This is a genomic window from Planococcus donghaensis MPA1U2, assembly GCF_000189395.1.
Lineage (GTDB): Bacteria > Bacillota > Bacilli > Bacillales_A > Planococcaceae > Planococcus > Planococcus donghaensis_B.
The window spans coordinates 1-49827 of sequence record NZ_AEPB01000009.1; the positions used below are offsets into that span (position 1 = coordinate 1).

The 49827-nt window shown below is 39.7% G+C and carries 56 protein-coding genes, 1 riboswitch and 1 other annotated feature; of the genes, 39 read left to right on the forward strand and 17 right to left on the reverse strand.

Annotated features, from left to right (window positions below):
• Positions 1 to 36 precede the first annotated feature (36 nt).
• The gene (locus GPDM_RS02555) at positions 37 to 240 is read right to left on the reverse strand and encodes a hypothetical protein (RefSeq protein WP_008428678.1); all 204 of its coding nucleotides are present in this window, start codon (positions 238 to 240) and stop codon (positions 37 to 39) included.
• Between the two features lie 119 nt (positions 241 to 359).
• Between GPDM_RS02555 and GPDM_RS02560 the strand changes: the two genes are divergently transcribed.
• From GPDM_RS02560 to GPDM_RS02580, 5 genes are all read left to right on the forward strand, one after another.
• Entirely contained in the window at positions 360 to 1553 is a 1194-nt protein-coding gene (locus GPDM_RS02560; protein ID WP_008428680.1) for a class I SAM-dependent rRNA methyltransferase, read from the forward strand.
• Between the two features lie 132 nt (positions 1554 to 1685).
• Complete coding sequence (locus GPDM_RS02565; RefSeq protein WP_008428682.1) at positions 1686 to 1997, forward strand: DUF3817 domain-containing protein; 312 nt, start codon at positions 1686 to 1688, stop codon at positions 1995 to 1997.
• Positions 1998 to 2116: 119 nt separating this feature from the next.
• On the forward strand, positions 2117 to 3856 hold the full coding sequence (locus GPDM_RS02570) for an ABC transporter ATP-binding protein (RefSeq protein ID WP_008428684.1): 1740 nt from the start codon (positions 2117 to 2119) through the stop codon (positions 3854 to 3856).
• A gap of 49 nt (positions 3857 to 3905) precedes the next feature.
• Entirely contained in the window at positions 3906 to 4661 is a 756-nt protein-coding gene (locus GPDM_RS02575) for a MerR family transcriptional regulator (RefSeq protein WP_008428686.1), read from the forward strand.
• A gap of 296 nt (positions 4662 to 4957) precedes the next feature.
• Entirely contained in the window at positions 4958 to 5797 is an 840-nt protein-coding gene (locus GPDM_RS02580) for an endonuclease/exonuclease/phosphatase family protein (RefSeq protein WP_008428687.1), read from the forward strand.
• A gap of 22 nt (positions 5798 to 5819) precedes the next feature.
• On the opposite strand, the gene GPDM_RS02585 is transcribed toward GPDM_RS02580, so the two are convergent.
• Positions 5820 to 6470: a queuosine precursor transporter gene (locus GPDM_RS02585; protein ID WP_008428688.1), complete on the reverse strand. Its 651-nt coding sequence runs from the start codon at positions 6468 to 6470 to the stop codon at positions 5820 to 5822.
• Between the two features lie 11 nt (positions 6471 to 6481).
• Positions 6482 to 6976: a preQ(1) synthase gene (gene queF / locus GPDM_RS02590; protein WP_008428689.1), complete on the reverse strand. Its 495-nt coding sequence runs from the start codon at positions 6974 to 6976 to the stop codon at positions 6482 to 6484.
• 99 nt (positions 6977 to 7075) lie between these two features.
• Positions 7076 to 7123, reverse strand: a riboswitch (PreQ1 riboswitch).
• 107 nt (positions 7124 to 7230) lie between these two features.
• Between queF and GPDM_RS02595 the strand changes: the two genes are divergently transcribed.
• From GPDM_RS02595 to GPDM_RS02615, 5 genes are all read left to right on the forward strand, one after another.
• Positions 7231 to 8133: a cation diffusion facilitator family transporter gene (locus GPDM_RS02595; protein ID WP_008428690.1), complete on the forward strand. Its 903-nt coding sequence runs from the start codon at positions 7231 to 7233 to the stop codon at positions 8131 to 8133.
• A 126-nt stretch (positions 8134 to 8259) separates the two neighbouring features.
• Entirely contained in the window at positions 8260 to 9195 is a 936-nt protein-coding gene (locus tag GPDM_RS02600) for a phosphotransferase family protein (RefSeq protein ID WP_008428691.1), read from the forward strand.
• Positions 9196 to 9290: 95 nt separating this feature from the next.
• A complete protein-coding gene (locus tag GPDM_RS02605) occupies positions 9291 to 9818 on the forward strand; it encodes a TraR/DksA C4-type zinc finger protein (protein WP_008428692.1) in 528 nt (175 codons plus the stop codon).
• 86 nt (positions 9819 to 9904) lie between these two features.
• Positions 9905 to 10267 (forward strand): nuclear transport factor 2 family protein, encoded by a 363-nt coding sequence (locus GPDM_RS02610; protein ID WP_008428693.1) that lies wholly within the window; start codon positions 9905 to 9907, stop codon positions 10265 to 10267.
• Positions 10268 to 10322: 55 nt separating this feature from the next.
• Positions 10323 to 10721 (forward strand): thiol-disulfide oxidoreductase DCC family protein, encoded by a 399-nt coding sequence (locus tag GPDM_RS02615; RefSeq protein WP_008428694.1) that lies wholly within the window; start codon positions 10323 to 10325, stop codon positions 10719 to 10721.
• Between the two features lie 59 nt (positions 10722 to 10780).
• Here GPDM_RS02615 and GPDM_RS02620 read toward each other — a convergent pair whose 3' ends face one another.
• Positions 10781 to 11974: a DUF3238 domain-containing protein gene (locus GPDM_RS02620; protein ID WP_008428695.1), complete on the reverse strand. Its 1194-nt coding sequence runs from the start codon at positions 11972 to 11974 to the stop codon at positions 10781 to 10783.
• 193 nt (positions 11975 to 12167) lie between these two features.
• On the opposite strand from GPDM_RS02620, the gene GPDM_RS02625 reads away from it, so the two are divergent.
• The gene (locus GPDM_RS02625; RefSeq protein WP_008428698.1) at positions 12168 to 13040 is read left to right on the forward strand and encodes an STAS domain-containing protein; all 873 of its coding nucleotides are present in this window, start codon (positions 12168 to 12170) and stop codon (positions 13038 to 13040) included.
• Between the two features lie 29 nt (positions 13041 to 13069).
• Here the strand turns inward: GPDM_RS02625 and GPDM_RS02630 are convergent, their stop codons facing one another.
• Entirely contained in the window at positions 13070 to 13570 is a 501-nt protein-coding gene (locus GPDM_RS02630) for a metallophosphoesterase family protein (protein WP_008428701.1), read from the reverse strand.
• Positions 13571 to 13867: 297 nt separating this feature from the next.
• On the opposite strand from GPDM_RS02630, the gene GPDM_RS02635 reads away from it, so the two are divergent.
• The 3 genes from GPDM_RS02635 (at position 13868) to GPDM_RS02645 (ending at position 15385) form a co-directional block, all read left to right on the forward strand.
• Positions 13868 to 14491: a cell wall hydrolase gene (locus GPDM_RS02635; protein WP_008428702.1), complete on the forward strand. Its 624-nt coding sequence runs from the start codon at positions 13868 to 13870 to the stop codon at positions 14489 to 14491.
• 104 nt (positions 14492 to 14595) lie between these two features.
• Positions 14596 to 14943 carry an ASCH domain-containing protein gene (locus GPDM_RS02640; RefSeq protein WP_008428704.1) on the forward strand — a complete coding sequence of 116 codons (348 nt, stop codon included), beginning with the start codon at positions 14596 to 14598 and terminating at the stop codon, positions 14941 to 14943.
• Positions 14944 to 14950: 7 nt separating this feature from the next.
• Entirely contained in the window at positions 14951 to 15385 is a 435-nt protein-coding gene (locus GPDM_RS02645) for a hypothetical protein (RefSeq protein ID WP_008428706.1), read from the forward strand.
• 37 nt (positions 15386 to 15422) lie between these two features.
• Here the strand turns inward: GPDM_RS02645 and GPDM_RS02650 are convergent, their stop codons facing one another.
• The 3 genes from GPDM_RS02650 to GPDM_RS02660 are packed head-to-tail and all read right to left on the reverse strand — an operon-like array spanning position 15423 to position 18381.
• The gene (locus tag GPDM_RS02650) at positions 15423 to 16229 is read right to left on the reverse strand and encodes a carbohydrate ABC transporter permease (protein WP_008428708.1); all 807 of its coding nucleotides are present in this window, start codon (positions 16227 to 16229) and stop codon (positions 15423 to 15425) included.
• Between the two features lie 18 nt (positions 16230 to 16247).
• Positions 16248 to 17123 carry a carbohydrate ABC transporter permease gene (locus GPDM_RS02655; RefSeq protein ID WP_008428710.1) on the reverse strand — a complete coding sequence of 292 codons (876 nt, stop codon included), beginning with the start codon at positions 17121 to 17123 and terminating at the stop codon, positions 16248 to 16250.
• A 4-nt stretch (positions 17124 to 17127) separates the two neighbouring features.
• Entirely contained in the window at positions 17128 to 18381 is a 1254-nt protein-coding gene (locus tag GPDM_RS02660; protein WP_008428712.1) for an ABC transporter substrate-binding protein, read from the reverse strand.
• A gap of 214 nt (positions 18382 to 18595) precedes the next feature.
• Positions 18596 to 18806 (forward strand) — a binding site (T-box leader).
• A 98-nt stretch (positions 18807 to 18904) separates the two neighbouring features.
• Between GPDM_RS02660 and trpE the strand changes: the two genes are divergently transcribed.
• Together trpE and GPDM_RS02670 are read left to right on the forward strand one after the other, a co-directional pair.
• Positions 18905 to 20254 (forward strand): anthranilate synthase component I, encoded by a 1350-nt coding sequence (trpE, locus tag GPDM_RS02665; protein ID WP_008428713.1) that lies wholly within the window; start codon positions 18905 to 18907, stop codon positions 20252 to 20254.
• Positions 20251 to 20844 (forward strand): anthranilate synthase component II, encoded by a 594-nt coding sequence (locus GPDM_RS02670; RefSeq protein ID WP_008428716.1) that lies wholly within the window; start codon positions 20251 to 20253, stop codon positions 20842 to 20844. Before trpE ends, GPDM_RS02670 begins: the two co-directional genes overlap by 4 nt.
• 38 nt (positions 20845 to 20882) lie before the next feature.
• Here the strand turns inward: GPDM_RS02670 and GPDM_RS02675 are convergent, their stop codons facing one another.
• On the reverse strand, positions 20883 to 21737 hold the full coding sequence (locus tag GPDM_RS02675) for a dimethylarginine dimethylaminohydrolase family protein (protein ID WP_008428717.1): 855 nt from the start codon (positions 21735 to 21737) through the stop codon (positions 20883 to 20885).
• A 140-nt stretch (positions 21738 to 21877) separates the two neighbouring features.
• On the opposite strand from GPDM_RS02675, the gene GPDM_RS02680 reads away from it, so the two are divergent.
• Positions 21878 to 22321 (forward strand): GNAT family N-acetyltransferase, encoded by a 444-nt coding sequence (locus GPDM_RS02680; protein ID WP_008428718.1) that lies wholly within the window; start codon positions 21878 to 21880, stop codon positions 22319 to 22321.
• Positions 22322 to 22351: 30 nt separating this feature from the next.
• Here GPDM_RS02680 and GPDM_RS02685 read toward each other — a convergent pair whose 3' ends face one another.
• Both GPDM_RS02685 and GPDM_RS02690 read right to left on the reverse strand, forming a co-directional pair.
• Positions 22352 to 22735 carry a nucleotide excision repair endonuclease gene (locus GPDM_RS02685; protein ID WP_008428720.1) on the reverse strand — a complete coding sequence of 128 codons (384 nt, stop codon included), beginning with the start codon at positions 22733 to 22735 and terminating at the stop codon, positions 22352 to 22354.
• A gap of 94 nt (positions 22736 to 22829) precedes the next feature.
• Entirely contained in the window at positions 22830 to 23477 is a 648-nt protein-coding gene (locus GPDM_RS02690; protein WP_008428721.1) for an SDR family oxidoreductase, read from the reverse strand.
• A gap of 130 nt (positions 23478 to 23607) precedes the next feature.
• Between GPDM_RS02690 and GPDM_RS02695 the strand changes: the two genes are divergently transcribed.
• Positions 23608 to 23889, forward strand: coding sequence for a DUF6509 family protein (locus tag GPDM_RS02695; RefSeq protein WP_008428722.1), 282 nt, complete (start codon positions 23608 to 23610; stop codon positions 23887 to 23889).
• Positions 23890 to 23928: 39 nt separating this feature from the next.
• On the opposite strand, the gene GPDM_RS02700 is transcribed toward GPDM_RS02695, so the two are convergent.
• Entirely contained in the window at positions 23929 to 24660 is a 732-nt protein-coding gene (locus GPDM_RS02700; protein ID WP_008428723.1) for a SurA N-terminal domain-containing protein, read from the reverse strand.
• A 244-nt stretch (positions 24661 to 24904) separates the two neighbouring features.
• Here GPDM_RS02700 and hisC point away from each other — a divergent pair, with 244 nt between their 5' ends.
• Positions 24905 to 26014 (forward strand): histidinol-phosphate transaminase, encoded by a 1110-nt coding sequence (gene hisC, locus GPDM_RS02705; RefSeq protein WP_008428724.1) that lies wholly within the window; start codon positions 24905 to 24907, stop codon positions 26012 to 26014.
• 79 nt (positions 26015 to 26093) lie between these two features.
• Here hisC and GPDM_RS02710 read toward each other — a convergent pair whose 3' ends face one another.
• Positions 26094 to 26813, reverse strand: a complete 720-nt coding sequence (locus tag GPDM_RS02710; protein WP_008428725.1) for a YwaF family protein — start codon at positions 26811 to 26813, stop codon at positions 26094 to 26096.
• A gap of 156 nt (positions 26814 to 26969) precedes the next feature.
• On the opposite strand from GPDM_RS02710, the gene GPDM_RS02715 reads away from it, so the two are divergent.
• The 12 genes from GPDM_RS02715 to GPDM_RS02770 all read left to right on the forward strand — a co-directional run bounded on the left by GPDM_RS02715 (position 26970) and on the right by GPDM_RS02770 (position 37407).
• The gene (locus GPDM_RS02715; RefSeq protein ID WP_237704125.1) at positions 26970 to 27275 is read left to right on the forward strand and encodes a hypothetical protein; all 306 of its coding nucleotides are present in this window, start codon (positions 26970 to 26972) and stop codon (positions 27273 to 27275) included.
• An 88-nt stretch (positions 27276 to 27363) separates the two neighbouring features.
• The gene (locus GPDM_RS02720) at positions 27364 to 27732 is read left to right on the forward strand and encodes a nuclear transport factor 2 family protein (RefSeq protein ID WP_008428727.1); all 369 of its coding nucleotides are present in this window, start codon (positions 27364 to 27366) and stop codon (positions 27730 to 27732) included.
• 189 nt (positions 27733 to 27921) lie between these two features.
• Positions 27922 to 28926: a LacI family DNA-binding transcriptional regulator gene (locus GPDM_RS02725; RefSeq protein ID WP_008428728.1), complete on the forward strand. Its 1005-nt coding sequence runs from the start codon at positions 27922 to 27924 to the stop codon at positions 28924 to 28926.
• A 58-nt stretch (positions 28927 to 28984) separates the two neighbouring features.
• On the forward strand, positions 28985 to 29902 hold the full coding sequence (locus GPDM_RS02730; RefSeq protein ID WP_050789193.1) for a sugar kinase: 918 nt from the start codon (positions 28985 to 28987) through the stop codon (positions 29900 to 29902).
• Positions 29903 to 29948: 46 nt separating this feature from the next.
• Positions 29949 to 30959 (forward strand): ureidoglycolate dehydrogenase, encoded by a 1011-nt coding sequence (gene allD, locus GPDM_RS02735; RefSeq protein WP_008428730.1) that lies wholly within the window; start codon positions 29949 to 29951, stop codon positions 30957 to 30959.
• Positions 30960 to 30981: 22 nt separating this feature from the next.
• Positions 30982 to 31983, forward strand: coding sequence for a TRAP transporter substrate-binding protein (locus GPDM_RS02740; protein WP_008428731.1), 1002 nt, complete (start codon positions 30982 to 30984; stop codon positions 31981 to 31983).
• A gap of 69 nt (positions 31984 to 32052) precedes the next feature.
• Positions 32053 to 32550, forward strand: coding sequence for a TRAP transporter small permease (locus tag GPDM_RS02745; protein ID WP_008428732.1), 498 nt, complete (start codon positions 32053 to 32055; stop codon positions 32548 to 32550).
• Positions 32547 to 33821 carry a TRAP transporter large permease gene (locus GPDM_RS02750; protein ID WP_039862797.1) on the forward strand — a complete coding sequence of 425 codons (1275 nt, stop codon included), beginning with the start codon at positions 32547 to 32549 and terminating at the stop codon, positions 33819 to 33821. Before GPDM_RS02745 ends, GPDM_RS02750 begins: the two co-directional genes overlap by 4 nt.
• Positions 33822 to 33832: 11 nt before the next feature.
• Positions 33833 to 34852 (forward strand): zinc-binding alcohol dehydrogenase family protein, encoded by a 1020-nt coding sequence (locus GPDM_RS02755; RefSeq protein WP_008428734.1) that lies wholly within the window; start codon positions 33833 to 33835, stop codon positions 34850 to 34852.
• Positions 34853 to 34864: 12 nt separating this feature from the next.
• Positions 34865 to 35485, forward strand: coding sequence for a bifunctional 2-keto-4-hydroxyglutarate aldolase/2-keto-3-deoxy-6-phosphogluconate aldolase (locus tag GPDM_RS02760; RefSeq protein WP_008428735.1), 621 nt, complete (start codon positions 34865 to 34867; stop codon positions 35483 to 35485).
• 15 nt (positions 35486 to 35500) lie between these two features.
• Positions 35501 to 36559, forward strand: a complete 1059-nt coding sequence (gene uxuA, locus GPDM_RS02765; RefSeq protein WP_008428737.1) for a mannonate dehydratase — start codon at positions 35501 to 35503, stop codon at positions 36557 to 36559.
• Between the two features lie 11 nt (positions 36560 to 36570).
• The gene (locus GPDM_RS02770) at positions 36571 to 37407 is read left to right on the forward strand and encodes an SDR family oxidoreductase (RefSeq protein ID WP_008428739.1); all 837 of its coding nucleotides are present in this window, start codon (positions 36571 to 36573) and stop codon (positions 37405 to 37407) included.
• 322 nt (positions 37408 to 37729) lie between these two features.
• Here GPDM_RS02770 and GPDM_RS02775 read toward each other — a convergent pair whose 3' ends face one another.
• The 3 genes from GPDM_RS02775 to GPDM_RS02785 are packed head-to-tail and all read right to left on the reverse strand — an operon-like array spanning position 37730 to position 40150.
• Positions 37730 to 38302 (reverse strand): 5' nucleotidase, NT5C type, encoded by a 573-nt coding sequence (locus tag GPDM_RS02775; protein ID WP_008428740.1) that lies wholly within the window; start codon positions 38300 to 38302, stop codon positions 37730 to 37732.
• Positions 38299 to 39402 (reverse strand): bifunctional diaminohydroxyphosphoribosylaminopyrimidine deaminase/5-amino-6-(5-phosphoribosylamino)uracil reductase RibD, encoded by a 1104-nt coding sequence (ribD, locus tag GPDM_RS02780; protein ID WP_008428742.1) that lies wholly within the window; start codon positions 39400 to 39402, stop codon positions 38299 to 38301. Before ribD ends, GPDM_RS02775 begins: the two co-directional genes overlap by 4 nt.
• Positions 39389 to 40150: a GTP cyclohydrolase II gene (locus GPDM_RS02785; RefSeq protein WP_008428744.1), complete on the reverse strand. Its 762-nt coding sequence runs from the start codon at positions 40148 to 40150 to the stop codon at positions 39389 to 39391. Before GPDM_RS02785 ends, ribD begins: the two co-directional genes overlap by 14 nt.
• 244 nt (positions 40151 to 40394) lie before the next feature.
• Between GPDM_RS02785 and GPDM_RS02790 the strand changes: the two genes are divergently transcribed.
• The 3 genes from GPDM_RS02790 (at position 40395) to GPDM_RS02800 (ending at position 42437) form a co-directional block, all read left to right on the forward strand.
• Positions 40395 to 40892, forward strand: a complete 498-nt coding sequence (locus GPDM_RS02790) for a ferritin (protein WP_008428746.1) — start codon at positions 40395 to 40397, stop codon at positions 40890 to 40892.
• A 64-nt stretch (positions 40893 to 40956) separates the two neighbouring features.
• Positions 40957 to 41688, forward strand: coding sequence for an ABC transporter ATP-binding protein (locus GPDM_RS02795; RefSeq protein ID WP_008428748.1), 732 nt, complete (start codon positions 40957 to 40959; stop codon positions 41686 to 41688).
• Positions 41685 to 42437 (forward strand): ABC transporter permease, encoded by a 753-nt coding sequence (locus GPDM_RS02800; protein WP_008428750.1) that lies wholly within the window; start codon positions 41685 to 41687, stop codon positions 42435 to 42437. Before GPDM_RS02795 ends, GPDM_RS02800 begins: the two co-directional genes overlap by 4 nt.
• A 45-nt stretch (positions 42438 to 42482) precedes the next feature.
• On the opposite strand, the gene GPDM_RS02805 is transcribed toward GPDM_RS02800, so the two are convergent.
• Positions 42483 to 43544 carry a saccharopine dehydrogenase family protein gene (locus tag GPDM_RS02805; protein WP_008428752.1) on the reverse strand — a complete coding sequence of 354 codons (1062 nt, stop codon included), beginning with the start codon at positions 43542 to 43544 and terminating at the stop codon, positions 42483 to 42485.
• A 183-nt stretch (positions 43545 to 43727) separates the two neighbouring features.
• Between GPDM_RS02805 and GPDM_RS02810 the strand changes: the two genes are divergently transcribed.
• The 5 genes from GPDM_RS02810 (at position 43728) to GPDM_RS02830 (ending at position 49729) form a co-directional block, all read left to right on the forward strand.
• Entirely contained in the window at positions 43728 to 44123 is a 396-nt protein-coding gene (locus GPDM_RS02810) for a DUF485 domain-containing protein (protein ID WP_008428754.1), read from the forward strand.
• Positions 44120 to 45655 carry a solute symporter family protein gene (locus GPDM_RS02815; RefSeq protein WP_008428756.1) on the forward strand — a complete coding sequence of 512 codons (1536 nt, stop codon included), beginning with the start codon at positions 44120 to 44122 and terminating at the stop codon, positions 45653 to 45655. Before GPDM_RS02810 ends, GPDM_RS02815 begins: the two co-directional genes overlap by 4 nt.
• 122 nt (positions 45656 to 45777) lie before the next feature.
• Positions 45778 to 46782: a S8 family peptidase gene (locus GPDM_RS02820; protein ID WP_008428757.1), complete on the forward strand. Its 1005-nt coding sequence runs from the start codon at positions 45778 to 45780 to the stop codon at positions 46780 to 46782.
• A gap of 209 nt (positions 46783 to 46991) precedes the next feature.
• Entirely contained in the window at positions 46992 to 48632 is a 1641-nt protein-coding gene (locus tag GPDM_RS02825) for an ABC transporter substrate-binding protein (protein ID WP_039862799.1), read from the forward strand.
• A 17-nt stretch (positions 48633 to 48649) separates the two neighbouring features.
• Positions 48650 to 49729, forward strand: coding sequence for a M42 family metallopeptidase (locus GPDM_RS02830; RefSeq protein WP_008428760.1), 1080 nt, complete (start codon positions 48650 to 48652; stop codon positions 49727 to 49729).
• Positions 49730 to 49827 lie beyond the last annotated feature (98 nt).

The window sequence follows — 49827 nt, forward strand, 5'->3', positions numbered from 1 at the left end:
ACTAATATATANAANANCTTTTTTAGTAGAGCTTATTTATGAGTCTTCAATTTTGAGCAAGTCAGCTTTGACGATGTGAAAAATACTTAACACAATGGTCTTTCCTTCTGCGTCCTCTACAGGGAACAAGCTCACCGCTATACCGGAAAAATGATCTTCTAGAGGACCTTCAATACGAATATTCTCCAAGTACTCCCCAGTGGTCAATCGAATATTGTAAATATAGAACTTCTTCTTCATGACAAACTCCTCCTAAGAATCGTGTTAGGAAATTCACTTGACGAGGGTGGGCATAAGGGCAGCTATCGTATACACTAATTATAAAACAAAACGATGTTTTACAGATAGGATGAGAGACGATGAAATCGGAAATTTCGATTAAGATAAACGATAAATTTAAAGCGGAGTATGCGAAAGGCTATCCGTTAATTACAAAAGAAGCGTTAGAAAATCCAGATATGTTGAATACAGAAGGTAGCATTCTAAAACTAGTTGATAAACAAGGTCGCTTTTTATCAAAAGGTTATTATGGTCGTCAAAATAAAGGATATGGTTGGGTATTAACGAACAATGAAAGTGAAACTATTGATCAAACGTTTTTTGAACAAAAGCTAACGACTGCCATTTCTCGTCGACAAGCATTTTTTAACAATCCAGAGACAACTGCTTTCCGAGTTTTAAATGGGGAAGGTGATGGGTTTGGTGGATTAATCATTGATTACTATGATGGTTTTTATTTGCTGAGTTGGTATAGTGAAGGCGTTTATACGTTTAAAGACAGAGTGATTGCTGCACTTCAAAACGTCATAGAATGCAAAGGCATCTACCAGAAAAAACGTTTTGATACAAAAGGTCAATATATTGAAGAAGATGATTTTGTTGCAGGCGAACGTGGCGAGTTTCCGATGGTGGTTAAAGAAAATGGCGTAAACTTTGCTGTGTACTTGAATGACGGCGCAATGACGGGCATCTTTTTAGATCAACGAGACGTGCGAAATACCATTAAACAAAAATACGCCAAAGGCAAAACCGTACTCAATACGTTTTCTTATACGGGTGCATTTTCAGTAGCAGCAGCACTGGGTGGTGCAACAAAAACAACGAGCGTGGATTTGGCGAAAAGAAGCTCAAGCAAGACAATTGAGCAATTTAGCGTCAATGGCATCGATTTTGAGAGCCAAGACATTTTGGTTATGGATGTTTTTAATTACTTTAAATACGCCAAGCGAAAAGAATTGAAATTCGATTTAGTTGTTTTGGATCCTCCAAGTTTTGCACGTTCGAAAAAGTACACGTTTAGCACATCAAAGGATTACACAAACTTAATGAAAGAAGCGATTGCCATTACTGAAAAAAATGGCGTTATTGTGGCTTCAACAAACAGCGCTTCTTTCGGAATGAAAAAATTCAAAGGGTTTATCGATAAAGCTTTTAAGGAAATTGGTGGCAAGTACAGCATTGTTGAGGAGTTTACATTGCCAAGTGATTTCCGCGTGCAAAAAGAATTTAAAGAAGGCAATTATTTAAAAGTGTTATTTGTGAAATTGGGCTGATTCGAAATAAATACGAATAGTTTGTGACGAAATGTATTGCAGGTGTGTAAAAACAGTTGAATTGTTTTAGCAATCTCTGTACAGCCTCCTCTATGGCTTCTATAATTGATAGCAGATTGAGAGGGATAGTTGATGTTTAAAGATGCCTTACGTACATTTCGTTTTATGGGACTTCTTGAAGGAAGTTCGTTATTAATCTTACTTTTCATCGCAATGCCGTTAAAATACTTTTTTGACTTTCCGGAAGCGGTTAGTATGATCGGACCGATTCATGGTGCATTGTTTAGTCTCTATATTTTACTGACAATTTATATGACGTTTGTTTTTAAATGGCCGTTTCGTTTCTCGGTAGGAGCTGTGATTTCTGCGTTCTTGCCTTTTGGAAACTTCGTTTTAGATAAGCGTCTTGAACAATGGCAGCAATATAGAGCTTCTGCCGCCTGACCCAAACACTTGTGGAATTTTCCGCAAGTGTTTTATTTTATGGAAATATAATGAGCTCCTCTATAATAGAGTTATTGAAATGAAATAGGTGTGCGAACAGAAGAACAGGAGTTTTTAAAATGAAAAAGAAAAACAAAGAAATCGGCTTAAAGCCATTTTTGTCTTTATTATTAACGTTGAAAATTCCAAAGCTGGCACTTGCGATTGGATTGATTGCTAGTTTAATCACGACACTAGTCGGTTTGGTCGTCCCATTGCTGACAAAAAACTTAGTAGATGGGTTTTCGTTAGAGTCGCTGAGTGTGCCGTTAATGATAGGAATTGCTGTTGCTTTTATAGTGCAAGCTGTGATTAACGGGGTTTCGATTTACTTGCTCAGCATGGTAGGGCAGCGAGTCGTAGCAGGATTGAGAGAACGAATGTGGGCAAAGTTAATCCGATTGCGTGTAGGTTATTTTGATCAGCATTCAAGCGGAGAAACGGTAAGCCGCGTTGTAAATGACACCGGCATTGTGCGGAATTTGATCACCGATCATTTTCCTTCGTTTATTACCGGGATCATCTCGATTATTGGTGCAGTGATCATTTTAGTTGTTTTGGATTGGAAGATGACACTCGTCATGATGATATCGGTGCCATTAACCATCGCTGTCATGTTCCCATTAGGGCGCAAAATGTCGAAAATCTCTCGAAATTTGCAAGACGAGACGGCCCATTTTACAGGGCACGTTCAACAAACTTTAGGTGAAATTCGGTTAATGAAATCTTCGACAGCCGAAGATACAGAAGAAACAAGAGGCGTTGAAGGCATTGATAAATTATTTAAGTTGGGCATGAAAGAAGCGAAAATTTATGCGTTGATTGCACCGCTTATGTATTTGGTCGTTATGGTGGTTATCGTGTCGATTATCGGCTATGGCGGAATTCGTGTTGCGAACGGCGAAATGTCGACCGGATCGCTCGTCGCTTTTTTATTGTATTTATTTCAAATTATTGTCCCGATGGCGACATTTGCACGATTTTTTACAGAGCTTCAAAAAGCCAAAGGAGCGACAGAGCGCATTATTGGCATTTTAGAATTGCCTCTAGAAGAACCGGCGCAACAAGAGGGCATCGATATTGCTGGCAAAACTTTGAGTGTGGAAAATTTGAGTTTTTCGTACGATCAAGGAGAGCCTGTCCTACAAGACGTATCATTTAAAGCGCAGCCAGGGGAAATGATTGCTTTTGCAGGGCCAAGTGGAGGCGGGAAAACAACCGTTTTTGGTTTGCTTGAACGATTTTACGAACCATCGTCAGGGGAGATTTGGATTGGAGACATGCCGATTCGAAACATCTCTATTGCTTCATGGCGAGATCAAATTGGTTATGTGTCACAAGAAAGTGCCATGATGGGCGGAACCATTCGGGAAAACTTAACGTACGGATTGCCAGACGCTGAGACCATTCAAACTGAAGAGTTATGGCGCGTTACGCGTATGGCCTATGCTGAAGATTTTATTCGTGAATTTCCAGATGGACTCGACACAGAAGTTGGAGAACGTGGTATTAAATTATCAGGTGGGCAGCGTCAGCGAATTGCCATAGCGCGTGCCTTTTTACGAGACCCGAAAATCTTGATGATGGACGAGGCTACTGCGAGTTTGGATAGTCAGTCAGAGGGCATCGTCCAGCAAGCATTAAGTCGCTTGATGGAAGGACGTACTACTTTGGTTATCGCACATCGGTTATCGACCATTGTCGATGCGGACAAAATTGTCTTTATTGAAAAAGGACGGGTGACCGGAGTCGGGACACATCAAGAGTTGATCGCGAAGCATTCGCTTTATCGTGATTTTGCGGCGCAACAACTCACTTGACCTTGACGCAACGTCAAGGTGTAAGCTGAGGTTATCAGGAGGTGGCGAGATGGAATACACCGTGAACAAGCTTGCGAGTCTGTCTGGAATTAGCACAAGAACGTTGCGTTACTACGATGAAATTGATTTGTTAAAGCCGGCACGTAAGAATTCTTCAGGCTATCGAATTTACGGTCAGTCAGAAGTTGATAGGCTGCAGCAAATTTTGTTTTACCGAGAACTGGGACTTGAGCTTGAACAAATAAAGAGCATCGTCAATAATCCCGCATTCGATGGTTCGCAAGCTTTGGCTGAACACCGAGAAAAACTTCTCGCTAAGCGTGTGCAATTAGATCTCTTGATAAGCAATGTGGAAAAAACCATTTCCGCAAAAAAAGGAGCGAGCACGATGGCAGACAACGAGAAATTTCAAGGTTTTAAGCAGAAGCTAGTCGACAACAACGAACAGCAGTATGGCAATGAAATCCGTGAAAACTACGGCGATGAGCTAGTCGATCGATCCAATGCAAAAATGTTGAAGCTTAGTGAAGAAGACTACCAGGAATTTATGAAGCTCGAACAGCAAATTTTGAATGGTTTAGCTGAGGCGATGGAAACGGGCGACCCAACGAGTGAAGCAGCACAGCAAACAGTCGATTTGCATTGTCAGTGGCTAAATTTTACATGGTCGACGTATAGCAAAGAAGCGCACCGGGGGTTAGCGGAAATGTACGTAGCAGACGAACGATTTGCTACATACTATGACAAAGTCCAACCGGGCACTGCACAATTTTTGCGAGATGCGATTGTAGCGTATACGTCGTAGTTTTTGAGTGGCAGGCAGTCCGATGTTTCGGGCTGTCTTTTTTTGGGGGATTTTGCTGTGCGCGCGTAAATTTTGAGGAACGTGCGAATTCCCTCTCCACCGCGCGTATCTCTCGCGGAGCGCGCATATTCTCCGACTAACGCGCATAAGACTCGAAATGCTACAGAAACCCCTGTGTTTACAAAGCTTTAACAATTGTTTACACGCGTGTCACAGCATCTTCATAAACGCTTGTTATACTAAAACCAATTAAGCAACTGCCAACGATTCGTTTTAGTCGAAAAGGAGAGGTTTGCATGAACGGGAAGAATAAGAAGTCGCCAATTGTAAAAGTCATGTCGTTTAATATTGCTCATGGACTAGGAATGGACGGGGTCGTCGATTTAGAAAAGACCGCGCAAGTGATTGAAGATTCGTGTGCGACCATCATCGCTTTGCAAGAAGTTGATCGTCACTTTTCAGTCCGCAGTTCGTTTGTGGACCAAGTAGGTTGGTTGAGTGAAAGACTAGGCATGTATGCGGCTTACGGTGCCAATATGGATGTGACGCCGTTAGATTCCGAGCGTCCAAACCAACAATACGGCAACGTCATTTTAAGCAAATACCCAATCAAATACAACGAAAATCATTTATTAACACAAGTGTATTGTCCTTTTGGCAATAATGAACAACGCGGCATATTGGAAACCGTCATCGAAGTGGATGGCAGTTATGTAAGTGTCTTTAATACGCATTTGGCGCTAAAAGATGAAGAGTTAGAAGTGAGTGTTGACGAAATTTTAGCCATTACCGGAAAAAGTCATTTTCCGCGAATCATTACAGGCGACTTTAATGCCCCTGCTTCAAATGTCCATATCCAAAAACTTAAAAGACATTTTCGAGATGCATTTCTGAAAATGAAGAGAGGCGACGCTTATACCTATCCTTCGCCTTACGTAAACAAAGAAACGGGTGAGGTTTTCCGACCAGCCACACGTATTGACTATATATTTGCAGATCCTTATTTAGATGTTGTACAAGCAGCAGTCATTGAAACTGCGGTCTCCGATCATTTGCCAATAGCGGTGGATATGGTCTTATCTGATGCTAAAGTGAACGATCAAGTTTACACACGTAAAGCACGTGTAACTGTATAAAAAATTAAAAAAACCGGGAGCTCTAAAGAAGAGCTTCCGGTTTTTGGTATCCGTAAAGTTGTGGGTCTGCTTGTTGGCGTCTGCATAACTTCACAAGTAAATAAACAACGGGAGTATCGGCAACTGCAACAATCCACTTAAAGATGTATTGCGTGACAATCATGCCAAGCAATACACTTGTTGGCATCATGCCGTAAAAAGCGAGGGTGATAAAAAGACTCGTATCCACCAATTGGCTTGCCATTGTCGAAGCATTATTGCGCAACCATAATCGAGAGTTGCCATGTCTATTTTTCAGCTTATGAAAAATCGTGACATCTAGGTTTTGGCTAATGAAATAAGAAACAAGACTCGCTAAAGTTACTCGGAAACCTGCAGAAAAGATGGTTTCAAATGATTCTTGGTTTGCGAAAAATGGGGCAGAAGGCAAATGAATCGCAAAGAAAATAAAAGCCAACGCACAAAGTTGTGTGATAAATCCAGCTGTCACGGTTTGGCGTGCGGCTTTTTTGCCGTACACTTCTGCGATGGTATCGGTAATCGGAAATGTGAAGACATAAACGATTACAGCGGCTGGTAACACTGCCCATTCCCCAATGCTAAATAATTTGACTGCTAAAATGTTCGAAAGGATTAAGAGACCGACAAATGCGCCATTTAAGTAAAGTAACATGTGCAGACTCCTTATCGATTAGTAATCGTTTCAGGATTCAAGTCGTGGTTCATCATCCGGTACGATGCCATTTCTTCGTATTTTGTTCCAGGTTTGCCGTAGTTTGTGTAAGGATCGATTGAAAGCCCGCCGCGTGGCGTAAATTTGCCCCATACTTCGATATAACGAGGATCCATCAATTTGATCAAATCGTTCATAATGATATTAACGACATCTTCATGGAAATCTCCGTGGTTACGGAAGCTGAACAAATAAAGCTTGAGTGATTTGCTTTCTACTAATGTTTTATCAGGGATAAAGCTTAAGTAGATTGTCGCGAAATCTGGCTGTCCTGTTTGTGGGCAAAGTGAAGTGAATTCAGGGCAGTTAAACTTCACGAAATAATCACGAGTGTGTAGATTGTCAATTGGTTCTAACACGTCTGGATCGTATTCAAATTTATACTTCGTGTTTTGATTGCCTAGCAATGATAAATGATCGAGTGTATCTTCGTTTCTTCCTGCCATTATAAACGGCCTCCTTTTAGATGACCGACTGGGAAGAGGGCTATAAAAAAACGGACAAAAGAAAAAGCCAAATCGCATGTGGATTTGGCGGAGTTTCGACAATCCATAGTTTTTTATAGAGGGTGAAATGCTATGAACCTCTCCCGTTGCCGGGTTATTAATTTTTTTACTCACTTATCTTATAAGACTTACTATTCGTTGTCAATCGGACAAATTTGTTAAAATAACAGCATGAAGATAGAGGAGCGGATAGCATGAGTCATGATCACGATCATTTTGAAATGACACGAAATAACAATCGAAAAGCATTGACGATTGCACTGACCATCACAGCTGGAATCATGTTGCTAGAGTTTTTCGGGGGGCTTTTCACGAACAGTCTAGCTTTAATTGCAGATAGTGGTCATATGCTGTCGGATACCGTATCGCTCGTACTTAGTTTGTCTGCAATTTGGTTTGCTGGAAAAGCAGTTTCTACTAAGAAAACATACGGGTATTATCGTTTTGAAATTCTAACAGCTTTTATTAACGGCATTACATTATTTATCATGGCGGGCTTTATTATTTATGAAGCCATCAAACGAGTATACGAACCGTCGGAAGTTCAAGGGGGCTGGATGCTGGTTATTGCGGCGATTGGTCTTGTTGCCAACTTATTGAGTGCTTGGGTCTTGAATCGGGGAGCAGATGTTCATGGCAACTTGAATATGAAGAGTGCTTATATGCACATTATTGGGGATGCACTAGGTTCAGTCGGAGCAATAGTCGCCGGGTTATTAATCCTGTTATTTGACTGGACGATAGCTGACCCAATTATTTCTGTCGTCGTGGCACTGTTAATTTTGCGAAGTGCTTGGGGCATTCTTCAAAACAGTTTGCACATTTTGATGGAAGGTACGCCGAGAGAGCTCGATTTGCAAGAAATAACCGCCGGTCTTCTTGAAATTGATGGAGTTGTGGATGTTCATGACCTGCACGTTTGGACCATCACGTCGGGATTGGATCAATTTACGTGTCACATTGATGTGGAAGAGAACGTAGATGAACAACAAGTTTTACAACAAGCGTTAAAGTTAGTGCATGATATTTGCGACATTGAGCATGCCACGATACAAATTGAAAAACCAGACACTCAACATTCCTCATTGAAGGTATAAAATTGTCATAAAGAAGGCTTTTGTACAAAGAAAAACAAATACAATTATGTTCTTTGCGTATGGATGGAACCTGCACTTTTTCATGGTAAACTAAAGGTAAAAAGTAGGTAGAAAGGAGCGGCAGGAATGGCAGGAAATACTGGGCATGCATTGCAGGAGCAAACGGTAGAGTGGATAAAAGCACAATTTGATGAACCTGTAGAGATTACGAACGTTCAGCCGCTAACCGGTGCAACTTCCTCAACTTTGTTTGAACTAGTTGTTACTAAGAGTAGTTCGGAACGTTCTTATGTACTACGGCTTTTTCATAAAACGGATTGGCTGAAGAAAGAGCCCGATTTGGCACAACATGAAGCAGCTAGTCTTCAATATGCAGAAAAAATGGGTCTTACGGTTCCACATTTAGTTGCTTATGATGTAACTGGAGAAGAAAGTGGCGTTCCTGCAGTACTGATGTCTAAAATGCCTGGATCTGTCGTTCTTCAGCCTTCGAATGATGATATATGGCTAGACGAACTGGCTTCTAATCTTGCTAAGCTGCATCAAACCAGTGCAGGAGACTTTCCTTATGAATATTTCCCCTACAATGATGCGTTTCTACTCGAAAAGCCAACTTGGTCGAAAGTTCAAAATGATTGGATGCGTGCTTTTTATATTGTTTCTGGTAGTCGTCCAGCTTTTCGAGAGTGTTTGATCCACCGCGACTTTCATCCGGCTAATGTGCTGTGGGAAAATCGACAAGTGAGTGCCATCGTCGATTGGGTCAATGCTTGCCGTGGCCCAGCAGGAATTGACGTTGGGCATTGCCGTGTAAACTTGGCGCAAATGTATGGAATTTCTGTTGCCAATGATTTTTTAGCGGCTTATGAGCGTCATGCAGGAAGTGATTTTAAGTACGATCCTTATTGGGATCTCGTTTCGCTAACGGATATTTTAGATGGCTCACCTACTGTGTATCCAGGCTGGAAAGCTTTCGGCATGAAAGGTTTATCTAACGAGTTAGTTCGTCATCGGTTAGACGATTATTTATTGAGTTTACTGGATCGATTTGATGATTATTAAGCTGGCTTTTAAAGGTGTTCACTAGAATTCTAGGTTTGATTTCTCCGATAAAGGCAATATACAACAATAAGTGAGTTTTTTGAGGAGGAAATCAAATGACAGATAGCCAATTAAATCAATTAAAAAAACAACTAGAAGAACAAGTAGCATCATTAGAAGAACGGGTTGAGCAAACAGAAGAGTTTGAGTCAACTGAGCTTTCCCATTATGATAATCATCCAGGCGATAATGCTACCGAGTTATACGACCAAGAACGTGACTTAGCGATGGAGCAATTTAAAGAAGGCGAACTGGAAAAAACAAAAGCAGCACTGGCTGCAATTGAAGAAGGTACTTATGGAAAGTGTGCGGTTTGCGGTAAGGATATTCCGTTCGAACGGTTGGAGGCATTGCCAACAGCGCTAACGTGCATTGACCATGCCGACCAAGAACCTGATTTGGAAAGCCGTCCATCAGAAGAAGACGTTTTGCAAGCTTCTACAAAACAGCCTGTTGAAAAAGAAGATGGAGCTATTCGTGATTACGAAGATAGCTTTGAAGATGTAGAAGATTTCGGCTCATCAGATACGCCACAAGATCAGCCAAATGAAGATCCACAAAAATTTTTTAAAGACGAAAACTAATAGCAAATCCCCTTCTGCCTACGGGCATGAAGGGGATTTGAGCATTAATCGTATTTCCTGGGAAATATGAGCAGAGGAGAATGCGCATGAATACGTTAGAAAAAGAAATATATGCCTTAGAGTGCAGTCATTTAAAGCCAGATGTCCGAGTTTCTCCCGAAAAACTGGGAGATGTATTGGACGATGAATTTTTTGAGTTTGGCAGTTCGGGTGGCGCCTTTAAACGAGTAGACTACAATGGCGATCATCCACTAAATCCAGATCCAATGGAAATCAATTTTTTCACTATGCATGAATTAGGACCAGCCGCTGTTTTGACGACTTACCAAGTACATAATCACAAAACAGGAAGACTAACGAATCGAAGTTCAGTATGGAAAAAAAGATCTAATGGATGGAAGTTATTTTTTCATCAAGGAACGATTTCGAATGGAGACGTGTTTGAATAAGCGCTTAAGAGGCTATTCACATAACAGTACTATTATTGGTGAAGGAGGAAATGATATGGAACACGCCATCGTATTATTTGATGGAGATTGTAATTTTTGTGATTCGAGCGTTCAATTTATCATAAATCATGATCCGGCAGGTTATTATCAATTTGCTTCACTGCAAAGTGAAATCGGCCAAGAGCTCTCTAAAAAATACAATGTACCGGATGATGTAGACAGTTTAGTATTGATAAAAGATGGTCAAGCTTATGTGAAATCTGAAGGAGCTCTAATGATTTCAAATCATTTAACGGGACTTTGGAAATTAGCGCATTACTTGAAGCCTTTTCCTCGTGCACTACGAGATGGAGCCTATGACGTAATCGCCAAAAATCGTTATAAAGTGTTTGGGAAACTCGATAGCTGCATGCTGCCACCGCCTCACATTCGTAAACGATTTTTAGATAAGTAAATGCAAAAGCCCGAATCTGGAAGTTCTCCAGCTCGGGCTTTTTTAAACTTCTGTGAAAATCAACAGAAGTTTGATAGTCGCCAATACTTATTAGCGGTTGGTCCTGCCATATAACTTAGTCCTTCACTTTCTGATTGATGAATTTCCATCCATTGGCGATCTTCATCATGTTTTAAATACACTTCATGGTTAGGTGATTGGTCGTGTACGCCGAAAATTGCGTAGGTACCATCGCGATAAAAGTCAGCCGAAAGAGTATAGTCGATATTCGGTGAAGTGGTGAGTGGGTTTCCCACAACATGCGTTAGGGCGATAGAAACCTTCTCATCGAATTCATCTGTTTGTACCAATTCAATTTCTTCAGCTGAAGCGACATCGGCTTTACTGAATTTTTTTCTCCAATTGTACCCAATCGTCGGACCCACATGCTTATCCCAAAAGAGTGTCGGTTCGTTTTCCTTAAAGGACACAGAGAAATTGACATGTGTTCGGTAGTCGGTTGAATCAGGGTCAAACGCGCGAGCATCCCCTTTAAAATAATGAAAAGGTGATAGGAGGTTCGGGTTTATTAACAAAGTCTCCGGCAAAAAGGTGTTATAGCGGAAATGCCAAACAGGCAAAATCGCTGTCTTATTTTGATCCGATAATATTGACTGTAAAGAAGCTATTTTTTGGGTGAGCCAAAAATCCTCCATTGAAGCCTTTTCTTTAGAAGAGTTTTGCTGCAATGCGCCAAACATTTTATGTAGCGAGAATTTTTTCTCGCTAAGTTTTTTGCCTGTTCGTGAAACAGGACGTTGGCCACGAATCCAATACGTATATGGTTGGTCGCTTAACACTTTAGTATCTGTATACTGATTTTTTTCAACAGATTCGATAAACTGACCGTTGCGATAAATATCGTATGTGGAAATGCCATCAATTTTCCCCCACGCTAAAGAAACGCGACCTTCAGAAACGATGGTAGTTAGTACGATTTTAGCAAGGCAATTGTCATTTTCGACGTTCCTGTTTTCGGTTCCAGTTTGTATTTTGATTTTGTCTGTCCATTTTCCCGTTGGATCTAATCGTTCAATTGTATATGTGTACAAATGTCCTGGTTGTAATTCTTCATCTTTAAAGTGGTTTTGCGTACCTGTGTAAACGACTTGTGTACCACGTTTTACTCGACAAACACCTTCTGTTGCTGTCCATCTAAAATATATTAATGTATCAGATTGCTCTAATACGAGAATATCCAATCCAATTGTCATTTGCCCACCTCCATCTTCTTCACATTAGGCATATACCCTTTCGGAGACAAAAACGAACCTTTTTTAGATAGATGAAAAATTTTGCGGAACAAATAAGAATATTATCTTTTTTAGGTCAATTGATTTAGAGTTGAGTATTTTAACTGTATAATAAGAGCATTGGAAAAAGATCAGAAAAAGTGGAGGAATCACAGTGGAGAACGCGCAACGTATTAAACGTTTTGCTGATTTTGATGAAGCAGCTTCTTATATTTTAGAATTGTTAAACAAGCAAATTGGCATCAATACCCTATTTATTGCTAAAAATGATGGCAAAACAAATAATATTATTAAAGCCCGAAATGCTAATGAGGTTCTTGTAGAAGAAGGTAGTTCGATGCCACTTCCTCAGACTTATTGTAGTTTGAGTCTGAACTACGGACCTACTCCATTGGTGATAGAAGATGTCTCAAAAGACGAATTAACTCGGTCTATGGAGATTACAAAAAATTTTACTCAAGGCACTTTCATTGGAGTACCGGTTTATTATAGTGATAATACAGTTTATGGAACAATTTGCGGATTGGATGATCAGTATTTTAAACTTTCGAAAGAAGACCTGTCTACTTTCGAAACGATGTCAACGTTGTTAACTTACGTATTGGAGCTTGAAAAAGCCAATGAACAAATTCAAACCTTAACAGCTCCTCTTGTTCCTGTTACTAAAGGTGTGGCGATTGTTCCAATAATTGGGGAAATCACTGCTTCTCGAGCGGAGATGATCATCAGACACGTACTTGATAAATGTAATGAGGAAACAATGGATTATTTAATCTTTGATGTTTCTGGAGTTTCACAAATAAATGCTGTTGTAGGGGAGTATTTGTTGAAACTTGTCAGTATCTTAAAAGTAATTGGCGTAACACCGGTCATAACGGGAATCCAACCTTTTATGGCATTAAAAGTACCTCATTTTGCAGCTGAACTAAAAGCAGTAATGATTGAATCAAACTTGGAATCAGCATTAAAAAAATTAGGATTTAGGTTAATAAAAGAATCCAAAGAAAAATCAGACCCTCATCAGTGAGTGTCTGATTTTTATATCTCTATTGCAACCTAAATCTCTTTATCAAAAAATACATGTTTGAGTTCCCACGTGTCGCCAATTTCTAACAAGCCAAATGAAAATTGTGTTTGACGGCGTTTATCAGTAGGAGAGCCTGGATTGAATAAGGTTACACCATCGACTTCTCTCATTACCGGTATATGAGAATGTCCAAAAACAATAATGTCAACATCGTCATCCGCAAATGTGTCGTAAGCTTGTTGCTCCGTAGGTTTCTGATTACTGTCTCCGTGAACGACGCCAATTTTTAATTGGTCAAACGTTAAAATTTTCTTACGGCCAAACTTGTCTAAAATATCCCATGGGTCAACATTGCCGGTGACTCCATCAATTTCGGCGTATGCGGCAAGTTCGTGATAAACATCCATCGTTTGCCAATCCCCCGCATGGATAATAAAATCAGCTTTTTCGCATGCTTCTACTAATTGTTTTGGCAGTTTTTTGGCGCGGAATGGAATATGGGTATCGGAAACAATCACTATGTTCTTCATCTAAACGCCTCCAATCAGTTTCTTTCACTTTACCAAATAAATACCTCGAGGTCGAAATCTAGCTCTAGTTTCTCGATACTAGTTTGTGAAAAAGATTCAACTCTCATTTTTATGAGTGAAAAGACCTGTTATTCAGAAAGATAAAAACCGTATTTTTTGCAAAATATCAATAAAGTATTGGTATTTGCTATTTTTCTACAAAATTAAAGTAGTTATGATGGATTGAATTCATATAATTCCAATTATATACTGTTAATGAGAATGTTTGTTGATTATTGGAAAAGAAGGGGAGAGAACATGAAAAAATTAAAATTATGGGTATTTGCTTTATGTACACTGTTGTTTCTAGGGTTTTCTCAAACAACTGCTGAAGCGCACGCTCCAAATCTACATGTGGGTGTCTCAGGTGAAGGTGTAAAAGAACTTCAAATTAAATTAAAGAAATTGGGTTACTTTAGTACATCAGCTACAGGCTATTATGGTCCAGTAACTAAAAATGCAGTAATCGAGTTTCAGCGTGACTTTAACGTATCAGCTACAGGCTTTACGGGTCCTTTAACACGTGCAAGACTTGCGGAAGTTGATATGATGGCACATGTGGTAAATGGAGAAGCTCGAGGAGAAAGTTATACAGGACAAGTAGCAGTAGCCGCTGTCATCTTGAACCGTATCGATTCGGCTAAATTCCCAAACAATACATACAATGTTATTTTTCAGCGCAACGCATTTACGGCTGTAAATGACGGCCAATACAATTACGAACCAAATGCTTCAGCGTATCAAGCTGTAAAAGCTGCTGTTAAAGGATCAGATCCTTCTCTAGGAGCAACTTATTATTATAATCCAAAAGGCGTTACAGATACTTGGATTTTCTCACGTACAACGATTACCAAAATCGGCAAACACGTATTTGCAAAATAAATACCAGAATCGTTCTGTTTCAAACAGGGCGATTTTTTTATGGGGTGAATTAGCCTGGAGAAAAGGCTATACTGAATTAGGAACTAACGAGAGGTGGAATACATATGATTGAAAAAAATGAGCAGCAATTGCCGCCAAAAACATGCAGCATTGAAAGACTTGTAACGAATAAACAAGACGTAGAAAAAGTGTTGCTTGGTAAGAAAGTAGCCACGCGTCGAAATGGTCGTTATGCAGATGTTGGAGAAATTATGGTGCTTGAAGATAAAAAATTCTTAGTAGACCGTGTATACCAACAAACACTTGGAGAGTTAACGGATGAAATCGTAGCAGGAGAAGGATATGCGACTGTTGAGGAATACAAACAAGCCATATTGTCTACTCATGCAGGTATGCCTTGGTTGCCACAGATGACTGTTTGGGTTCACGAATTTCATTTAACGGAAGAGTAAGTACGAGATGTATACACTCATTTTGTTTGCTCACATTTTAAGTGCGGTATTATCGATTGGACCGTTCTTTGTGCTCCTTCCTTTAGTTAAGCGAATGGAGACTGCCTCGGGCGATGTTCTTCTGTCACATATTATTACGTTTAAATCGGCAACTCGCCTTGTTAAGCATGCAGGACATGTATTAGTCACAACAGGTGTTTTGTTGATTTGGCAGGGCCCGTGGGGATGGGGAACTTCGTGGATATTAGGTACGATCGGAGTTATGGTGGCTTCCGTGTTTTTCCTAGCACGTGCATTTACACCAACTCTTCGTAAGTTTAATGACGAAAAATTTAATCAGCTAACATTGGTTAAAAAGTTAAATCGCTCTTTATGGATTTATATTTTTTTATTAATGCTGATGATGTGGTTTATGGTAGATAAGCCAATGTTATGGCAATAAAAAAGACGACATCGCTCTAGTTGAGCGATGTCGCTTTTTATTTTATTGCACCAGCTGTCATACCAGCGACAAAATAGCGTTGTAAGAAAACATAAGCAATAACCATCGGTGCCGAAGCAATAATCACCCCTGTAAAGAGCATTGGATAATTTGTGGAGTACTCGCCCTGGAATTCTAACAAAGCGAGCGGTAAGGTTTTGTATGCATTATCGGTAATGAACAGCAGAGGGTACAACAAATCATTCCAGTGCATTACAAATAAGAAAATGGCTGTTGCCGATAAAGAAGGCAATGACAGCGGAATCGCTACTTTTGTGTAGATTTTCCAATTTCCTGCTCCGTCAATGGTGGAAGCCTCGAATAACTCTTTCGGCAAAGTTTTCATAAATCCAGTTAAAATAAAAACAGCAATTGGTAATGTTGTAGCAATGTTTACAAGTATGAGTCCCAGCAAACTATTCGTTAGGCCAAAGTCCAGCATGAGTGAATAAAGTGGAACCATGCTAACTTGTGCTGGAACCATCATGCCAAGCGTAAATAAAATAAATACTAAATTGCCGATCCAATTGTTGAGTCGCGTAATGCCATAGCCAATTAGCGAAGCAAAAAATAATGTCAACGACACAGAGAACAACGTAACAATGACGCTGTTTAAAAAATAGCCAGCCATTGTTTGTTCCTGGAAAATGGATGAATAATTTTCAAATTGAAACCCTGATTCTGGCCAACCAAGGGGGTTTCTAAATGTTTCTTGAATGGTCTTCAATGAAGTTAAAACAACAATGAGCAAAGGAATTAAAATCAGTAATGCATAGATAGTTAGTGAAAACCTTCGGAAGAACAATGAGTTTTTCCTCCTCTCTTAATACGAAATACGATTAGAGCGTAAAACTTTAAACTGCAGATAAGTAATAACCGCAATAATGACCATGAAAATAACTGAAATCGCGCTGGCATAACCAAATTGATAGCTTCTAAATGCGATATCAAAAATATATGTGGCGACAATTTCTGTTGAATTATTTGGACCACCGCCTGTCATTGCAAATACTAGATCAAATGCTTTGAAGGATTGAATTGTTGTATACGCAACAACGATGGTGGCAGAAGGGGCAAGTAGTGGCCACGTCACATTACGAAATGTTTGCCATTTTGATGCGCCTTCAATTTTTGCCACTTCGTAAAGTTCTTCTGGAATGGCTTGCAAGCCAGCAACAAAAATAATCAGCATTTGTCCTGCATGAAACCATATTTGTGTAATGGCTAAAGAGTAAATCGCAATATTTGCGTTACCGAGCCAGTTTTGTGCTAAAAATTCCAGCCCAATCAACTCTAATAGCTGATTTAATATACCGAGAGAAGGGTCGTAAATAAACGACCATATAAAAGCGACTGAGACAGACGATAAAATAGTCGGGAAAAAGTAAAGCGCCCGTAAGAAAATAGTCGTCTTTGTGTTTTTCAAAACGATTAATGCAAAAGCCAAGGCGACAATCGTTTGAAATACGACAACAACTAGCATGAATTTCAAGTTGTTGCCAATCGTTTTCCGGAAAATAGTATCTCCTGTAAAGGCGCGTTCATAATTTTCAATCCCAACAAACTGAAAGCTTGAACTTAAGCCGTCCCAATCGGTAAACGAATAAAACAATGCGCTAATCGTTGGATAAACAAAGAAAATCGCATATAAAAAGAGCCCCGGTAAAAAGAATAAATAAATTGATTTCGAAGTTTTCATTTTGTTAGTCCCTATTTTCGTCCACGATCTGTTGCGCTTCTTTTGCGGCTTCCATTGGCTCTGCTCCACCGAGAACATTTTCAATAGAACTTAAAACAGCAGCTTCAATTTGCGCATTCGTAATCAAGAATCGGGGCTGGAAACGTGTTTTTCTTTCATCAATCCAATAAGCTGTATTTTGCAATACTTCAGATTCATATTCAACATCATTAATTGTTAAATGTTGACCTGTTTCATTGGCATATTGTGATGCGATTTCAGGCTGGCTAAGAAAAGCGATAAATTCTTTTGCTTGTTCTTTTTTCTCTGATTTGCTATTGACTGCAAGCATGAAAGTCGCTGTGTTAATGCCTTCGTACATCGCTTCGTTTTCTTCTACTGTTATTGGCGCCATCAAATCAAGTTCAAGGTCAGGGTTCAAGTCAAGTAAAGCGGACATATGGTAAGAGCCTGTTGCTAGCATGGCAGCTTCTTCGTTAGCGACCATCGCCATTGCAGAATCTTGTGAAGTGCCCAGTGCATCTTTTTGAATATAAGACTTTTGTTCAAGTAGCTGGAAATCCTCTAAAGTTTTTACCCACCACTCATTAGTTAAGGACTCCTCACCATTTTGAAGCTTTTCAAAAACATCTTCATCAGGTGCATTATTCATCATCATACTGTTCATAAATTGGTTCGGGCCAATATCTGCACCAGGAAAGGCAATTGGAGTAATATCATTTTCTAAAAGAGTATCGGCCATTGTTTGAAATTCACTCCAACTTTTTGGAACTTCAAGACCAAGCTCTTCAAACATGCCCTTGTTGTATACAGGCATATTGAAAACTAATTGGTATGGTAACGCTAGCTGAGCCCCATCTTTTTGACCCACACTAATTAACTCTTTGTCGAAGTTGGAAACAAAATCTTCTCCGCTTAAATCTTCGAACAAACCAGCGCTAGCAATTGCTTCAAACTGAGCTCCTGGGAAGGAGGTGAAGACATCCCCTGTTGACCCATCTTGCAAAAGGCGTTGCCCGGTAGCTTGATATTGTTCAGATGGATAAATGGTCATTTCTACAGAAACTGCAGGGTTTTCTTCTTCAAACTGAGCAATAAGATCATCTAATACAGCTTTATCCTCACCGCGCCAGTGAATAAAACTAATCTTTGTACGATCTTCTTCTCCTTCAGTACCCGAATTACTTTCACCTGCACAGCCTGTGAGAAGTAGCGCCCCAGATAAAAGTCCGGAAGTTAAAAGTAAAGAACGTTTCATTGATATTTCTCTCCCTTCATAATTGGTAATAAATTAACACTTACATTATTTATACATGATTTTGAATAGAAATAATAGAATTATCTAAAAACAGTGAATATAGTTGACAAATCACTTTGGATTTAATAAGATGAGCACAACCTTTTTGTACGGATTACGGTAGCAGGTGTCGGGAGCGACACCACCGAATTCTAGTTGAGAAGAGTATAGTAGAGCTAAATCGATGAATAAGAAAAGTAGCACAGATCAACCTCTCAAAGAGAGCCAGTGGCAGGTGGAAACTGGTGGGGTATCTGCGTGAATGGGCTTATGAGTGATTCTTTGAAAAAGTAGTAGAAGAGTCCGTTTCCCTACGTTATCGGGGGTAGAGTGAAAGCTGTAATAGCTTTAACATGAGGTGGTACCACGGTCAATCCGTCCTCTGCAAGGAACAATTCTGTTTCTTGCAGGGGACTTTTTTGTTTTTAACAGCTACGAAAAATGTGCTAGTAGCTACGTTTTTCAGAAATGGAGATGAGTTGAGATGAGTAAAGAAATGAAGATGAGAAAAATTGATGGAGATTCGTTAACCCCTATTGCGGTGTTTAATCGATTAGCAGGAGAACGCAAATGCTTGCTTGAAAGCTCATTAAAGACCAGTGTGACAGGTCGTTATTCGTTTATCGGAGCAAATCCGACAGTGGGTTATATCGGCCACGGACAACAATTGCGAGAAATTAATTTTCGGACAGGTACCGAAACCTTACATGAAGGAAAACCATTAGAACTGATCAAGAAATTAATGCCGCACTACGATGCGGAAATAGAAGGTCTTCCGTTTACAGGGGGAGCTCTAGGTTACATTGGATACGATGCGATTCAAGTTTACGAACCTGTTAAAGCACCAAAAGAAGATAGCCTTCAAATGCCGGATATTCATCTGCAGATTTATGAAACCATTGTGGTATTTGACCATGTAAAACATGATGTAACAATCTTATCGTTTGAAGATAAGTTAGATGAAATTGAGCAGCAGTTAGCTGTTCCAGAAAAGTCAGCGACAATAGAGCAACAATCGCTGCAATTCCATTCCAAAACAAGCGATTCTTTTTTCCGCAAACAAGTAGAACAAGCAAAAGATCATATCCTTAAAGGGGATGTGTTCCAATTGGTCTTGTCTCAGCGTTTGTCTGCAAGTTACAAAGGGGACGCTTTTACGCTGTATCGTAAATTGCGTAAGCAAAATCCGTCGCCTTATCAATTTTTTATTGATTTTGATGACTATGCAGTAGTTGGGGCTTCACCAGAAAGTCTTTTGACGATACGTGACAGTCATATGATTACCAATCCGATTGCAGGCACGCGGAAACGCGGAAAAACGGATAGTGAAGACAACCGTTTGGCAGAAGAGTTGGCTGGCGATGAAAAAGAGCAAGCTGAGCATAAAATGCTTGTCGATCTCAGTCGTAACGATGTTGGGCGCGTTGCTCAAATTGGGACGGTAGATGTACCAAAGTATATGGTCATTGAAAAGTATCAACATGTCATGCATTTGGTGTCAGAAGTGACAGGGGAACTAGACCCGAAAATGCATCCGCTAGACGCATTAGTATCGTGTTTACCTGCTGGAACGGTTTCAGGAGCACCTAAAGTTCGTGCTATGCAATTGATACAAGAGTTTGAAGAAGAACGCAGAGGGGTTTACGGTGGGGCAATTGGTTATTTAGGGTTTAATGGCAACCTTGATGTTGCACTCGCCATTCGTACTTTTGTTGTGAAAGATGGGATGGTTCATGTTCAAGCGGGAGCGGGTATTGTGTTTGATTCGGATCCGCAAGCAGAGTACGAAGAAACGCTTCACAAAGCGCGTTCACTTACGGAGGTGTTCGGATGATTTTACTAATCGATCACTATGACTCATTTACGTATAATATTTATCAAGCGGTCGCAGCAATGGATGTCGAAGTTGAAGTAGTCCGTTATGGTGTTTTGACGCTTGAAGAGATTAAAGAAAAAAATCCTCAGGCGATTATTCTTTCCCCAGGACCAGGCCACCCACGAGAATTGCCTGAATCGATGGAGCTAATTCAGAAATTGCACAAGTCTGTTCCAATTTTAGGGATTTGTCTCGGCCAACAATTAATTGGCGCAGCATTTGGCGGGAACGTTGTCGAAGCACCGTTTATCCGCCACGGTAAAGTATCGGATGTATCGCATAGTCATCAAGGGCTGTTTAAAAACATGCCATTGCCGTTACCAGTTATGCGCTACCATTCACTCGTGTTAGAGCCGGAAACATTGGCGAGCTGTTTAGAAGTTCAGTCTAAAGCACTCGATGACGATACAATTATGGCGGTGAAGCATCAAGATTATCCGGTTTATGGAATTCAGTTTCATCCGGAATCTATCGGTACGCCAGACGGTGTCGAATTGATGAGAGAATTTATTGTGCAAAGTCGTCAAGAAGCAACGCATCCGCGATAAAAAATAACCCTAAGCCAAAATGGCTTAGGGTTATTTTTTCACGATCGAATTAATGGCATGGTACAGCAACGGAATGCACCGCCAGATTTAATGATTTCAGAATAATCGACTTCGATGACGTGAAAACCACGAGCAGTCAAATGCTTATTTACTTGCATATTTTGCGGTTGGCTAAACACTTTACGGTCACCAATGGACAGCACGTTGGTCCCTAATGCAAACTGTTCTTTTTCATTAACGCGGATTAATGTATAACGTTCAGCGAGCATACGAATCGTAGCTGCATCAAGTGCTTCCGGGAAAATTAGCGCTTCGGTTGGAGACAAGATATTAAAGACACAATCCAGGTGTAAGTATTTCTCATTAAAAGAAATGGGAACGATTTCGAAATCGCGCAGTTCGGCTTGCAGTTTTTGAATGGCTTTTTTAGAAGTTCGACTACTAACCCCCACAAAGACCGTATCTCGGTCAATAATGACGTCGCCTCCTTCAATTCGGTGACCCGCTAATCGTTTGAAGTTAACGTGATGGGTTTCCATCCACTTTTCAAGCTCTTGTTCTTCACCTTGGCGAATATCAGAAGCCATTTCACTTATGAATACCGTATCACCAATGGTAAAGCCGATGTCACGTGTGAAAACTTGTTCAGGATACTTCTGCGATGGCTCTATCAAATCTGTGTGAACACCGTTTTCGATTAAAGCTTGAACAAATGTATTGTGTTGATGGAGTGCTTTGTCTACATCAATATTTTCATCTTTGTATCTTTTTTGAACGTCATTGATGACATCTTTTATTTCCATAAAGCGAGGGGGACATAACAAAACCCGTCGGAGCGGATCGTATTCACTTTGGCTGTGAGCAGATAAACTTTCTTTTGTTGTGGTAGCCATATTATTTCCTCCAAAAAACATAGTTGGTAGTTTACTATTCCTTTTGAAAAGAGAATTAAAACATGATTGTTAATAGAAGATGCACAAAAGCTGTAGAAAATGAGAGAATAAAATGAGTTTGAAAAAGGGGGAATAACTTCGTGGAAATTATTCAACAAAATGAGTCAGAAGACCGTGAGTTTATACGAAAAAAAGTGATTGAACATAACATGGCTAATTTATCTGCAGAAGTAAAATCGCCAATTGAGCAAATGGATTTTATTGTGCGCAATGAAGAAGGGGAGGTTGTAGGGGGCTTAACGACTACAAGTTTCTGGAAAAGCTTACATATCGACTTTTTATGGGTAGATCCTTTAATGAGAGGTCAGCGCGTGGCGGAAAAGCTAATGGCTCAAGTCGAAGTGTATGCACGCAGTAAAAAGTACAGAGTGATGATTGTGGATACATTCAGTTTTCAAGCGCCTGAATTTTATAAGAAGCAAGGTTTCACGGAATTTGGTCGAGTGAACGATCACCCAGAAGGACATAGCCATCATTATTTTGAAAAGTGGCTTGTTGATCCTACTGAGATTAAAAAGCAATAAAAAAGGAAGCCCGAGGGCTTCCTTTTTTGACTATTCTTGGTCTTTGTAAAACACTTTGTCTACGTTGTATCTAGCTTTATGAGCGTTGATTAAATACGTTTCGTAAATTTCGCGTTCCATTGGATCTTCAACGAAAGAAACCGTAATACGGTAAACTTCTTCGCGGTGATTTTTCAATGGCGATACTGAATCTTCAAAATGCTTTTTCACACGTTGACGTAGTTTGCGGGCTTTCCCGACAAACAATAACTCGCCACTGTGGTTGAAGAATTGAATAATGCCGCCTTTATCGCGTGGAATATCGTGCAAATCGATAAAGCCGAATAATGGTTTGATGACAGCTTCGTCACCTGTAATTTCTTGTTTGCGCTGTGTAATCGTCACATCAGCTTTTGGTGGTTGAATATTAATCATGCTTATCACGTCCTCTAGTTATCGTATTGCCTATTTTAACACAAAAAAGAGCGAAAATCCATTCGCTCTTTTTTACTCTAGATTCTAGTCGTTCCTATAAGGAATTTAGTTGATCGCTGGCTGGCTGATCGCCTTGTAGTACTTCAAATACTTTATGGTAAGTGTTGTTGCGATCGAGCACATCCACTAATACATGTGCCACGTCTGCTCTTGGAATAGATCTATCTTCTAAAGAACTAAAGCCGTCAAGCGACACTTCAATCTTGCCAGATTTTTCTTCATCTGAAAGTGCGCCTGGGCGAACAATTGTGTAATCCAAATTGGTTGTTTTCAATAAGTCATCCGCTGTGCGTTTAGCGACAAGGTACGGCTTCATCGCTTCACCACCCGCGTCCGGATTGTCTGATCCGACCGAGCCTAGTTGTACAAAGCGTTTTACACCTTTTTCTTGTGCATATTGAGCAGCTTTTACAGAGCCCCATAAATCAATCGTTAATGTTTTATCAGCGCCTGTTTTTGGGCCAGACCCTGCAGCGAAAATAACAGCATCTACGCCTTCAAAAGCATCACTGAAATCTTGTTCTAAATCGCCTAATACTACATTAGCAGCACCGAGCTCTTTTAGTTTATCTATTTGTTCTTCTTTACGAACCATAGCAGTTGCTTTGTGATTCGTTTCGGCTAATTCTTTGACAATGTTGCGGCCGACTTGACCGTTTGCTCCAATAACTAATACGTTCATTCGATTCCACTCCTTTAATTGTCTTCACTTTCTTTATGTTCCCCCTTAGGGTCAGAATAAACGTTTATTTTGCTGTGTAACTGTCCAAAAGGGTGTAGACAAGCTAGAATAGAAGAACGGAGGTGTTACAATGCAAATTACAGATTACGTGTTTCACAAAATCAATGACCCAACAGGTATCATGGTGGGCGATCGCTATGAATTCTTGTTGAACGTGGAAGTAGACGAAGAAGATGAATTATATACGGAAAGTGGCTTAGAGTTGCGTGTTATTATCGCTGCAGAAGAAGCTGGGGCTCGTATCGCACATTATAACTTTATCGATAAGCAAACAAGAGGCGCGCTTGAATTTGGACTTGAAGATGAGGAAGAAGAAGAAATCCTTGCTTACTGTTCAGAAAAACTAGCGTAACAAAAAACATCCTGCTCAACTTGAGCAGGATGTTTTACGTCATATGTTAATTTCAATTTCGGCTGATTTCTTCAATTCTTCAATTTGGGCGAAGAGCGCATCTTGTGTTTTTTGTCCTTCTAGCGATTGACGAATTGTAGGTTCCATTTCTTTTAGAGGGGGAGCTTCTGCTTCAGAAGATTCAACAAAGCCATCATAAGCTGCTTGGACTTCTTCGTCAGTCACTTTATCGACTTCGACTTCTTCTGCAACATACTGCTCATATATCAACTGTTCACGAAGTTGCAATTCCATTTCTTCTATTGTAAAACCCGTTTCTTTTAATGCTTTGTTCATAGCTTCTTCTGTTTCAAACTGGTTTTTTAATTCTTCCAAACGTTCTTTAACCGTTTCGTCATCAGCTTTATAACCTTTTTCTTCGGCATCTTGCAAAATAACTTTATTGCCAATCAACACAGATAAAGCTTGCTCTTTTAAAAGATTAGCGCTTTCTTCATCGGAAACCGATTGACCTTGGGCAGCTAATGTAGATTCAAGCTGACGGGCAACGCTATTATAAACTTTCCCTAAAATTTCTTCTCCATTGACAACGACAACCACTTCTTCTTTTTGAGGCAGTTCGAGCTTGTATTCTGTGGGAGCTGCTTCACCAGATGGTTCGGTTGTTTCAGGCTCGGAGTTTTCTTTTGAAGTCTCTTCATCATTATCAGTACACGCGCTCAACGTTAATAATAACAAAAACGAGGCGAATGCAAATGTCATTTTCTTCATCGTATTAAATCTCCTCTTTCAATCTGTCTGTTTAACAGTTAACCACATTATTTTATCCGACACAAATAGTTGGATATGCTTGTGCAAATAATGTTGCAATTCTGTATAATGAGTTGGAAGAGGTAATACCATTTAGATAGAAAACAGCGCATAAACCAATTGGATTTAAAATGCTTTATGACAATGCTATGATTATAAAAATACATAGATAATACTATACCACTTATATTTTGGAGGAATTCCTATGACAAGCTCGAGTAAAATTACAGCACGTAAAACATTGGAGAAAATCCAGCCATATTCACCCGGAAAGCCAATTTGGGAAGTGCAAAAAGAATTAGGGTTGGATCGTGTCGTCAAACTGGCGTCTAATGAAAATCCGTTAGGACCTTCTCCTAAAGCAGTGGCCGCCATCCAAAACGGATTAGCAGGGTTAAACCGTTATCCCGATGCAGATGCTAGCGCATTAAAGAAAGCTATTGCTGAAAAATACCAAGTAACGCCAAAACAAGTGATTACGACAAATGGTGCCGATGAATTGATCACGTTAATCTCTGAAGCCTTTCTTGAAGCAGGGGACGAAGTAATTGTTCCATCTCCATCATTTAGTGAATATGACTTTGGTGCACATATTATGGGTGCTACAGTCGTACCGGTTAAATTTAAAGAAGATTTCGAGTACGATGTAGACGCATTAATATCTGCCGTTACAGAAAAAACGAAGATTATTTACATTTGCACGCCAAACAATCCAACAGGGACGTACATTCCAAAATCGGATTTGGATAAATTGGTAGATGCGCTTGATGACGTTTTAGTAGTGATTGATGCGGCTTATGATCATTTCGCAGATGCAGCAGATTACACAAATGGTGTGGAATACGTGAATGCAGGGTACCCGGTTGTCACATTGGAAACGTTCTCGAAAATTTATGGTATTGCTGGCGTACGTGTAGGTTTCGGTATTGCTCCTGAAGCAATCGTTCAATCGATTTTAAAAGTAAAAGAACCATTTAACGTCAACACATTAGCGCAAATTGCAGCGACCGCAGCTATTGGAGATACTGAGCATGTAGAAACTTCTCAAGAAACCAATAAAGCAGGACGCAAACAATTATACAAAGCTTTTGATGAGCTTGGATTAACGTATATTGAAAGTATGGCCAACTTTGTATTAGTACAAATTGGTGAAGACGGAGAAAACCTATACAAACAACTAATGGCGAAAGGTGTCATTGTTCGCCACGGGAAAATTTGGGGATTACCTGATTACGTGCGCGTTTCTGTTGGGACAGAAGAAGAAAACCAATTCTTCATTGATGCTTTAACAAGTTTAGTAGTGAAACAAGCGTAGAGAAAAAAGCTTCCGATTCCGGAAGCTTTTTTATGTGTACTATTACCTTGCGTTAGGCTTAGTGGATTACTGAGTCAATTCACGGGCCCTTTACAAATTTGCGGAACAGCAAGTATTGAATAGAAAATAGCGCGAAAGTGGTTAAGCAAAGGTTAATGTAATACCACAGACCTTCTCCAAAAAAATCTAGAGGAGAAGTAGTTGTAGGGCGCTGCATTAAAAAGAGGAAATTGGAATCTGTCCATGGATTGAGAAAAAATCCTACTACGGCAGCGTATACAAGAAGTAAACCATAAACAGAAAAAAGAGATCGCATCGTAATAGCTTGAGGACGGCTTAAAGCTAAAAACAAACAAGCCCATGTTATAGCGGTGTGGTGAATAAAGAATTTCCAGAAACGAAAATGTTGGTAGTCATAAGGTAATTCTGGAGTCACTAATGCTAAAAAAGCGGGCAGTACTCCTAAAAAGAAAGCTAATTGAATCCAGAAAGGACGCATAGTTAGTAGGCCAATTATGGAAACAACAGAAGCGACACCGCATAGATGAAAGGGCATCTGGTTATGAAAGCGCCAAACGTCATTGGTGATGGCCCAGTAATGATAAGAAATTTCCGACGCTAAGAGGAAAAGGAACAATAACCAGCGTAACCAGTGGACCCCTTGTTGGGTTTCTTTCAACTTATTTTTAAACGAGAAAAGAAGAAGACTCCCGATAAGAGCGATAGTGAGTACGATTAAGTGGCTCGTAGAAAAAAGAGTGAAATAATGAGTAGATGTCGCACCAAACCAACTTTCCATAATAGCCCTCCCTATGCCGAAGATATTGTGAGAATAGTTTAACATTAATTGGTTGTGGAAGTAGCTTTGAGCTGGTAGTTTTACACAAACATAAACAGATGTTTTGCTTAAACGGTTCTTTCTACGATAAACTGCTTTAAAAGCTCCTTAGGAGGAATGCCAGTGGATCATATGAAATTATTGTCATCCATCACGTACATCGATACAGAACGTTCCATAGAAGCTGGCGAAATGAAAATCGTTGAAACTGAACGCAATATTGACCTATATAGAGATACGTTAATAACACCAGGCACACAATTTCATGTTGCGAATGTATGGGATATCTCTTACAAATCGTTTTCTTCAGAAGCTAGATTGCTATACCTTCATACACATCGTGGTGTACTGACGTATATGATCTACACAGACCCAGATAAATTCGTAAAAACGTTTAAAAAATTGAAAAACGAGAATTACTAAAGAAGATAGGTTTTTTCCTGTCTTCTTTTTCGACTTTATAGAGCTATGTAGAAACGTATATGCATGTGATAAGAGAGGAGAAAAGAAAATGGAGAACACCATCAACATTGCAAAACAATGGATTGAAAATGTGAACGACAAAAACATTAACGCCGTACTAGAAGTTTCAGATCCGCATATTGAATTGGTCGGACCCAGAGGAGTTGCAGAAGGCCATGATATTTTACGGAAGTGGATTGAGCAGTCAGGTATTCATATGGAGACACAAGACTACTACGTGAAAGGTGACGAAGTAATTTGTGTTCAAAAAGCTACATGGGAAAACCAAAGTGGACATGTCACGATCTACACGTATATGCAAATGAGAAATGGAAAAGTCCATCGCTTGGGGAGATATGACACATTAGACGATGCTTTCGGACAATGTCATTTAAGCGAAGAAGATTTGGTTGAATAGAAAAAACTATCACCCAAAGGTCATAAACTGACCTTTGGGTGATAGTTTTTTAATTACTAGAGAAAATGCTGATTTTTGAGTATTTTGACAACTATTTTAAATTAACTGAAAAAACTATTGATTTCTAAAATTATTTCAATTATAATTTCCTAAACGGCTTACTAAACCGGTTTAGTAATAGGAGGAAAAATGAAGAAAATAACAATGCAAGATGTAGCGCTAAAAGCAGGGGTTTCCAAAAGTACTGTTTCCCAGTATATAAATAGTCGTTTTGAGTTTATGAGTATAGCGACCAAACATAGAGTTGAAGAAGCTATTAAGGAATTAGGTTATATTCCAAATCACATAGCTAAAAGTTTAAAACAGAAAAAAACTGGAACAATCGGTGTGATAGTAGCCAATATTCTTCATACATTTTCTACAGAAATTATTCGAGCAATCGAGGATGAATGTGAGAAAAACGGATTTCACTTATTTGTGTGTAACGCAGATGATCAACCAACAAAAGAACGATCGTATATTGATATGTTGGTAGCAAAACAAGTTGATGGTTTAATCATTTTTCCGACAAATGGCAATAACGATTATTATAAGCAATTAAAAAATGCGGAATTTCCAATTGTCTTTGTTGACCGCGTTATCAATGAACCGATTTTTCCGACCTTGTTGCTAGATAATGAAAGCGCTTCACAAATAGCGGTAGATCTATTGGTAAAAAAAGGCCGAAGCAAAATCGGTTTAGTATCTACTTCTATTGCGCAAAACGTAACACCCCGTGTTGAGCGGATCAAAGGCTTTAGAAAGACATTAGTAACACATGGTTTGAGTATAGAAGAAGATTGGATTGTAGCTGAGAAGCGTCAAGAAATTGGAAGTAAGCTTCAACATTTATGGGATTCGGGCAATCGACCAGAAGCTTTTTTTGCTACAAACGATTTAGCTTTAATAGAGTTGTTGAAGTTTATCAAAAAAAATAACTTGGCTATTCCAGAGGATATCGGTGTGATAGCAATTGATGACTCACCATTTCTTGAAATGGCTACAACACCGATTTCAGTAATTAAGCAACCGACTTTTGAAATAGGGCAAAACGCAGCTGACACACTATTGCAATTAATTGTTAGCAAAGATTTCAAAGATCACTACGAAGAAAAACGGTATCAGCCAATTTTGGTAGAACGAGAATCAATATAAAGAAAGGGGGGTGAGGTTTTTGCTTAAAGAGTTGGGCGTATTAACAATTGGGGATGCCATGATTACGATGAATCCTATGACGACCGGACCACTAAAGTATGTAACGCAATTTGAGCGTAAAGTCGGTGGTGCTGAAATGAACTTTGCGATTGGCTGTGCAAGATTAGGGCTTAATAGTAAGTGGATTAGCAGGTTGGGAAAAGATGAATTTGGACAAGTCATTTATAATTTTGCGCGTGGTGAAGGTATTGATGTTTCATCCGTTAGTTTTGTTGAAGGTGTCCCAACCTCAGTTAATTTCAAAGAGATTCATGCAAGTGGTTCAGGGAAAACTTACTATTACCGAACACCATCTCCTATCGAATCTCTTACAGAAGATGACATTACAGAAGAAATATTCGACGGCATTCAAGTAGTTCATTTAACTGGAGTTTACTTAGCGCTTGGGGAAAAAAACTTGGCAATCGCAAAAAAAATACTAACTATAGCCAAACAAAAAGATATTTTGGTGTCTTTTGATCCGAACATTCGCTTGAAACTATGGAGTATTGAAAAAGCGCGGGAAGCTTATGAAATGATTTTTCCACAAGTAGATATTTTATTAACGGGATTAGATGAAATTCAAATGGTTTCAGGTAAAGAAACCTTAGAAGACCTAGTAACATATACTGAAAAATTTGCTATACACGATTTCGTTATTAAAGACGGAGAAAAAGGATCGAAATTGTATAGAAACGGAAAATGGATTAAAGCATCAGGATTTTCGGTGACACCTGTAGATACTGTGGGTGCAGGCGATGGCTTTGATGCAGGTTACATATATGGTGTATTAAATAATTTTGATAAAGAAACCTTATTGCGCTTCGCAAATTGTGTAGGTGGACTTGTTACTACTGTCACTGGAGATAACGAAGGGCTTCCTTATTTAGAGGAAGTCGAGAACTTTATTAATGGCAACAAAGTGATTGAGCGTTAAGTAATAGTAAACGAAGAATAGAGTTTCTTAGAACAGGAGGAAAGCTGTGGCTACAGTAACTGTACCGTTTCAAGAAGTTCAAAAACTAATCGAAGAAAAGCTGGTAAGTGCTGGTGTTAGCTCAGAGCATGCTACTAAAGTCGCTGAAGTTCTTGTTCATGCAGATTTACGAGGTGTGAACTCGCATGGTGCACTTCGGACGGAGCATTATATGAAACGTCTCAATGCAGGTGGCATTAACCCCACCCCTACTATTGTATTTAACCGAACTGGTCCATCGACGGGTGTGGTCGATGGAGATGATGGGTTTGGTCATATTGTTGCCGATCGTGCTATAAATCATGCGATTGAGATGGCTAAAGAAAATGGAGTAGGTATGGTAACGGTAATGAACAGCAGTCATTGTGGGGCACTTAGTTATTTTGTAGAAAACGCGACAAACCATAAACTAATTGGCATAGCGATGACTCATACCGATAAAATTGTAGTGCCATTTGGAGGGAAGGAATCTTTTTTGGGTACAAATCCAATAGCTTATGGAATACCTGGAAAACTCGAAAAGCCGTTTATTTTGGATATGGCTACTTCAAATGTTGCGTTAGGTAAAATTCTTCAGCATAAAGAAGAAGGTAAAGAAATTCCCAACGGATGGGGAGTCGATGAAACAGGTGCATCCGTTACCGATCCGGCGAAAGTTGTATCCTTAACGCCATTTGGTGGTCCGAAAGGTTCTGGCTTATCTATAATTGTTGATATTTTTTCAGGTTTACTTGCAGGTATGGCGTTTGGTCCTCATATTTCTCCAATGTATAAAGAATTCGAGAGGAAAAGAAAGCTAGGTCATTACTTTTGTGTGATTAATCCTTCTTATTTCACGGATATCGGAGTTTTTTTGGAGCAAGTGGACAAAATGATAAATGAAATCCGAGAAGTTCCGGCTGTAAAAGAGTTTGAAAATGTTCTAGTACCAGGAGAAATTGAGCAAAAAAATGAAGAGCGCAACAGACAAGAAGGCGTACGAATTGCTGCAACTACTTATGAGTATTTAAAAAAATAAACATAAAAGGGGAGAATAGAAAATGAAAAAGAAATGGTTAACAGGAATTTTTGCATCTGTATTAGTATTAGGAGCTTGCGGTTCAAATGAAACATCAGAAGAAAGCGGTTCAGAGTCAGGCGACAAAGTTGAGTGGCGTTTTGGACATTTAGCTGATGAAAATCATATTTGGCACAAAACTGCTTTGAAGTTTGAAGAACTAGTAGAAGAAAAGTCAGATGGTCAAATGGAAATTACCATTTATCCGAATAACTCGCTTGGTGGCGAAACAGATACGATCAACTCAATCCAAGCAGGGACAGCGGACATGGTTATTTCAGGTGAAACACTACAAAACTGGGCTCCTAATGCGGCTTTGATGGCAGTACCTTATGCCTTCCGTGATCTAGAGCATGTAAAGTCTGTGATTGAAGGTGAGATTGGCGAACAAATCAAACAAGAAATTGGTGAAGAAGCGGGATTAAAAGCTCTTTACTACCATACACGCGCCCCACGTAATTTAACATCGAATAAAGCAATTACTTCTCCAGATGACTTGAAAGGATTTAGTATGCGTGTACCAAACGTCCCGTTATTCTTGGATGTATGGCAAGCTGCTGGTGCATCTCCACAAGTAATGGATTTTAACGAAGTATTTACTGGATTGCAACAAGGTGTAATTGATGGTCAAGAAAACCCGGTAGACTTGATCAAAAGTGGTGGCTTGGCTGAAGTTCAAGACTTTGTAAACCGTACTGAACATGTTTACTCATGGATATACATTTTAGTAGGAAATGAACAATACGATGCACTTTCTGACGACTTGAAACAAGTGGTTCAAGATGCTGCTGCAGAAGCACAAATCTTTGGTGAAGATCTTTATGAAACGGAAATTGCTGCAGTAGAACAAGACTTGATGGATGCAGGTATGGAATTTGTAGATGTTGATCAAGATGCATTCCGTGAAGTAATGACACCAGCTGTTGAGGCTTCATTATCATCAGAGCAACTAGAATTATACAAACAAATCCTTGCAGTTGAATAATATGTGAGTAGGGCATATTTGGCTGCTATGGCCAAATGTGCCTTTCCATTGAGGAAGGAATGAATTCGGATGTCCAATTTCCGGAAATTGATTGATAGCACACTCGCTTTTTTGACAGTCCTCAGCTTCGCAGGGGTTATCATTATTGTTACGATTCAAATCGTTTCACGGTTTACGCCTATGTCCTTTATTTGGACAGAAGAATTGACAAGGTACCTTTTCCTATACGGTATTAGTTTTGGTGCCCCATTAGCCTTAATGCGAAATGAATTCATCAATGTGGACATGATTCTTAACCGAATGTCTGATAACTTCCGCAGGTACTATGAAGTAATCATTTATCTCACAATTATTTTATTAAGTTTGGTAATGGTTATTCAAGGTTATAATTTTACGTTACTAGGCGACAAGCAACGTTCTGCGACTATGCCTTTTCAAATGTCAGTTGTTCATGCATCTTTGCTGATCATGAGCGTATTTTTAGTATTTTATGCTGTCATAAAAATTGTCGACCTCATAAAAAATAAACAAAATTATAGTCAGAATTATGGAGGTGACGATAACTGATGGCTACATTACTTTTTGTATCCTTTATCGCTTTAATTTTCCTCGGGGTACCGGTTGCTTTTAGTTTAGGGTTAGCCTCATTTATCTATCTAATGATGGCAGGTATTCCACTCAATATCATTCCACAACGAATGTTCGGGGGATTAAACTCATTTGTGCTGTTATGTATCCCAGGATTTATTCTTGCTGGAAATTTAATGAATGCGGGTGGAATCACTCAACGAATCATTAAGTTTGCTAACGACCTTTTTGGTCATATCCGAGGTGGCTTGGGGCTCGCGAATGTCGGAGCTTCCATGGGCTTTGCCGGAATATCAGGAACCGCACTTGCAGATACGGCGAGCATTGGTTCTATTTTAATACCTGCAATGAAAAAAGAGGGTTACGGTTCAGGGTTTTCAGCCGCTGTAACGGCGTCTTCATCGACAGTGGGCCCAATTATTCCACCTTCTCTACCAATGATTATTGTTGGAACTTTGGCCTCACTTTCTATCGGGGATCTATTTTTAGCGGGTGCACTTCCAGGGCTTCTTCTTGGAGTTGGATTAATGATTCCAACTTATCTTATTTCAGTTAGACGAAATTATCCGAAAGGTGATCGCCAGCCGCTTAAAGTGATTTGGAAAAGCTTTACAGGAGCTTTTTGGGCATTATTAATGACGTTCATTATTCTTTACGGGATTTTAGGTGGATTCTTTACACCAACAGAAGCATCTGTTATTGCGGTTCTTTATGCTTTTGTTATTGGGATTTTTGTATACAGAGAATTACCGATTAAGAAAATACCAGAAATTATGCTGTCTTCTATGACAGCAACTGCATCGATTATGTTGTTAGTGGGATTTGCTAATTTGTTTGGGTGGATTATGGTACGCGAACAAATTCCACAATTAGTTGCGGAATCGATTCTGGGTATTTCAACGAATGCGATTATCGTCATCTTATTAATCAACTTGCTGCTCCTTTTTGTAGGAACGTTCATGGAAACTATTGCGGCTTTAGTTATTTTGTTCCCTGTCTTGTTGCCAGTTGCGTTAACAGTCGGAATGGACCCTATTCAGTTTGGCGTCATGATGGTTTTGAATTTGGTGATTGGATTGGTAACCCCACCGGTAGGCGTTTGTCTCTTTGTCGCGTCTCAAATCGGAAAAGTATCTATTGGAAAAACATCGAGAGAATTGTTGCCATTTTTAGGGGTCAGTTTAGCAGTATTGATGCTAGTCGCATTTGTGCCTCAAATTACGTTATTCTTACCAAATTTATTTGAATAGGCGGTTGTGAAATGAAAGCAGTCCAAGTTCCAGAAGCCCATAAAATACAAATCATCGAACAGAAAAAACCAGAAATTCAACGAAAAAATGAGGTTTTGGTCAAGGTAAAACGCGTAGGTATATGTGGTTCAGACATGCATATTTACCACGGGACGAATCCACTAGCCACTTTACCACGCGTTGTGGGACATGAAGTAACCGGTGAAGTAATAGAAGTTGGTGTTGCTGTTGAACACTTAAAGATTGGCGATCGTGTTGTAGTAGAGCCGATTAATTACTGTGGCGAGTGTTACGCTTGTAAAAAAGGTCGTCCAAATGTCTGTGGAAAACTATCTGTTTTTGGTGTTCATGAAGATGGTGGCATGCGTGAATTTATCGTATTGCCTGAAAAACAGTTACATACTGTAAATTCGGAATTAGAGTGGGATGAAGCGGTTTTGGCAGAACCATTTACTATTGGAGCCCAAGCAGTATGGCGTGGAAACGTTGAAAAAGGCGACACGGTATTAATTCAAGGTTGCGGACCTATCGGCATTTGTGTTTTAAAGCTTGCTAAAATTGCAGGTGCGACCGTTTATATGACGGATTTAAATGAAGAACGGTTAACTTTTGCGAAAACAAGCGGCGCAGATGAAGTCATTCATGCAGGCAAGGAATCTATAAAAGATCGCCTGCTCGAATTGACTTCTGATGAAGGAGTCAACGTGGTAATTGATGCAGTAGGGCTCCCAGCTACAGTAGAGCTGAGTATTGATGTAGTTTCACCATCGGGCAGTGTCGTTATTCTTGGATTTGACGAGAGACCTTCTGCAATTGCGCAATTACCGATTACAAAAAAAGAAATTAACATCGTTGGTTCAAGGTTACAAACCAATCAATTCGGAAAAGTTATAAGTCTTATGAACAGTGGTGCATTAAAGTCAGGTGGATTAATCACACATAAGTTTTCGTTGGGTGACGTACAAGAAGCATTTCAGTTTGTTGAAAATAATCCGGATAAAGTAAGAAAAGCATTAATCGTATTTGAGTGAGGAGAAATGTAGATGTTACCTAAAATGGAAGTATACCAACGGATTTTAGATGCCAAAATTATTGCTGTCGTACGTGGTAAAGATGCGGACGAGGCAATCGCGATTGCAGAAGCTGCGGCTAATGGTGGGTTAAAAGCTATCGAACTAACTTATACAACGCCAAATGTTGCTCATGTTTTTGATAAACTAGCGAATTCATCGGCGTTAATTGGAGCAGGTACAGTGCTAGATGCTGAAACGGCTAGGCATGCATTATTACACGGGGCAGAATTTGTTGTAAGTCCAAGTTTCAATCTGGAAATTGCTAAAGTCTGCAATCGCTATAGCGCACCTTACTTACCAGGCTGTATGACAATTAAAGAAATGGTACAGGCTACTGAATGGGGATGCGATGTTCTCAAACTGTTTCCTGCAAATGGATTTGAACCTTCTTTTGTGGGGTCAGTTAACGGGCCATTGCCTAAAGTTCGCATTATGCCGACCGGAGGCATCAATATTAACAATATGAATGCATGGCTTGATGCGGGTGCTGTAGCAGTTGGAATCGGTAGTGATTTAACAAAAGCATATCGTTCAACTGGAGAAAAAGGAGTTACTGAATTAGTTAAAGCTTATTTAAATAAACTAACTTAACAGAGGAGGACACACATGAATATTACATTTCGTTGGTATGGACGGGATAATGATAGCGTGCAATTAGAACAAATCAAACAAATTCCAGGAACAAACGGAATAGTTTGGGCACTTCATCAGAAGCCTGCTGGAGAAGTTTGGACGAAAGAAGAAATAGCTTCAGAAGTAGAATACATTAAGTCTTATGGATTTCATGCAGATGTTGTAGAAAGCGTTAATGTTCATGAATCCATTAAACTGGGCAATGAAGAACGCGATCATTATATTGAAAATTACAAAGAAACTATACGCAATTTGGGCGAAGCAGGTGTTAAAGTAATTTGCTATAATTTCATGCCAATCTTTGATTGGACGCGAACTTCTTTGTATCACCCGCTATCTGATGGTTCAACGGCTTTATTTTTTGAAAAAGAAAAGATCGAATCTTTAGAGCCAGCAGAGCTGATCGAAACGGTTGCTTCTGCTTCTGACCTAACACTTCCAGGATGGGAGCCAGAAAAAATGGCTCGAATTCAAGAACTTTTTGCAGCGTATGAAGGAGTGGATGAAGAACAACTGTGGGAAAATCTCGCTTATTTCCTGAAAGCGATTTTGCCAATAGCAGAAGCGAGTGGTATTCAAATGGCTATTCACCCGGATGATCCACCATGGTCAATTTTTGGCTTGCCCCGCATCATGACAGGGGAAAAGAGCTGGGAGAGGCTAATTTCAATTTCTAATTCTCCGGCTAACGGGATTACATTTTGTACAGGATCGATGGGTGCAAACCCAGAAAACAATATGGTAGATTTAGCATCGAAATACGCTAAACATTCACCTTTTGCTCATTTACGTAATGTTAAAATTTTTGATAACGGGGATTTTATCGAAACCTCTCATTATACTCAAGATGGTTCTATCGATTTGAATGGTGTGGTTCGTGAATTATCAAAACAAAACTACACAGGATATGCGCGCCCTGATCATGGCCGTCATATATGGAATGAAGAATGCAGACCTGGATATGGTTTATACGACCGTGCACTAGGAATTATGTATCTTTTAGGCTTGTGGGATGCATACCAAACAAAGTAAAGGGGGATATCATGTTTTCAACTCATGAAAATATAGTAGGACGAACAGCTGTAATTACTGGAGGAAGTGGCGTGCTTTGTTCAGAAATGGCGCGTCAACTGGCCAAACAAAAAGTAAATGTCGCCATCTTAAACCGCACAGTTGAAAAAGGACAAGATGTAGCAGATGAAATCAATGGCGCGGGCGGACAAGCGATTGCAGTAGCTGCTGATGTATTGAATCGAGAATCTTTAGAAGCAGCAAAAGAGCAAATCCTTGAAGCTTATGGTCGAATCGATATCCTTATTAACGGTGCGGGAGGCAATCATCCAGACGCTATTACAGACATTGAAATTCATGAAGAGCAAGCATCAGGAAAATCATTTTTTGATTTGGAAGAAGGTGGTTTCTCGCGCGTATTCGCTAGTAACTTCACTGGTACGTTTTTAGCTAGCCAAGTTTTCGGCAAAGAGTTATTAAAGCAGACATCACCAGTCATTTTAAATATTTCTTCAATGAGTGCTTATGCACCGATGACAAAGGTACCGGCATATAGTGCTGCTAAATCAGCTATCAATAACTTTACGATGTGGATGGCTGTCCATTTTGCAGAAGAAAACTTGCGTGTCAACGCGATTGCACCCGGTTTCTTCCTAACAAAACAGAACAAAGACTTATTGACCTATCCTGATGGTTCATTAACACCGCGTTCTGGAAAAATCATGGCAAGTACGCCGATGAAGCGCTTTGGTAAACCTGAAGATTTAGTAGGGACTATGTTGTGGCTAATAGATGAAAGTTATTCCGGTTTCGTAACAGGAATTACAGTGCCTGTAGATGGCGGTTTTTTAGCTTACTCAGGTGTATAAAATACTTATATTCTGATGAATATGCATAGTATAAATAAAAGAGGTGTTGGAATGAGTTTATTCCAGTACCTCTTCGTTTTTGCTATCTCTAATATAAAATTACATACATATTAAAGAAGAGAGGATGTTTTTATATTGAAAAATAAGAACCAAACGCTAGCGAAGGCGCGTCCATGGGGTAGGCGAAGCTAAAAGACAGATGGTTTTCCTGGCTTTTGGCGAGAGCCATCCCCAAAGCGACCAGAGCGAGTCCTTATCCTTTTTAATAAAAAGACTGTAGAAAATTCGAATAGATCGAATTTTTTACAGCCTGCACACAAACTTACTTTAATTCGCTATTTATCAAATCGCCCAACTCATCCCAATTCTTAACGCGGGGCAAATCGAGGTGGCGGTTATAAGATTGATCTTTAACAATTACGGTAACGGATTCACCCGTTAATGTATTTAAGACAGCTGGCTTGTCATCAAAATAATAATCTAACTGCAAACTTTTAATGATATCCACTTTTTCCGAATCTTTCATGCCACAAAAAAAGTTTTCTCTTGCGATAGGAAAGCCTTGTTCAACCATCCAGTTAAACGTACTCTCTGTGTATTCGGGTGGACGCGATGTTATATAGTAGATTTCGTGCCCATCTGATTCGAGTTGGGTTAATAATTCGAGTGCATCAGAATACAATGGACAGTCAGTAAAGTACAAAAAGTTTAACGAGCGGTTCCACATGTTTTTACCTTCTTCGTCACTCAATCCGAATGCTTCATGTATTTCGACACGATTTAACTTATGGAAAACAGCAATATCTACTGGTTTGTTTAATTGCTTTTGGTAATAGTGAAAGGCGTATTCACGCAAATTAATCAAGGTATCGTCTATATCAAAACCAAATTTCATCTTTTGCTGCCTCGCTTTTCAGGATAACCTGTAAATTTAAAGTCTTTCCCAACTTTGCTGAATTCACCATCGCGCAATTCTATGGCATCTTTCATCCACTCTACGCCTGTTCCTTCAATAAAAGTCGGTGCCAGTTTTCCGCCTACAAGTTTCGGTGCAAAATAAAACACCACTTTATCGATCAAGTCATTTTCTAAGAATGCCGCATTGATCGTGCCGCCACCTTCGATAAACAGTGAAGAAATACCTTTTTCACCCAGCGTGCGAACAACGTCGATGACATCTACTTGCGTATCGTGACTAGTTTCGAATATCAAAACGCCTAATTCTTCTAATGCTTGTCGTTTCTCTGCATCGTAATTTTGACTAGTGAAAATCCAAGTATCCACAATCCCATCTGTAACAAGTTTGGAATCGAGCGGAATCCGCAATGTAGAGTCTAGTACAATGCGAATTGGGTTTCGGCCGTTTGAAATACGAGCCGTCAACTCAGGATCGTCTTCGATAACCGTACCGACGCCAACCAAAATGGCCATATGCTGACTACGCATTAAGTGAACATCTAATCGTGCTTCTTCTGCTGTAATCCACTTACTATCAAGAGAGTGAGTAGCGATTTTGCCGTCAAGTGTAGATGCTGCTTTTAATGTCACAAAAGGAGTTTTTGTTACGATGAATTTATTGAAAACTTCGTTCATCTTTATGGCTTCTTCTTCACGAACGCCCACAATTACTTCGATTCCTGCTTCTTTCAACATTCGTACGCCATTTCCGGCAACGATAGGGTTTGGATCTAAAGTTGCGATGACCACTTTTTCGATGCCTGCATCGATAATCGCTTGCGCGCAAGGACCAGTACGACCGAAATGAGAACAAGGTTCAAGTGTTACATAAATAGTAGCGCCTTGACTCATGTCACCCGCCATGCGGAGTGCATGAATTTCAGCATGTGGCTCACCAGCTTTAAGGTGCGTTCCAATACCTACAATTCGGTTGTCATTAACGATAACCGAACCGACGAGAGGGTTAGGATCTGTTTGTCCTTTTAAGGTTTGTGCATTCGTTAAAGCAAGGTTCATATAAAAGTCATGGTTTGACATGCATAATGTCCTCCTCGTCCTTAAGGTGGCCAGAACGATCGATTTTTGTTTGCAAATAGTCTTTATTGTATTCGGATTCGTCTCCCCATAGAGAGGTTCTAGATGCAATTTGCAATCCAGCTTTTTCGATAGCATCGACTTTTTTAGGGTTGTTGGTCATTAACGTAACAGGTTTAGTGCGAAGTGCTTGTAATACAGCAATCGCGTCACCATAATTTCTAGAGTCATCCACATACCCCAATTTTTCATTTGCTTCAACGGTATCATAGCCATTTTCTTGTAGCACATATGCCATTGCTTTACTAAAGAGGCCAATGCCGCGCCCTTCATGATTGGCTAAATAAAACAATGCACCCGTGCCGTGGTCGGTAATTCGTTTCATCGATTGTTTTAGTTGATAACCACAATCGCAACGTTTACTGCCAAAAATATCACCTGTATGACAAATCGAATGCATGCGAATTAATGCGTCTTCATTGTTTTCAAAATCTCCGTAAACAAGGACACTCGATTGCTGATATTCAGCAAGGTTTGCTGAGTTAAGTTTTTCAATGATGCTCTCGTAATCTTCGGTAACTTCATCAAGACTCAACCAGCAATACCAGTTGAATACATAAGTTTCTTCATATAAATTCACAGGCAGCCGGATTGGACCTACTAGGTATACAGCGCCTTCATCAGTTTGGATCATTTGAATTTTCTCTTTTAATATCGCAAATACTTTTGGATCTAGCTTCATAGTTGTCATTTTAGTTCCCCCTACATGACTATCTAAGTAATATCGTACTACATCTTGTTACTAAAAATAAGTTATTAGTCTCGGAAGGTTTTAAATAATAATAATTATCGTTAGATAAAGATATAGTCTATCTATAGGTGATATCCATTCTCAATTGAAACTCATTATTCTCATTTAATTTGATTGTTTAAGAAGGTTGTGTTATATTAACTACATTATAATAATTCTAAATAAGAAATAGGAGGAATAAAACATGTTATCAGAAAAATTAACAAATGCGTTAAATGATCAGTTCAACAATGAATTGCAAGCGGCACATGCGTATACGGCAATGGCGGCGTATTTTTCGAAAAAAGGGTACCATGGTTTTGCTAACTTCTATTTAATCCAATCAAAAGAAGAACATTACCATGCGATGAAGTTTTATCATTATTTAGTGACAATGGATGAGAAGCCGGTGTTGCAGGGGTTAACTGAACCGAAAAATCATTTTAATAGTGCATTAGATGTTCTGGAAAATTCATTGGCTCAAGAGAAAAGCGTAACGAGCAATATTTATGCATTGGTCACATTAGCTGGTGAGTTAGAAGAACACGCGACGTTATCGTTCTTAGATTGGTTTATCGAAGAACAAATGGAAGAAGAAAAATCGTTCCGTGATATTATTGCAAGAGTAAAAGCCATTGAAGAAGGCGGAGAATACTTCTTGAAAATGGATGATGAATTTGCACAACGTAAACTAGAAGATTAATAGCTAGCCAAGCAGCACACCATAAAACGTGTGCTGTTTTTCTGCCTGAAAGGAAGTGACATGGATGTCTGTAAAATATAAACCGGCTATCCATTTTAATCATGTGGATTTTTCATTTGGAAAAAACCCGATTTTAAAAGGCATTACCGGATCTTTTCCGGAAGGGAAAATTACTACGTTAGTCGGTCCATCTGGAGCAGGGAAAACGACTTTACTGAAATTGTGCAATGGGCTATTATCTGCACAATCGGGAGAAGTGTATATTAAAGATCGCGAGATTGAAAGCTATGAGCCAGTGGAGCTGCGCCGCTTAGTTGGAATTGCACTTCAAAGTGCGCCGATGATTACAGGCAGCGTGTATGAAAACTTAACACTGCCACTAGAGCTTCAAGGAGAGTCGCTCTCGAAAGACGATGCGCTTGAATTGTTGCATGATGTCGGATTGGAAAAAGAGCTTCTTGAGCGAAAAGTGAAAGATTTGTCTGGTGGGCAGCGTCAAAAAGTTTCCATTGCCAGAACACTTGTCAACAAACCGGAAGTTTTGTTGCTCGATGAAATTACGTCTTCTTTAGATCGTACTTCTTTAAGAGAAATTGAAGAATTAATAGTTAAAATCAACCGGAAATACCACACCACGATTATTTGGATTACTCATAACTTGCAACAAGCGCTTGAGATTGGGGATTATACGTGGGTAATGATGGACGGTGAAGTGGTAGAAACCGGTGAAAGTGAGTTACTTAAAGATCCGGTAAATGATAAAGTTAAACGGTTTGTCAGGGGGGAAGCGGAATGAGCTATTTGACGTTGTCGATTACCTTAATTTTCGTATTGATTCCTCTCATACTGTCTAAAACCTTAAAGCTTGGATTAGAGAAAGACACAATCATTGCCACGCTACGCTCAATCGTACAATTATTGGCAGTTGGTTATGTCTTGAAATTCGTTTTTGATTCAGACAGCTTACTTTATATTTTCATGATGGTTGGTTTAATGGTCGTTGCAGCTACGCATAACGCGCAGAAAAAAGGAGCGGCGATTCAAGGTATCACGACCAAAGTGGCGGTTACGTTAATCTCTGTAGAAGTACTTACGCAAAGTATTTTACTGGGCTTTAATATTACACCAGCAACAGCGCAATACATTATCCCGATTAGCGGCATGGTCATCGGAAACTCGATGGTCCTATCCATCTTGTTCTTGAATCGCTTTACTGCAGAAGTAGAGTCGCAGCAAGATCAAACCGAATTAATTTTATCGCTCGGAGGGACGCCCAAACAGGCAATTCATCGACAATTAATCACGTCGATCAAAGCCAGTATGATTCCGACAATCGAAAGCCAGAAAACCGTAGGACTTGTTCAGTTGCCTGGGATGATGAGTGGTCAAATTATTGCGGGGGCAGACCCGATTCAAGCTGTTCAATTTCAGTTGCTTATTATGTTCTTGCTCTTAACAACTGCTGCTGTGACAAGCGTTATGCTTGGTTTCTTGTCGTACCCAACCTTGTTTAACCAGCGGATGCAATTAATAAAGGATAAATAGTTGTATAGAAAAAAGCCAAATTCGATAATTCGAATTTGGCTCTTTTTACCGAGGAAAAAACGTGTCGACTTCAAAGGCTCCTGAACCTGGTAATGTTTCTACTAAACTAGAACCGAAAAGACCAGCGGGCGTGTAATAGCCGCCGTCAATTTTTTCCCTTAAAAGACGTTGAACAATATCAAGTGACCCATAAACAGTTAAGTCGTAAACATTCGCAGTTTGGATACGCACAACTTTCACAAAGCCCTCCGCATTTCTTGCTTCGCCCCATATGTAAGCAGGCGTATTCGCTCGAAATTCATCATTCGGACCTTTTACTCGCTGATCTACTTGTTTCTGCAATTTCTCTTTTACCCAATCAGATGCAAACAACGGACTCGCCATTTTCATTAAACGAGCGCTTTGAACTTTTGACTTGCTCATTGGTATCCAAGTAGAAATGTTCGGAATGCCTGTCGTATAGAATGCGGTCGAAACATCACCCCACGGAATTCCCATTGCCGAACGCGAACCTCGACCGAAATCAATAGTGCGATGCTGACTGCCAAGTGCGACAGGTTCTAGCACACCATTTTTTCTATGCATGCTACTTGATCCGAGACCTTGAATCATAGTTTTAAACGTTCCTGGTGAAACGCCTGAATCCGAATCGAAACCAAGAGATAATTCAATTGCATCAGGTAATTCTTCTTTTAACTTTAAAGCGGTGCAGTCTGTCGGGACAACATCAAAGCCGACGCCAGAACAAAGGATAATGTCTTTTTCCACTGCGTGAACATGTTGGGAATGAGTATATTCGAATACAGAAATTTCTCCTGTAATATCGAGGTAATGGGTTTGTGCTTGCAAACATGCTTGAATCATCGGTTTACTAGTTTGTTCAAAGGGACCGGCACAGTGAAGAACCAAATCTATATCTTTTAATTGGTTTGCTGCCTGTTCATCTAACGGAAAGGATTGAAATGCCAGTGACAGTTCCTCGGCTAATGGCCGGATTTTATTAGCACTACGTCCTGCGAGTATAGGAGAAAACCCTCTTTTTACAGCTTCTCTAGCAATCAATTCACCTGTGTAGCCATTCGCCCCATAAATCATCCATTTCTTCATATTATCGGCTCCTCTTGTTTTAGCTATTCTACTGTATTCTCTAAATTCGTATAAAAACCTTTATGTAATAGAGTTAAAAGAACTATCCTTACATTTTTTTACTTATAATGATTGACGTGGAAAATTAAAAGTGCTTTAATTATTTTTAGATTCAGAAAAGTCTAAAATCGAGGGGTGAAAGACGTGACGAAAGTAATCACAGCAAATGACACACAGCAGAATGCGAGGGGAGAGAAAAAGGTAACGCATGAAAGGCCAGTGGTTAAGGAGCCAGACTTTCAAAAAATCGAAAACTCTCCCGGTTTCAGAGAGTTGATGCATAAGAAGAAAAAGTTTCTAATCTCGACAACAGCATTATTTTTGGGGCTTTATCTCTTATTTAATATCGTGATTTCCTATACCAATTGGTTGGACGCGCCTTTCATTGGAGACATAACATGGGTGTGGGTATTCGCTTTTTCTTTATTCGCTATGACGTGGATTCTTGTAACCGTTTACATGAAAAAAGCCGAAAAGTTTGATGCAATGGCTAAAGCTACGTTAAAAGAATTTGATTATGACGAGGAGGACACAAAATGAATGCTACGGTTATCTCTATTTTTATTTTTATCGTTGGGATTACCCTTGTCATAACTTATTTTGCAGCAAAACGAACGAATTCCGCTAGTGATTTTTATACAGCAGGTGGTGGTCTGACTGGCTGGCAAAATGGTTTGGCCATTGCAGGAGATTATTTGTCAGCAGCTTCTTTTCTAGGGATTGCAGGAGCCATCGCTTTGTTTGGGTTTGATGGGTTCCTATTTTCTATCGGCTATCTGGTTGCCTATTTAGTGGTTCTTTTTATCGTTGCTGAACCGCTACGTAATCTAGGGAAATACACGCTTGCTGATATGATCAATGCACGCTTTAATGCTAAAAAAGTTCGTGGAGCAGCGGCATTAAGTTCTATCACAATTGTCATATTCTATATGATTGCTCAATTGGTTGGAGCAGGAGCATTGATTCAATTGCTGTTTGGCATTGATTACATATGGGCTGTTTTGCTAGTTGGTATCATGATGACCATCTATGTATTATTTGGAGGGATGACAGCGACAAGCTGGGTACAAATTATCAAAGCAGTGTTATTGATGGTTGGTACAGTTATTTTATCGTTCTTAGTCCTGAAGAATTTCAATTTTAATATTTTAGACATGTTCACGCAGATGAAGACAGCAACACCTCATGGTGAAGCGTATTTAAGTCCTGGAGTTAAATACAAAATCCCATTGGATACCATTTCACTCATGCTTGCCTTAGTTCTCGGAACAGCAGGACTGCCACACATTTTAATGCGTTTTTTCACAGTAAAAGATGCAAAAACAGCCCGAAGCTCAGTTATGTGGGCAACTTGGATTGTGGGGATTTTTTATGTCATGACCATTTTCCTTGGTTTCGGGGCTGCAGCTTTTGTGGGGTCTGACTTAATCACTTCAACAAATCCTGCTGGGAATATGGCTGCACCGCTATTGGCACAAGCCTTGGGTGGCGATATTTTAATGTCGTTTATTTCTGCAGTCGCGTTTGCAACGATTCTTGCTGTAGTAGCGGGTCTGGTATTGACTGGGGCTTCGGCTTTTGCTCATGATATTTATGGGCAAATCATTAAAAAAGGTCAAGCAACGGAACGGCAGCAAATGTTGGCAGCTCGTTATGCTTCTCTTGGGGTATCCGCGTTTTCAATTTTATTGGCTATCTTTGCGCAAAGCCTAAATGTAGCGTTTCTCGTGTCTCTAGCATTCTGTATTGCAGCGAGTGCTAATTTACCAGTTATTCTTTACACGATTTTCTGGAAACGATTTAATACTACAGGGGCAATATCGGCAATCCTAACAGGATTAATATCGGCATTAGTGCTGGTGTCTCTAAGTCCGAGTGTGATGAATCCGGTAGCGGGTGCTGCGATTTTCGTAGGAGACCCAATTTTCCCATTAACTAATCCGGCATTATTCTCTGTACCCCTTGGATTTATCGGTGGATGGGTTGGAACGATGCTGTCTAAAGAACTTGATGTCAAGAAATATTCAGAGGTCAATGTCCGTGCAAACACAGGTGGATTTAGACAATTATAAAGTACGCAAACTCGATGTTGAACATGCATCGGGTTTTTCAATTGGGAGAAAAGAGGATTCAACGAAAACACGCCGAATTAGGACAGTAAGAATAAAATCGGAAACTAAAGGGAGCGAGTTAAATGGCAAATCTAAAGTTAATTCCTTACCGAGTAGAAGAAATCGCCGATCAAGCACCAAGAATTCCTCGAGGCGTACGGATGATTCAAGCGCCAGAAGTATGGCAATGGGCAGAAAGAGGAAAAGGGAAAATCATTGCGATTTTAGATACAGGATGTCAGCCTGATCACCCTGATTTAGAAGGTCGAATTGTAGGTGGGAAAAACTTCACGCCTGATTACGATGCAGATGCGACGAATTTTGACGATAACAATGGTCATGGGACACATGTTGCGGGAACGGTTGCTGCTTCTTATCGAGAAAGCGGAGGAATAGCAGGTGTAGCTCCAGAAGCACAACTCCTTATTTTAAAGGTATTGTCGGGTGAAGGTGGCGGAGACTATCAAGGGATTATCGACGGCATTCAGTATGCAATTGATTGGAGAGGATCAAATGGTGAACGTGTCCATGTCATTTCCATGTCTTTAGGTGGTCCGGAAGATGTTGAAGAGTTGCATGCAGTAGTGAAACGGGCTGTAGATGCAGGAATTCCAGTAGTGTGTGCAGCTGGGAACGAAGGAGACAATAAATACGATACAAATGAATATGCTTATCCAGGAGCTTACGGAGAAGTGATTCAAGTAGGGGCTGCGGATTTTAATCGTCGAATTGCCAATTTCAGCAATACGAACGATGAAATCGATTTAGTCGCTCCAGGAGTCGATATTTATTCAACATTTCCTGGCGGCAAGTACGCTAGCCTTTCAGGAACTTCAATGGCGACACCGCATGTTTCAGGCGCATTAGCACTGATTAAGAATATTGCGGAAAAAGAGTTTGCTCGTGAACTGACAGAGGCTGAATTATATGCTCAACTCGTTCGGCGAACCATGTCTATTGGTTATCCAAAGACTGCAGAAGGTAACGGTTTACTAGCATTAGACATATTGAATAAGATCGAACAACTAATTAAAGTGATCAATCAAGCATATAACACAGATGAAAAAGTGGACGTAAGAAAATTTTAATGTCGCGAACCACCCTACGGAAGACAAGTAGGGTGGTTTTCTATTGGGGATTTCCGAGTAATTTATTTATTTTTAAAATTTTGAATATTTATTTGAAATTTCACATAAACATGATTATACTAGTAATTATCTTCTTAATGTCTGTTATTATCGAAGTTTGCTTACGTTATGTAGAAAAAGTTAACGAAAAACATATTGGAGGGAAAAGAATGAAAAGAAATTTACAGCGTTCCATGTATCTTTTACTACTGTTAATAGTATTACTTGCTGCTTGCTCAGAAAGTACTGAAGAAAAAGGCTCAGAAAACAGTGGGAAAGAGATGACGGAAGAAGATAAACAAGGTGGCACATTGATTTATGGGCGTGGGGCTGACTCAGTTGGCTTGGATCCAATCAATGTAACAGATGGTGAATCCATCCGCATTACCCACAATGTTTTTGAAACATTATTGGAGTACGATGACAATTTAGAATTGCAACCGAAACTGGCTACAGATTATAGCTCTAGTGAAGATGGCTTAACTTGGACGTTCCAATTACGGGAAGGAGTTAAATTTCACGACGGAACTGATTTTAATGCAGAAGCCGTTGTTTTTAACTTTGAACGATGGATGGATCCAGAAAATCCATATCACCAAGGAGATTTTCCGTACTATCCATTTCTCTATGGAGGATTTAAAGGAGACGAAAATCATTTAATCGAACATGTCATAGCGACAGACAATCATGAGCTTGAAATTAAACTAAAACGGAAAACAGCTCCATTTCTTAGTTACTTAGCCATTTCCATGTTCGGAATTGCTAGTCCGGCTGCTATTGAAAAATATGGAGAGGAATTATATGAGCACCCGGTAGGAACAGGTCCTTTCCAATTTGAGGAATGGAGTCGTAACAGTACCATCACATTAGTAAAAAATCCGAATTACTGGATGGAAGGAAAACCTTATTTGGATAAACTTATTTACCAAGTGATTCCTGAAAATGCAGCTCGTTTGAATGCATTACAAACTGGAGAAATTGATATTTTAGATGGGATGAATGCTGGCGATACTAATATCGTAGAAGAAACAGAAGGCCTTGAACTACTAAAGCGTCCAAGTTTCAATATTGGGTATATGGCTTTTAATATGGAAAAAGAACCATTTGATGATCCATTGGTGAGAAAAGCCATCAACATGGCCATCAATAAAGAAGAAATCGTCGATGCTTTTTATAATGGATTAGCAGATCCGGCAACGAGTCCGCTACCTCCTTCATTATGGAGCCATAATAAGGAGTTGGAGAAATACGATTACGATGTCGAAGAAGCAAAAAAATTATTAGCGGAAGCTGGTTTCGAAAATGGTTTTGAGACAGAATTATATACAATGAGCAATCCGCGACCTTATTTACCTGAGCCGATGAAAATCGCTGAAGCAATCCAATCTGATTTGGCCGAAATTGGCATTACAGCAGAAATTGTTTCGATGGAGTGGGCAACGTACTTGGAAGACACTAAGAACGGAAAGCATAGTATGGCGATGTATGGTTGGACAGGGGTAATGGCAGACCCTGATAATTTCTTGTATCCAAATTTAAGTAAAACGAATGCAGAAGTGCCCGCACAAAACATTGCCTTCTATAAGAGTGATGAATTTACATCTTTAATCACGGAAGCTCGTGAAACCATTGATCAAGATAAGCGAACTAAACTTTATAAAGAAGCACAACAATTATTTCAGGAAGACGCACCTTGGGTAATGTTGGCGTATACGACGCCACCGCTTGCCCAAAGTGACTATGTCGAAGGTTATAAACCACATCCCATGAGCAACGATTTAATGACGGATGTGTACTTATCAAACCAATAATTTGAGGTGGATGGATTTTGTATAAACTATTGAAAGATTTGTGTGATTTAGTAGGGCCAAGTGGTTTTGAACAAGATGTTCAACGTTTTATCAAAGAAGAAATACAAGATAAAGTGGATCAACTAGAAATCGACTCACTTGGTAATTTGATTGCTAAAGTAAAAGCGACAGATCCACAAATGCCCTCTATTTTACTAGCAGCCCATGCAGATGAAATCGGTTTTATTATTAAGAAAATCGAGCCGAATGGTACACTGCGCTTTGAACAGCTCGGCGGATTTGATAATCGGATTTTATTAGCACAACCGGTTACCATCAAAAGTGCAGCGGGTTATATTGAAGGGGTAATTGGTGCTTTGGCTGTTCACTATGTAAAGTGGGATGATCCAAAGCGAATTGATTCTCATCGTGATTTATACATCGATGTGGGTGCATCTTCAGCACAAGAAGTTCTAGACATGGGGATCAAAGTGGGCCAACCAATAAGCTATGGAAGTAAATTGAAATTGGCAGGTGACAAAAAGCGTAATCGTGTAATCGGTAAAGCGCTGGATGACCGTGCAGGTTGCGCCGTGTTAATTGCACTGATTAATAATCTTCATTCAACCAAAACAGCTAACCACGGAGACATTTACTGCGTCTTCACGGTTCAAGAAGAAGTAGGATTAAGAGGTGCATCTGTATTGTCCCAAAACATCAAGCCAGACTTCGCATTGGCTGTCGATACGACACCAACAAGTGATACGTATGATGTATTGATGACAGGGACGAGAAAACTTGGGGGTGGCCCATGTATTAAAATCGCTGACAAATCATTGATTTCACATCCTCTGGTTACAAGTCTTTTGGAGAAAGTTGCTGAAGAACATAACATTCCTTATCAACAGGAAATCTTTATGGGCATTGGGACAGATGCTGGAGCAATTCATATGACTTCAACGGGGGTCTCAACAGGAGTCGTTTCTATTCCTTCACGTTATACGCATACACCGATTGAAATTATCGACTTGGATGATCTTGAAAACTCAGTTCGTCTAGTAGAAGCATTTATTTTTGCTTCAGGAGAACTGATTGGCAAGAACTTTCTAGACACATAATATAGTAAAGAAACCGAGTGCACTTGCGATGTACTCGGTTTTTTGTAGTCATTTTACAATCAATTATTAAATACAAAATATTAATTTTAAAAATTTTT

What these genes read in the sequence shown, in the direction of transcription:
- GPDM_RS02555 (WP_008428678.1), bottom strand. Translation starts at nt 240, where the DNA reads ATGAAGAAGAAGTTCTATATTTACAATATTCGATTGACCACTGGGGAG.
- GPDM_RS02560 (WP_008428680.1), top strand. Translation starts at nt 360, where the DNA reads ATGAAATCGGAAATTTCGATTAAGATAAACGATAAATTTAAAGCGGAG.
- GPDM_RS02565 (WP_008428682.1), top strand. Translation starts at nt 1,686, where the DNA reads ATGTTTAAAGATGCCTTACGTACATTTCGTTTTATGGGACTTCTTGAA.
- GPDM_RS02570 (WP_008428684.1), top strand. Translation starts at nt 2,117, where the DNA reads ATGAAAAAGAAAAACAAAGAAATCGGCTTAAAGCCATTTTTGTCTTTA.
- GPDM_RS02575 (WP_008428686.1), top strand. Translation starts at nt 3,906, where the DNA reads ATGGAATACACCGTGAACAAGCTTGCGAGTCTGTCTGGAATTAGCACA.
- GPDM_RS02580 (WP_008428687.1), top strand. Translation starts at nt 4,958, where the DNA reads ATGAACGGGAAGAATAAGAAGTCGCCAATTGTAAAAGTCATGTCGTTT.
- GPDM_RS02585 (WP_008428688.1), bottom strand. Translation starts at nt 6,470, where the DNA reads ATGTTACTTTACTTAAATGGCGCATTTGTCGGTCTCTTAATCCTTTCG.
- queF (WP_008428689.1), bottom strand. Translation starts at nt 6,976, where the DNA reads ATGGCAGGAAGAAACGAAGATACACTCGATCATTTATCATTGCTAGGC.
- GPDM_RS02595 (WP_008428690.1), top strand. Translation starts at nt 7,231, where the DNA reads ATGAGTCATGATCACGATCATTTTGAAATGACACGAAATAACAATCGA.
- GPDM_RS02600 (WP_008428691.1), top strand. Translation starts at nt 8,260, where the DNA reads ATGGCAGGAAATACTGGGCATGCATTGCAGGAGCAAACGGTAGAGTGG.
- GPDM_RS02605 (WP_008428692.1), top strand. Translation starts at nt 9,291, where the DNA reads ATGACAGATAGCCAATTAAATCAATTAAAAAAACAACTAGAAGAACAA.
- GPDM_RS02610 (WP_008428693.1), top strand. Translation starts at nt 9,905, where the DNA reads ATGAATACGTTAGAAAAAGAAATATATGCCTTAGAGTGCAGTCATTTA.
- GPDM_RS02615 (WP_008428694.1), top strand. Translation starts at nt 10,323, where the DNA reads ATGGAACACGCCATCGTATTATTTGATGGAGATTGTAATTTTTGTGAT.
- GPDM_RS02620 (WP_008428695.1), bottom strand. Translation starts at nt 11,974, where the DNA reads ATGACAATTGGATTGGATATTCTCGTATTAGAGCAATCTGATACATTA.
- GPDM_RS02630 (WP_008428701.1), bottom strand. Translation starts at nt 13,570, where the DNA reads ATGAAGAACATAGTGATTGTTTCCGATACCCATATTCCATTCCGCGCC.
- GPDM_RS02635 (WP_008428702.1), top strand. Translation starts at nt 13,868, where the DNA reads ATGAAAAAATTAAAATTATGGGTATTTGCTTTATGTACACTGTTGTTT.
- GPDM_RS02640 (WP_008428704.1), top strand. Translation starts at nt 14,596, where the DNA reads ATGATTGAAAAAAATGAGCAGCAATTGCCGCCAAAAACATGCAGCATT.
- GPDM_RS02645 (WP_008428706.1), top strand. Translation starts at nt 14,951, where the DNA reads ATGTATACACTCATTTTGTTTGCTCACATTTTAAGTGCGGTATTATCG.
- GPDM_RS02655 (WP_008428710.1), bottom strand. Translation starts at nt 17,123, where the DNA reads ATGAAAACTTCGAAATCAATTTATTTATTCTTTTTACCGGGGCTCTTT.
- GPDM_RS02660 (WP_008428712.1), bottom strand. Translation starts at nt 18,381, where the DNA reads ATGAAACGTTCTTTACTTTTAACTTCCGGACTTTTATCTGGGGCGCTA.
- trpE (WP_008428713.1), top strand. Translation starts at nt 18,905, where the DNA reads ATGAGTAAAGAAATGAAGATGAGAAAAATTGATGGAGATTCGTTAACC.
- GPDM_RS02670 (WP_008428716.1), top strand. Translation starts at nt 20,251, where the DNA reads ATGATTTTACTAATCGATCACTATGACTCATTTACGTATAATATTTAT.
- GPDM_RS02675 (WP_008428717.1), bottom strand. Translation starts at nt 21,737, where the DNA reads ATGGCTACCACAACAAAAGAAAGTTTATCTGCTCACAGCCAAAGTGAA.
- GPDM_RS02685 (WP_008428720.1), bottom strand. Translation starts at nt 22,735, where the DNA reads ATGATTAATATTCAACCACCAAAAGCTGATGTGACGATTACACAGCGC.
- GPDM_RS02690 (WP_008428721.1), bottom strand. Translation starts at nt 23,477, where the DNA reads ATGAACGTATTAGTTATTGGAGCAAACGGTCAAGTCGGCCGCAACATT.
- GPDM_RS02695 (WP_008428722.1), top strand. Translation starts at nt 23,608, where the DNA reads ATGCAAATTACAGATTACGTGTTTCACAAAATCAATGACCCAACAGGT.
- GPDM_RS02700 (WP_008428723.1), bottom strand. Translation starts at nt 24,660, where the DNA reads ATGAAGAAAATGACATTTGCATTCGCCTCGTTTTTGTTATTATTAACG.
- hisC (WP_008428724.1), top strand. Translation starts at nt 24,905, where the DNA reads ATGACAAGCTCGAGTAAAATTACAGCACGTAAAACATTGGAGAAAATC.
- GPDM_RS02710 (WP_008428725.1), bottom strand. Translation starts at nt 26,813, where the DNA reads ATGGAAAGTTGGTTTGGTGCGACATCTACTCATTATTTCACTCTTTTT.
- GPDM_RS02715 (WP_237704125.1), top strand. Translation starts at nt 26,970, where the DNA reads ATGCCAGTGGATCATATGAAATTATTGTCATCCATCACGTACATCGAT.
- GPDM_RS02720 (WP_008428727.1), top strand. Translation starts at nt 27,364, where the DNA reads ATGGAGAACACCATCAACATTGCAAAACAATGGATTGAAAATGTGAAC.
- GPDM_RS02725 (WP_008428728.1), top strand. Translation starts at nt 27,922, where the DNA reads ATGAAGAAAATAACAATGCAAGATGTAGCGCTAAAAGCAGGGGTTTCC.
- GPDM_RS02730 (WP_050789193.1), top strand. Translation starts at nt 28,985, where the DNA reads ATGATTACGATGAATCCTATGACGACCGGACCACTAAAGTATGTAACG.
- GPDM_RS02740 (WP_008428731.1), top strand. Translation starts at nt 30,982, where the DNA reads ATGAAAAAGAAATGGTTAACAGGAATTTTTGCATCTGTATTAGTATTA.
- GPDM_RS02745 (WP_008428732.1), top strand. Translation starts at nt 32,053, where the DNA reads ATGTCCAATTTCCGGAAATTGATTGATAGCACACTCGCTTTTTTGACA.
- GPDM_RS02755 (WP_008428734.1), top strand. Translation starts at nt 33,833, where the DNA reads ATGAAAGCAGTCCAAGTTCCAGAAGCCCATAAAATACAAATCATCGAA.
- GPDM_RS02760 (WP_008428735.1), top strand. Translation starts at nt 34,865, where the DNA reads ATGTTACCTAAAATGGAAGTATACCAACGGATTTTAGATGCCAAAATT.
- uxuA (WP_008428737.1), top strand. Translation starts at nt 35,501, where the DNA reads ATGAATATTACATTTCGTTGGTATGGACGGGATAATGATAGCGTGCAA.
- GPDM_RS02770 (WP_008428739.1), top strand. Translation starts at nt 36,571, where the DNA reads ATGTTTTCAACTCATGAAAATATAGTAGGACGAACAGCTGTAATTACT.
- GPDM_RS02775 (WP_008428740.1), bottom strand. Translation starts at nt 38,302, where the DNA reads ATGAAATTTGGTTTTGATATAGACGATACCTTGATTAATTTGCGTGAA.
- ribD (WP_008428742.1), bottom strand. Translation starts at nt 39,402, where the DNA reads ATGTCAAACCATGACTTTTATATGAACCTTGCTTTAACGAATGCACAA.
- GPDM_RS02785 (WP_008428744.1), bottom strand. Translation starts at nt 40,150, where the DNA reads ATGACAACTATGAAGCTAGATCCAAAAGTATTTGCGATATTAAAAGAG.
- GPDM_RS02790 (WP_008428746.1), top strand. Translation starts at nt 40,395, where the DNA reads ATGTTATCAGAAAAATTAACAAATGCGTTAAATGATCAGTTCAACAAT.
- GPDM_RS02795 (WP_008428748.1), top strand. Translation starts at nt 40,957, where the DNA reads ATGTCTGTAAAATATAAACCGGCTATCCATTTTAATCATGTGGATTTT.
- GPDM_RS02800 (WP_008428750.1), top strand. Translation starts at nt 41,685, where the DNA reads ATGAGCTATTTGACGTTGTCGATTACCTTAATTTTCGTATTGATTCCT.
- GPDM_RS02805 (WP_008428752.1), bottom strand. Translation starts at nt 43,544, where the DNA reads ATGAAGAAATGGATGATTTATGGGGCGAATGGCTACACAGGTGAATTG.
- GPDM_RS02815 (WP_008428756.1), top strand. Translation starts at nt 44,120, where the DNA reads ATGAATGCTACGGTTATCTCTATTTTTATTTTTATCGTTGGGATTACC.
- GPDM_RS02820 (WP_008428757.1), top strand. Translation starts at nt 45,778, where the DNA reads ATGGCAAATCTAAAGTTAATTCCTTACCGAGTAGAAGAAATCGCCGAT.
- GPDM_RS02825 (WP_039862799.1), top strand. Translation starts at nt 46,992, where the DNA reads ATGAAAAGAAATTTACAGCGTTCCATGTATCTTTTACTACTGTTAATA.